A 57,671-nucleotide genomic window follows, 5' to 3' on the forward strand; every position below is an offset into this window, starting at 1 on the left:
AGCGTAAAGATATCTATAACCTTTACCATGTTCTCAACCATTGCAATTTATTTGGCGGCCATTACTTGGAGCAGGCTCAACAAGTTATTAATAAAATTATTTCTTATTAATTTGGAAGCCACTACATATTTCAAGATGTAAAACCTCGAGGCACATCACTACAGAAAATGCCCCTAAGCTCAAGGTTGAGTTTGGGGTCAAGTTTTATACTTATTTCGACTCAATTAGCAACAACTCCACCTAATATCAAAGGAGACTTAACTTTGGATTGTGCCTATTTTCCTTGTAGGCAAAGTAAGTGAAGGGCTGTACTTCCTTAAAGAATAGAGTGTTTAAAAGCCCTGCGATATTAGGAGTTGTTGTATGAAAAATTATACCGAAAGGCATGTCAAATGCCCCCATTGTGGACATTCAATCGGCATTACACTAGATGCAAGTAATGGTGACCAAGAGTTTTATGATGATTGCCCAGCTTGTTGCCATGCCATTCACTTAAATATGCGAGTAGATGAGCTGCAAGATAAAGTCGAACTGTTTATCGATGACAATTACGAATAACAACTCGAGCATGTAAGCGTTGGAAACACAAAGTCACTTGAATTAAAAAGGAGCGCTTGGCTCCTTTTTATCATTCTAAAGCTGTTTTGCTGCGAGAACTCGCTCAACAGTATCAACTATGGCTTGAGTCTGAGGGTCAAACTCAATATTAACGCGGTCCCCTACTTGTCTTACTCCAAAGAGTGTTCGTTGCAAGGTTTCTGGAATTAGGTGTACTGAAAAACGACACGCTTCAACCTCACCAATCGTCAAAGAACAACCATCCAAGCCGATATAACCTTTCGCTAATACATATTTCATTGATTCTTGCGGCAGTTGGAACCAAATCGTGCGGTTATTAGGCGTATCGATGATCTCGACAATATCAGCCATCAAACTAATATGGCCAGACATGCTGTGTCCGCCAATTTCATCACCAAACTTGGCAGCTCGCTCAATGTTTACGCTGTCACCTTCAACTAGCTCGCCTAAGTTGGTGAGAGCCAATGTCGCTTGCATTAAATCAAAGCTGATAAGGTTGCCATTTATATTGGTCACGGTCAGGCAGCAGCCATTGTGAGCGGCAGATGCCCCTATTTCTAATCCTTTACAAAGCTCATCGCTTAACTCGACAACATGCGTTTGAAAGCGTTCTTTTTTATCAATTTTAACGACCTTAGCCGTACCCTGAACTATTCCTGTAAACATTCTTTTTACCTATTGATTTCATACAAGCTGCAATCGATGACAGAGCCTGAAGCACAGCACTGTGTATCGAGATAAAACCTGTAGATTATAGAGCAACGACCTATTGAAAAATGGAGCCTTGTTCTCATACATGCTTCTTACATTAACATGATTTATTACAGCTCTCAGTATTAGCGTATCCTGAGCTTAGCGAGCATTAAGTTAGTGTTATCCACTATTCGCAACCTAACTATGGAATATAAACATACAATTGTTTATCATTTGCGCGGAGTTTCTCCGAGGCATTTTTTCACCTTATCGTGACTAAAATCAACCATCAGATCAGTTCACCACATCTTTTGTCCTCGAGCGCTCTCATTCTTTCAACTTATTGTTCCGCTCTGGAGTATTTTTCGTGCATCGCTATAAAGAAGAAGCATCAAGTCTCATCAAATTGGCGACCCCGGTATTGATCGCATCTGTTGCTCAAACTGGTATGGGGTTTGTTGATACCGTTATGGCCGGAGGCGTTAGTGCCACCGACATGGCTGCGGTTTCTGTCGCTTCAAGTATTTGGCTTCCATCCATTTTATTTGGTGTGGGTTTGTTAATGGCGTTAGTCCCTGTTGTCGCACAGTTAAATGGCTCTGGTCGTCGAGTAAAAATCCCGTTTGAAATTCAACAAGGCGTCGTTTTGGCATTGTTGATCAGTGTACCGATTATTGCAGTGCTGCTTCAAACCCAATTTATTCTCGGATTTATGGATGTTGAAACGCTGATGGCAGAAAAAACAGTGGGATACATTCATGCTGTTATCTTAGCAGTGCCTGCTTTCTTGCTTTTTCAAACGCTTAGAAGCTTTACGGATGGTATGTCATTGACGAAACCAGCAATGGTCATTGGCTTTATCGGTTTACTGCTCAACATTCCTCTAAACTGGATTTTCGTGTATGGCAAGTTTGGTGCACCTGAATTAGGCGGTGTTGGCTGTGGTGTTGCAACCACGATTGTTTACTGGGTCATGTTTGCCCTACTATTGCTTTATGTAATGACATCAGATCGACTTAAAAGCATCAACTTATTTGGTGAATGGCATCGACCACAATGGAAAGCGCAAGTTCGTCTGTTCAAGCTCGGCTTTCCTGTTGCAGCAGCGCTGTTCTTTGAAGTGACACTATTTGCTGTCGTTGCATTATTGGTATCACCATTAGGACCAATCATCGTTGCTGCGCATCAGGTTGCGATTAACTTCTCGTCGCTAGTATTTATGCTTCCAATGAGTATCGGTGCGGCAGTGAGTATTCGTGTTGGACACCGACTTGGCGAAGAAAACGTTGATGGCGCTCGCGTTGCTTCACGAGTGGGCATCATGGTTGGTCTAGGTTTATCTGTTCTTACAGCGATATTAACCGTATTGTCTCGTGAATGGATTGCCGAACTTTACACTAGCAACCCAGAAGTCATCACTCTAGCGATGCAACTGCTCGTATTTGCTGCTGTTTATCAATGTACGGACGCAGTTCAGGTAATCGCGGCAGGTGCACTGCGTGGCTATAAAGATATGCGAGCCATCTTCAATCGTACTTTTATCGCCTACTGGATTCTTGGTTTACCAATGGGTTACGTCCTTGGCCGCACAGACTGGATCGTCGAGCCAATGGGAGCGCAAGGTTTCTGGCTAGGCTTTATCATCGGCCTTTCTTCTGCCGCACTTATGTTAGGGGTAAGAATGCGCTGGATGCACCGCCAAGAACCAGAGGTGCAATTGAACTTTTCAGTTCAGTGATAATAAGAAAAAGCCAGCACACGCTGGCTTTTTTGATCGAATAATAATGCTGTTGAGTATACTTATAGCAAGCTTGTGAGTCAGTAGAGTCTGCTCTCTGGGTGACGAATACGAAGTTATGAAAAGGATATTTGTGCGGTCTATTTTATTGTTCTTAGTCTTGTTTCTTAACGGTTGCGATAGCTGGTTCAACCCAGAAAACGCCATGTTTGACAAGTATCACCAACGTGTCGCCAATGTGTTGGACGCTCCTACTCTTCCAATCGAATCGCAATCTACGGTGACCATACCTGCAAAACGTGACTTATTCGAGCCATTGCCAAGGCTATCGATTGGTTTACTAGAAAGCTACCAATTACGCCAGTGTGGATTATTCAATCTACTTGCCGAGAAAAACTCGCAACTTGGTAAGGTGCAGGATGCATTTCATGATTTTGATTATCAAACTGCCCTTTTAAGAGTCATGAATCGATGTCTATCCGAATTTCAGCTCAGCGATGAAGAACGTACTACATTAACAAAGCTTTATTCGACTAAGTGGCAGCATTTAGGTACTCATCTTGACAACTTGCTACTCGCGAGTGATGCAATGCAAAAGCAGCTAACGGCGTCGGATTGGCTACCTCAAGAAACACCAAATGATGTTGCACGTATTAACGACGTCTATCGCCTTTTCAGTGAAATGTACGGCTTACCTCATCGCGCCATTTCACGTCTGCCCGATATTGAGATTGTGCAGTATCAAGAAGAGCTAGAGAAATCTCGTTTAATCGGACGACTTTACTATTCGATGATAAACGCTTCTCACTGGCTCAAAGCTACGACTCAGTTACTTGAACAACATCAGAATAATGTGTTGTGCGGGCCAAACCGAGACGTGACCCAGTTCCGCTACCTAAGAAATGTCTTCCAATCTATTTACGTTGAAGAAGTGCAACCTTACTTAGCCTATTTAGACAGTACCTATCAGCAACTTCAAGACGGTGCCATCTTGATAGAAAAGCGTATGCAACTTCATGGTCATCAATATGGTATAAAAGAGGCACACAAAACCTTTAGACAAGAAACCCTAAACCACGTTCAGTTTTGGCAGGGTCTCTTCAAGCGGTGCGGCGTAACCGTTGGCAACGAGTAAGTGCAGAGCGTTCTATTCCTTCAGCCTCTCACGCAAGAATCGGGCAAAACGTGGCTTACCGGTATGAGTAAAACCGTTGTACCTGAACGTGACGGTTGAACCTATTTTCGGAGGCTGACGACGCACTTCATCGGTAAACCCACTACCAATGTAAAACTCTGTACCATCTGGTAAGCGAACTAACATCGCCCCCATCATACCCAATAAACGCCCCGTGCCTGGCTTATAGCCCACGACTAGCGCTTCATCATCCGCGTATCGTTTCAGTTTAAGTAAATCACTACCACGTCCAGCTTGATAACGGCTTGATACCTTACGTAGCATCACCCCTTCACCATCGGATATTGAAATCTTATCCAATTGCGCAAACAGGTGAGCTTCATTTTGGATCGCTCGGTGTTCGACATATTTGATATGAGGTTGGTCTACTTCGAGCACTAAGTCTTTGATGTTGTAATAACGCTTCCGGTAATCACCAGCAGAATACGGCATATCAAAGATCATAAAATCAATGTTTCGCCAAGCTGACTCCACAGGCGTTTTATCCAAAACCGTTTGTTGTACGAGATGAAAATTGCCTCGTCCCGCCCATAGCTCACCATCTAACGGATAGTCAGGTAGTGAATCGATAAACCAATCTGGAGCGTAGATTCGGTTACCATTTCTCGTCACAAGATGTTGTCCGGTCCAATAGGCGCGAATGCCGTCGAGTTTTTCGCTATACCAATATTCAGATACATCGATACCATCTTGATAGCTTTGCGCAAGAGAAACTGGAGGCGTGAGAGAAGTATCAGCTTGAAGCTGTGAAGACGCTGTCATAACAGCCAGCGCGATTAATGTCATTTTTAATGGCATAAGAAGACCTTGTACAAAAAAGCGCCTTTATTGAACCGTAACTCCTCTCGATGACCTATTTGTTACTAGTCATTCTTCGACTCAGAACAATCAACTTAAGTAATGATTTGCAAGGATAATCATAAACTTTAGACAGATTTTGCATTTAATATTTACACATTGTTCACAATAAGATGGGTGAATCTCAAATCAAGTCACAACCTAATCTCGGTGAGACTCTTGCTTTAGCGCTCGATATTAATTCGACATCTCTCCTGAACAAGCCGTTTGTCTATGCGTTTTTGATTCTCAAATTGAGAACCTATTCCTTCTCAATTTGAATGACACCACCAAAAAATCATAACCATCTGATTTTATACGCATTTAAATCTGGCACGTTACCTGCTCTATATCCAAGTAGAGAAAACAAACGGAGATAGAGTCATGGAATTACGCAAACTAGAAATTAATCAAGACAAATTAGCCATTGAGTTTTTTGGTGACTTAGACGCAAGTGGCTGTCGACAAGCACAACATCACATTGATGAAGTAATTCACGACAATCATCACAAAGAAGTCGAAATTAACCTACAGCACGTCCAATTTCTTGATTCTTCAGGGATTGGTGCCATTGTTTACTTATATAAGCGTCTAGTTGAACGTGAAAGAAGCATGAGTATTGAAAACGTATCAGGCCAACCTTTAGAAATCATGAGCTTGCTTCGTATTAACCATGCTATTCCCGTTAACTCAAAAGGACACTAAAAATACCGGTTTAAACGGAGGTTGGCATGGTAAATCTTATACGACGATATGTAGTAAGCGGTCTTGTTGTCGGCATGTTTGGTTGTTCGTCGTTTGACTACCCAGACCACGGAAAAGGTGGCTTGGCGGAAAACTATCAAGATATCTCAATTGAAAATTATCAGTTTTCCCCAGTCATGCCCGATGAGCCGTTAGGTCCAGAGCATGGGTTGAGGTTTGATTGGCAACTCACCAAGCTACACCTAGACGCGTTGATTCAAGAAGGCGCACGCTGGTGCTTTCCTGCAGCAGTAGTGCAAGCGCTTGAGAAGCAAAACAGAATCGCACGTGAGCTAGAAGGCGGACTTCTACTCGATGCTGCTAACGATCTGGTGATTCAACGTCGACGTTTAAACCAACTTGAACAGCAACTCGACTATGTATTAAGCCAAACCACTTGTACGCCACCCGATGATATTGAAGCATTGCGTAGCGATTTGAACGTCGTCGCTGAAATTTATGCACTCCTCAATATTGATAACCAATTTGCTGTCGATTCAGCAGAAATTAATCCAAAGTACATGGGACATTTGGCAGAAGCTGCCTACATTTTACGTGACCACCCTAACCTAACTCTTGTGGTGACTGGGCATGCCGATGTCACTGGCTCACCAGATTACAACCAGAAACTCGCTCAAGCGCGTGCAGAACAAGTGAAGCGTTACCTGACTGTATTTGGCATCATTTCAGAACGCGTAACCACCAAATCTGTGGGAGATAGCCTGCCGCTTTACGAGGGTGAAACACCTGCCGTGCGTTTAACCAATCGCCGCGTAAGCATCGAGGTTATTAGCCCTAATTCAGATAGCGATACCTCAGTAAATCGCAATCTATCTGTAGGAGGTGCGCTATGAACACGATGAAACCATTTATCACCTTAGTTCTTTTGTGCTTGGTCGCTTGGGTACCTACTTCGTCAGCTGATGAAAACAATACTGTTAAGGTCGGCGATTTAATTCAGATTAACCTACCTGGAGAAGCTTCTTTAAATAAAGGGTTTCAAGTCGATCGCCGTGGGCGTATTAACTTACCGGAAGTCGGCCCTGTATTTGTTGCTGGATATAATGAGCAACAGCTCCAAGACGTGATTATCGAAACGCTAAAAACAGTGTATCGTGACGTAAACAACGCTCGAGTCTTTATCAAACAACAACAGTTATTAGTGTCGGTCCAAGGCTACGTGGTCAAACCCGGGGAATATACCTTACCTTCAGGTTCCAACATTCAAATGTTTGTATACGAAGCTGGCGGCCTTCGCGCTGGTGCTCAGCTCGATAAAATGATCGTTAAACGCGGCGACAAAAACATCGAGTTTGACTACAAACGTTTCCTTGATACTGGTGATAATAGCCAACTCCCGAAATTAGAATCGCTGGACGTACTGTTTGTTCCAGCATCTCCACTCGTTGGGAATATTGAGCAAGAATTTGATGCAGCAAAACTCGCGAACTCAGGCGATAGCGCAGACTCCGCTCGTGCCATCAAAGTCTTTGGTGAAGTGAATGCTCCCGGCTCATTCTCTTACAAACCGAACACCACGCTCGTTGATGTCGTGATGAGAGCTGGCGGCGTAACACGATATGCCAGTGTTGAGCAAATTCGCGTGATCACAAATAACAACCCAACCATGTTTAATCTGAAAAAGTATCTAGATACGGGTGATCAAAGCTTACTACCAGAAATCCTACCGGGTGCCACCATCTTTGTTCCAAAACAGGAAGAAGAAATCAAAGCGGGTGCAAATGTGGTTTATGTCATGGGTGAAGTTGCCCACCCTGGCGCGTATGAAGGAAAGCAAGACGCTAGCTTCATGGATATTCTCGCCAATGCAGGCGGGCCTACTCGCTATGCAGAATCTCGCCAAATTCGTGTCATAAAAGCCGATGGTAAGGTCATCAAATTCGACCTAACCGCGCATACCGAGGGGCTGTCTTCGGTTAGACCGCCGAATGTCGGACCTGGAGACGCGATTTTCGTCCCTGAGAAAACCGATTTCAACGAGAAGTCATGGCTAAAAGTGGCGCCAAGTCGAGCGGTCGCTGTGATGGGAGAAGTCGTGCGCCCGGGACGTATTGAATGGTCAGACGAAATGGATTTAATTGATCTGCTTGCGCATGTTGGCGGCCCAACACGTAGAGCTGACACCACCAAAATTGAAGTCGCCAATAATGGTCAAATGACACAGTTCGATTTAGATCAATACATTTTAGATGGCTCACCAACATCGAATCTGCCCCGAGTTTCAGCTGGTACGGTAGTAAGAGTCCATGCATTACCTGACGATCCATCAGACAACAAATCGCAATGGGTAAGCCAGAGCTCTGATGCCTCGATATATGTTTTCGGTCAAATCAATGCCCCTGGCCGCTATCGCTTTACTGAAGAGATGCACTTTCTGGATATTTTATCTGCCGCCGATGGACCAACAATGGATGCCGATATTCACAATATTCGTGTGACGCACCGAGGCCTAGGCTATGCCAAAGTGAGTAAATTGAATTTGTCGATGTACTTTGAAACGGGCGATGAGTCTATTCTGCCCCACGTTCGTCCCGGCGATACCATTTACATTCCGGAAAAAAACAAAAACTGGTTGGATCGCTCCAAAGAATCCACCGTGCGTGTATTAGGTGAAGTAAGAGACCCTGGGCGCTATGTATTTAATGACAACATGACAGTACTTGACCTGCTGGCCGAAGCAGGAGGCCCGACTAACAATGCGTATCTTGAAAAAATCAGTGTGGTCAACATGTCTTGTTGCCAGGGCCAAGCTCGAACATTTGATTTGGTAAACTTTAGCAAAACCGCCAACATTTATGATTTACCAGTCATCCGTGCAGGCGACACTATTTACATTCCACATAAAGACGAAAGCTTTGCTGAAAAAGCGAGAGCCGGATTAAGAGATATTTTACAAATCACCACAACCATCGTGTTAATAGGAGCGTTGTAATGACTATTCCTGCCACTCACGCTGAGATTGAGCAAATTTATCTTCAGAGTGAACAGAAAGGCCACAAAACGATTTGTGTTGTGGGTTGTAAGTCTGAAGACGGCGTCACTTCCGTGGCTTCATCTCTAGCAGAGCGTCTGGTTTTAGCTGGGCACAATACTTTGTATGTGGATCTTAACCTGTTCAAGCCCGCTTATCGCACCATTCACGAGTTTGATGATGCCGAAAAAGTTGGCCACCTGATCACAAGAGAAAATACGCATCAAACCTTAGTCGGTCTCCCTGCTCCATCTCTCGCCAGCACTCAATTGGCGTACCGAGACCCGACAATGCTGAAGCACAATATTGCAGAGTGGTTAACGCAATACGAGCGCGTCGTGATAGACACATCTCCACTTCTGAGTGTCAACCGAAGTAATATTGCCCCTCAAGTGATTGCGGGCGTATGTGATGCCACCTTATTAGTCGCACATTATGGCTCTACGACGGCAACCCAACTCGAACAAGCCAAAAAACTACTTGATGCTAGCGATGCGAATTTGATTGGTTCCGTGCTGAATATGAAGCATACACCTAGCCTGAAAGATGAGTTGATCCGACAAGTTTCCAAGCTACGCTTTTTACCCAAAAAGTGGAAAGAAAAGATATCTCAACAAATTAAGAAAAGTGAACTGTTTATGTTATAGGGAGCGCCAATATGACTGCAAATAACACACCGACTATCGAACAGGAACTGGTGGATGAACACATTCTCCAGCAAATGATCAAAGATACGTGCGCCGAAATCATCCCTACGCTGATTGAACACTATATTGAAGAGTCACGAGAGCGCATGGAGAAAATAGAGCAAGCATTAAGCGCGAAAGACCTCCAAACATTAGAGTTCGAAGTTCATACACTCGGCAGCTCTGCCCTTGCTTTAGGTAACCGAACGCTTTCCAGACAAGCAAGAATGATTGAGAAATATTGTGTGGAAGGGAAAACACTAGAAGCATTGGCTCTCTGTGAGTCTCTTTCCCAGCTGGCAATTGAATCGTTTGACGCGCTAGAAAAGCGAAAAGATCAAGGGTTCGAGTAACCGTTTCAATAATAAATTATCTTATGAATCATCGCACTTATTAAAGTGCGATGCCGATATCATCTAAGACATTTACAATTTAACTTAATCAATTAAAAAGTATGGATTTTTCGCAAATTTCCCACCTTGTGCTAATACTTAGATAACGCTTTTCTCAAATTGAGAATATTCAGTACTAGAGAGCACTAAGTCATATAACTCGCTCATCACGCCAAATACAAATAATAGTGCTGACAAAAATCATAAAAGTGAAACGAACTACGTTGGGATAGGACTATGAGACCAAGGGTGTTACTGGTAGAAGACTCTACTTCACTAGCCATACTTTATAAGCAGTATGTCAAAGACGAACCTTATGACATTTTTCATGTCGAAACAGGTCGCGAAGCAATTCAATTTATTGAAAGAAGCAAACCTCAGCTCATCATTCTCGATTTGAAACTGCCCGATATGTCTGGTGAAGACGTGTTGGATTGGATCAACCAGAATGACATTCCTACCTCCGTTATTATTGCTACAGCGCATGGCAGCGTAGACTTAGCCGTTAACCTAATTCAAAAAGGCGCGGAAGATTTCTTAGAAAAACCTATTAACGCTGATCGCCTAAAAACTTCTGTTGCATTGCACCTCAAACGCGCCAAACTGGAAGATTTAGTAGAAAACATTCAGTCCAAGTTTGATCGCCATAACTATCACGGATTTATCGGTTCAAGTCTTCCAATGCAGGCGGTATATAAAACCATTGATGCCGTTGCTCCAACATCTGCCAGTGTCTTTATTGTGGGTGAAAGCGGCACAGGTAAAGAAGTTTGTGCTGAAGCCGTGCACCGTCAGAGCGATCGTAAAGACAAGCCTTTTATTGCTATTAACTGCGGGGCCATCCCCCGAGATTTAATGGAAAGTGAGATTTTTGGCCACGTTAAAGGCGCATTTACCGGAGCCACAACAGACCGAAAAGGTGCTGCGACGCTGGCTCACGGTGGAACGCTTTTTCTCGATGAACTGTGTGAAATGGAACTTGAGATGCAAAAGAAGTTGCTCCGTTTTCTTCAAACAGGAACCTACACACCGCTTGGTGGAACTCGAGAGATGAAGGTGGATGTCCGAATCATTTGTGCCACCAACCGAGATCCATTAACAGAAGTGGAAGAAGGTCGTTTTCGTGAAGATTTGTATTACCGCGTACACGTAATACCTATCGATATGCCCCCCCTACGTGAGCGAGGAAGTGACATCGTCACGTTAGCCAAGCACTTTTTGACCACTTATGCTAAACAGGACAAAAAGAAATTCTCAACAATCGACAGCGAAGCTCAACATATCATCAAGCACTACGAATGGCCGGGTAATGTAAGGCAATTGCAAAACATCATACGTAACATTGTGGTGCTTAATAATGACGAAAAAGTCACGCTGAATCACCTACCCGCTCAACTGACTAGAAAGTCTAAAACAGCGAGAACATCCACTCCCGCACATGTAACTCAAGAGCCAGCAAACCCTACAACAATAACATCCCAACCTGTGTATGTTGAGGAACAGTTGGCCCCCGCTAGAGAACCGTCAATACCGACACCGGAACCTAACATACAATCCTCAGCGGCTGCCTCGCCGTACTTTAACTCTGATGGAACCATTCGCCCTATGTGGCAAGTGGAACGCGAGGCGATTCAAAACGCAATCGCATACTGTGATGGCAACGTTCTCAATGCCGCCGTAATGCTGGAGCTAAGCCCATCTACGGTTTACCGAAAAAAACAAGCGTGGGAAGCGGATGAAATTAATCTCGAACAATCTTGAGAAACCTGACGTTGGTGAAATTTGGATTTTTCTTGATAGCCGCCTGTTTGGCGGTATCGAAAGTCACGTCATAGAGCTTGCTCGTGGATTAATGACATTTGGGCACAAAGCACGTGTTGTCTTAACGACTGAGTACTCGCCACCAGCACAGATTGTAGAGAAAGCAGAAGAATCCACCATCCCTGTGAGTTACTTGAACCATTTGTCTGGTGAGCCACATAAGGCATTAAAGATCAAACACCTAACAAGCGCGGTCGCCAATCACCAACCATCGGTCATTCACTCCCACGGTTACAAAGCGTCAATCTTAGCGCGCTGTGCCAAGCTACTCACGCGCACATTTCCTCGCTTGATTTCAACTTATCATGCAGGAGAATCATCCTCGGGCAAAATGTGGCTCTATGATTGGCTTGATAGAAGTTCAGGCTACCTCTCTAACCACTGCTTTTCCGTCAGCCCAAGCATTCAGCGCAAAGTCATTTTCCCTTCGGAACTGCTGAATAACTTTGTTTCGATTCCCGATCGTAATCTCAACTATCAAGAAATCGCTTTCGTCGGCCGATTGAGCCAAGAAAAAGGTGCCGACCAATTTATCGAAGTAGCTAAGCTCTGCCCAACACTGCATTTTAGTGTTTTCGGTGATGGACCAGAAAGAGAATCACTCGCCCAAATTGCCCCTTCAAATGTGACATTTTTCGGTCATCAAACTGAAATGGAGACCGTTTGGAAAAACATTGGCGTGCTGGTAATTTCTTCTCGCTATGAAGGCCTGCCTATGGCGGCGCTTGAAGCAATGGCTAGAGGAATAGTCGTGATGAGCCTACGCGTGGGTCGCTTGCCCGATATTATCCAAACTGGCGAAAATGGCTTTATTGTCGATGACGTCCCATCTCTCGCTCAATGCCTTAAACATTGGATGTCTCTTGATGAAGTGCAGCAATCTCACATTCGTCAAAACGCTCGGCAGACCATTATTGATGATTTCTCGGCGCAAAACGTTATTCCTGTATTGCTACGAAAATATCAAATTGAAACGGAGCAATAAGCCATATTGGTTCTCAATATGAGAATATTGCTTACCCCCTTAAGGCCAAGCACAAATATCTAATAATATTCAAACACATAAACTAATGGCATATTTTGGCATCTCTGTTGCAACTCAGCAGTTAACACAAGTTAATGATGAGACAGAGGTGACTTATGACTACTCCAAAACGCATTCTATATGTTCATTATGGTGATAACTGGATTCGCGGCAGTGAAGTGGTACTTCTGGATCTCATCTCAGGGATTGACCGTGATAAGTTTGAGCCATTCGTGTGGTCAAACTGCCAGCCACTAATCGATAAGTGTCAATCGCTCGGAATTGAAGCGGAACATTCTGTTTTCAATCTCGTTGGTGGCTGGAGTGCGCCTCGCTGGGATATTAGCGGATGGAATAGCCTTATCAAACAAGGCTCAGCACTGATCGAAAAACACAATATCGACTTGGTACACGTTAATAGCGGTGGCCCTTGTCAATGGATGTGTTTGGCTGCACGCATGAATCACATCCCACTTGTCACCCAACTTCATTGTCACTATACATTGCGAGATCGCTTCTCTCTTGGGCTACACCTCTCCCCAAAATTGATTTGCGTTAGTAAAGATGTCGGTCGTGAAATTATTCAGGACGGTTACCCAGAAGACCAGCTTTATGTTGTGCACAACGGTGTATCGCTTCAAGACTCTGATACGCCCATTGATATCAAGGCTCACCTCGGAATACCTCCACAAGCGTTTACCTTTCTCTCGGTAGGTTCGTTGATTAAAAGAAAAGGATTCGACCGCCTTATTCGCGCTATGCGCATGCACAATTACCATCACGATAATCCTCATCTTGTTATCGTTGGCGATGGCGAGGAAAGAGAAACATTGCAACAACTTGCTTCGGATCTCGGTATCCAAGACAGAGTCCACTTTGTCGGGGAAAAAAGCAATGCTGGTGCATGGATGTCTGGGAATGCAGACGCTTTTATTAGCGGCGCCTATGAAGAGGCGTTTGGTCTCGTGCTCGGGGAAGCGGCTTTAGCTCAGCTGCCTATCGTGGCTCCTAAAACAGGAGGCATCCCTGAGTTGTTCGAGCATAATCACTCTGCGCTACTGTACCAGAATCGCGGAATGGCAGGCTTATTAAACGCTATCCAACAAGTCATGCAAGATGTAGCTCTAAGAAACAAGCTAGCTGAAAACGCCTATCTTCATGCTAGCCAAAACCTCACGACTGCAGCATCTATAAGCGCCATTGAACGTATTTATGAAGGTGAGCTTGAGAACAACAGTATTACACCAATGCCAATGACTCACTGCATGAAGCCTCTTTCACGCTGGTTGAGTATCAATTGAGGAGCCCAGTCATGAAACGTGTATTAATGTTCGACGCCATCCCAATGCAAGGTGGTTCTAAGATTGCGAATGCAGAGCTCCTCAAACAGTGCGATAAACTGAACGTAATTGGTTATCTGCTGACCACGAATCCAGAACATTGGGAGTCACTGCTTAGTGATACGCCTCGTGTGCAGATTATCAAAATCAAACCATCACCACTGAGCTCCACTCATGGCATCACTTACTGGTTAATGAACGCGTATTACTTTATCCAACTGATTTTTTCGTGCATGAAACTACCAAAGATAGATAGCTTTTTAGGTCTATCTTGCCCGAGTAATGATATGCCTTTGTACTTACTGAGATTAATCAGCAAAAAGCCTGTGGTACAAATGGTTCATGGTCCAATTGGTCGTTCAAGATCTTCCGGCTACTGCTTGGTAAAAGCATCCGCAATTTATTACTTGGCAAACACCCGAGAATCGATGCTAGAGGCCTTACAGGTCTACCTCAAAACAGAGAAGCCAGCTACTGAACGCTATTGGTGTGGTTTGAATGCGTCTACGTTTGTTAACGGACTATCGAGAGACCGCTGGCCAAAACAAGCAAATCCGATTTCAAACCGCGTCTTCTGGGCGGCCAGCTTACTAAAATGGAAGAACATCGATCTTTTTCTTGATGCTTTAACACTTGATAAGACAAAAGAGATCAAATCTACCGTGTGTTACATCAAACCAAATGTGGCAGGTGTGGAATATTCAACACCAGACTTCACCACAAAAGGTGTTGAATGGCATGAATGCCCAGATAACCTCGATGACCTACGCTCTCAGTGTGGTGTGTTTGTTTCCACCAGTGTTAACGAACCTTTTGGATTATCCATTTTAGAAGCTCTCGCAGCAGGCATGTGCATCGTCATCCCACATGATGATAGCTACTGGGATCGCGTATTGACGCATGGCCGCAATTGCATCAAGTACACACCAAACAATGTGGCGTCGTTACATAACGCAATTCGCCTTTTGAATGAGTCTCCATGGATGAAAGTGACAATGGGTATCGAAGCACTCAACGTTTCTCAACTTTATACGGCCGAACGTTGTTATCTGCCAATCGCTCAGCACCTTGCAGCAGAATCCGCACCGAATGGCGATTGTAAACTCAAAACACCGCGATACATCAAAGGATATGACCATGTCTAAAGCAATGACCAATATGTCGCTGTTCGCTATCGCGTTAGTGATAAACAAAAGCATCAGCCTAATCATGCTGCCTGTATTGCCCCACTTTCTCTCACCAGAACAAATGGGCAAGCTTGAACTGCTTACCACCTTTGGCGTTGTCACAACCTTATTCGTCAGTTTCGCGTTGCATGAAGCGCTGTATCGATTCGTCGGGGTTGAAAAGGATCAAAATACGCGCACAAGCCTACTAAACCAGCTGTACTCACTTGCTTTATTCATCGCTGGCATCGTGGCTTTATGCCTACTCGCTATCATTATGCTCGCGCCTATTCCTGCACCTTTTACGAGAGTCGAGTTTGCTATTGTTATGTTTGCTATCGTTCTAGAAGGCAGTATCGCAATCGGCACAGCTTGGTTGAGAACACAGGACGACAAAGCAAGAACCCTACTTAACGTCATGGTGACTACCACTGTTTTTCAGGTCATTTTCATCATCACGGCACTGTCTGTTCACCCACATGTTATTTCTGTTTTATGGGGTGGCTTGTTGGCTGCTATTACTCAGTTTGTCTGGCTGCACATCATTAACCGCTACAGCATGACTCTGCCAAATCTGACAGTGGCGAAACAATATCTAAATTACTGTCTGCCAATGATGATGGCTGGATTGGTTGCGTTTTGTCTCAATGGCGCTGAACGCTGGTTCATCGGCGCGAACGCCTCCCTTGCGACATTAGGGATTTACGCGATAGCCGTAAAATTTGCGGTTGGCATGTGTATTTTAGTTCAGCCATTTGGCATGTGGTGGATGCCACGTCGATTTAATTACCTAGAAGCGCGTAAGAGTACAGAAGCTATGCGCATCACTCATCTAGGCATGATTTACATTACCGGTTTAAGTGTTGCAGTCGGCACATTAGCAATGGTGATGATCACTTACCTGTTACCAGAAACCTATCATGAGGCGGTACTGTTCAGCTTGTTCTTACTGCCTATCGCTATGCTAAAAGAGTGGAGCGAACTCATTAATATTTCCATTTTGTACAAGCGTCGTACTCGCTGGTTACTGGGTATTAATGTCGTCTCTGCATGCGTTGCAATTGCTTTGCTGTTTGGCCTATCGTCCCTGGGTATCTATGGAGTTTTCATTGCGCTTTATTACGCTCAACTGTGTAAGCTTGGCCTTACTTATGTGGTAGGCCAACAATGCATGTCGTTGCCTTTTCACCTAAGTCTGATGGTTTTATTGCAGATTATCTCCGGTGTGGCACTGTTCCTGCTTCACTCTTCACAATCAATAGGCATCGCCATCGCAATTTGCATTTTGACATGCACTTTGCTGGCAGGGATAGCCACTCGCTATATGAGTAAAGAGACGCTAAATGCGCTCACTCGATACATGGTGAAATGGCGTGGACAGGTGAAGAGATACTCGTTATGACTGAAACCAAGGTGAGAAGAAAGCAGTCCATCGCAGCGCTGACGATTACCGTCTGTATCGGCCTGCTTTGGATTGTTATGCCTCACCCTATTTTAATTGTCGCACTATGTTTCGCCCCGCTGGCTTTACTGTTCGTTCTCAACCAAACGTTTTGGCTCGTCACGCTGTTCGTTATTTTTTCATTCTTTCGTATTCATGAAGCGTTTCCCGTTATCTATAACTTTAAAATCCCATTGCTACTATCATTGGGGGCACTGGCCGCACTTGCTTTCCACCTTTTGATAAGTCGCCAGCTTACTGCTTTTTGGCACCCTTCATTAAAATGGCTGTGCATATTTTGGGGGTTGGTGATCATCGGCATCGTCTTTGCCTCCAGTCGTGACATTGCCATTACAGTTTTCAAAAATACCTATTGGAAAATCATCATTATGACATTGGCGATCACCTGGCTTATTACCAAGCCTGCTCAGTTGGCACAAATGTCGAAAGCAATAATTTTCGCCGGATTGTTGATTGGTTTAGTCGCATTACAAAACGCAGCGAATGGCATTGATTTAGTCGAAGGAACGCGCGTATCGATTGGACGCTCCATAGGTTCAGTACTCGGCGATCCGAACGACTTGGCGCTGGTATTAATGTTTCCCCTCGCCTTTACTGTTAGTCAGTTGATGGAGAAACGTTCACCTAAGCATCTCCGACTCTTCGCACTTGTTACCTGTTTGGTGTTGTTTTTTGCGATTATTGAGACACAAAGCCGCGGGGGCTTGTTAGGCTCTCTATCGGTATTTGCGTACTTTGCCTTTAAGCACATCAAAAGCAAAACGTTAGTCTTAGTACTAGGCGCCGTCGCAGCCATCGTACTCTACGCATTTGCTGGTATCTCAGGGCGAGAATCTGGTGGCGCAGCCGAGGATGGTATAGATGCCTCTGCGATGGGGCGACTTTACGCGTGGGAAGCCGCATTTAAAATGGCTCTCCACCATCCGTTAACTGGGGTTGGGCTTGATAATTTCTATTTCAATTACTATTTCTATAGCCCTCACTGGGATGGTATCAATCACGCCGTACACAGTACTTGGTTTGGCGTATTAGCAGAAACAGGGTTTGTTGGACTAGCTGTGTTCATTACATTGATTGTGTCATTGATTCGAACCTCTTTGCATTCTATTTCACTACTGACGCCAACATCGGATTACACCCTCTCTGTTGGAGCAAACGCAGTCTTAAGTGGGCTGATCGGGACCATCGTATCAGGCACTTTCCTCACTCAAGGTTTCACTTGGCCAATTTACATTCTGGCAGCATTAACGGTTGTCGTTAGCCGAATCGTTCAAAGTGATTGTCAAAATGAGAAACCCTAATTTCAAATACCAATAGAAAGTCTAATTACCTGTTTTATAACAAATAATTCCTTGGCACGTATTGTGATTACTCTCTTGATTAGTAATCAAATAACGAAGACTCAAGGAGAGCTACATGACAGACATCGTAGTATTTGGAGAAGATTTTGGCGGGCTACCCTCCTCCACTCAACACATTGTCAAACGACTAGCAACGAGCCACCGCATCCTTTGGGTTAACTCAATTGGTCTGCGTCAACCTAGGCTGACCGCTAAAGACATGCAACGTGCGTTAAACAAGCTCGCTCGTGTGTTTAATAACGCTGGATCGCATAAGCCAACGTTAGAGTCTGAAATAAACCCAAATATTCACACCATTAACCTACTCACTATTCCTGCTCCAAGTTCTGCGCTGGCAAGAAAAGTAGCGGCTAAGATGATGAAATACCAGCTCAATAAACAGTTACACGCTCTTGGTTTTGATAAGCCTATATTTTGGACATCGCTCCCGACGGCCGCAGATGTTTGTGCGGAAATGAATTCACGTGGGCTAATTTACTATTGTGGCGATGACTTTAGCGCTTTAGCTGGTGTTGACCACGACACGGTTGCCAAGCATGAACGTACACTGGTTAACGCGGCTGATGTGATTTTTACAGCAAGTGACAAACTCGCCACTCAATTTCCATCTGGTAAAACCGTCACTTTGCCTCACGGTGTCGACTTTAGTCTGTTTTCTGAGCCAGCACCTAAGGCTGAAGATTTTCCTAATGATGGTCGCAAAGTGCTGGGCTTTTATGGCAGTTTGTCTGAATGGTTAGACTACGACTTAATTGCCCAAGTCGCAGACCAAGCGCCTGACTGGGATCTCGTGTTCATCGGCCCTAACGAGTTCAGTGATAATCCGCTTCCACAAAGAAGCAACATATACTACCTGGACCCGAGAGCGCATCACACTCTGCCACGTTACTCCCAACACTGGGATGCCAGTTGGTTGCCCTTTGTTGATAACGCTCAAATCAAGGCATGTAATCCGCTTAAACTTCTTGAGTACTTGGCAACAGGAACCCCTGTTATCAGCACACCGTTTCCTGCATTAATGCCCTACAAACATATGCTTCATGTGGTTCAAGATGTCGAAGACGTGCGTGCCAGTCTCGATCACCTCCTACCGCCACCGACAGATTCAAAGTCATTTGTTCAACAGCAAAGCTGGGAAGCAAGAGCCAACCAAGTTGATAAATTAGTGAGGGCGCTATGAACGATTTAAGAGAAAACCTCAGCGTACTATTACATGGTGCTTGGAGACGTCGCTACATGATCGTTATTCCTATGCTTGTATTGCCTGTGCTGGGTTTCATCGTAAGTAAACTGGTTCCGACGACTTATGTCGCTCATACGAGTATGCTTATCCAAGAGACAGCGAAAATGAACCCATTCCTTCAAGACCTTGCCGTCTCAACCATGCTGAAAGATCGATTGAGCGCACTCAGTACCTTGCTAAAAAGCCGACATGTTTTGTACTCAGTTGCCAAAGAACAAGCGCTGATTAGTGACGAAATGAGTGCCAAAGAGCAAGAGTTCATCATTAAAGATCTCGCGTCGCGTTTGTCTGTTCAGCAGCTCGGTAAGGACTTCATTCAAATCCAACTACGAAGTGGTAAACCGAATGGCATGGAGTCGATGTTACTCTCCGTCAGCGAACATTTTGTCGAACAGCTTTTAGCTCCTGAACGATCTTCAATTAAAGATTCAAGTCACTTTTTAACCATCCATATTAATAAACGCAGAGAAGAGCTGGATAAAGCAGAGCAAGCGTTCGCGGAATACAAGAATACTTACTCTCACGCGACGCCTGAAATGCAAGCACAAAGCCTGACTCGTCTGGCAAGCCTTAAACAAACCTTGGCAGAAAAAGAAGCGGAGCTTGCTGGTGTTACCCGAAGCCTAGGTAGTTTGGACCAACAACTTTCTAAAACCAACCCGGTTATCGGTAAGCTTGAAGAACAAATCATCGACATTCGTAGTGAGCTCACTTTGCTTCGCGCCAAGTACACTGAGGCGCATAGCATGGTTCAAGGCAAGCTACGAGAGTTAAACCGCTTGGAGCAAGAGCGCTCAGTACTATTGAACTCTAAACAACCGGAATTAAACAGCGCCCAACTTTGGGATATCGCAAGCAATACCACCGTAAACAGTCTTGGAGAAGCTCAGCCTCTTCTGGTCTCTCAGCTTCACCAACTACAAATTATGCGCGGACGCTTTGAAGCCCTCACAGAAGAAACAAATAGCTTACGAACAATGATTCAAGAGTTAGAAAGTAATGCGCATCGATTTGGTAGCACCGCAACAGAAATCAACCGCCTAGCTCGTGATGTCGCGGTAAAAAGAGAAATGTATGATGACCTTGTAGAGCGTTATGAAATGGCTCAATTAACTGGTTCACTTGGCGTATTTGAAGAGAATAAACGCGTGAAAATCATTGATGAACCTTTCACACCAACCATTCCGTCTAACTTACCTAGTTTTGTGTTTGTCATTTTAGGGTTTATCGGTGGCGCGGGTTTGGGCATTGGATTAGCGACGATACTTGAGTTAGCAGATAACTCTATCCGCTCTAAAAGAGCATTAGAAAAGCACCTTGGCGTTCCTGTGATCACCACCCTACCTAAAGTGGTATACGGAAGCTAACAGCCGTTAACACTCCATTACAAGCACTCGTTCAGCGAGTGCTTTTCTTTTTGTGCTTATTCTAACTCCGTGTAAGGTTTCCACTAATATGAATCTCAAATTGAGAATAAACATCGCCCTTCATATGCTTTGCCATTAACCTGATGTTTTTAAACACTTAATTTATTGGCACGCAGTCTGCAATTCCTAAATAAACAAAGAACTCAACGAGGGTTTGAGAATGGAATTCAGACAAAAACAAAATAGCACTCAACGCAATAAAAAAGTGATATTACACGTCGTGCAGCACTTAGCTCCTGGCGGTTTGGAAACGCTCGTATTAGAGATGCTTCGTTTTGCGCAACCGAATCATTCCGTGTTTGTCGTAAGTTTAGAGGGAAGCAAAGCGCAAGCACTGCAATGCTGGTCAAAACTCTCGGCCTACCAAGGCCAACTGCACTTTCTCAATAAGAAACCTGGATTCAGCGGAACAACCATCAGTAAGCTGACTTCCATGCTCAAAGGACTCAAGCCTGATGTAGTCCACACTCACCACATCGGTCCACTCTTATATGGTGGGATTGCGGCACGCTTAGCGCAGGTGCCAGTAATTATCCATACTGAGCACGACGCCTGGCATCTGAATAACAGAAAGTCAGCTCGACTGCAGTCCCTACTGCTAAAAATGATTCGTCCACGTGTGGTTGCCGATGCGAACTTTGTCGCCGAACAAATCCAGACAAAACTGAATTACCGCAAAGTCTGCACCATTCACAATGGAATCGATTGCCAGAAATTTCAAAGCGGTAATCAAGCAACCAAGAGAAACTTGTTTGGGCTTCCAGCCAACAAAACCGTGATTGGAGTGGCTGGACGTTTAGAAGCAGTTAAAGGCCATAAAGTGCTTATCGAAGCCTTCTCTCATCTTACGCCAAACACACACCTAGCCATTGCTGGAGATGGTTCTCAGAGAGCTCAATTGGAAGCACAAGTTAGAACGTTAAAACTTGAGGATCGCGTTACCTTTTTAGGCTTGGTCGATGATATGCCCAGCTTTTACCAAAGCCTCGATTTATTTTGTTTACCGTCGCTTCAAGAGGGTTTCCCCCTCTCAACACTAGAAGCTCAAGCATGTGACATTCCTTGTGTCGCAACCGATGTTGGTGGCGTGAAAGAGACGCTCTGCCCGATTAACAGCACATTGGTTGAAGCCAACCGAGTATTCTCTTTGGCGGAAGCTTTGTCGCTGCAATTGAAATCAACCCATGGTTCTCCTCGAACTTTTATTCTCAAACATTTTGATATCAGAGACATGGTGAGTCGCTACTCACGTTTGGCCAAGGAGGCTAGCTATGAATGATTTACTTTGGATTACAGGTTTTGGTTTATCCGCATTTTTGATTGTCTATCATCATGTTGGTTATCCATTGCTACTTAAATGGCTTCCTTTAAAACAGCAAAAAACCACAGCACCATTTGTAGAGCGAGCTTACAAAGCCTCTCAAACAGACAGTCAGTTACCATCTATTACTGTCATCGTGCCCGCCTACAATGAAGAACAATGGATAGCAGAAAAGATCCGCAACCTTGCGAGCTTAGATTACCCAAGAGATAAATTGAAAGTGGTGATCGCATGTGATGGCTGCACAGATAACACAGCCGAGATTGCTCAAGCGACGATTCAAGAAGCAATCTGCTCCGATACACTGTTCATCATTAATGACCACCAAGTCAATCGCGGTAAAGTTGCCCTACTCAACGAAGAAATGCGTCATGTTAGCTCGGACATTACCGCACTGAGTGATACATCGGCATTGATTTCTTGCGATTCTCTGTTGCTAGCTAGTCAGCATTATCAAAATGAGAAGGTTGGAGTGGTTAATGCGACATATCAAATAATGAGTACCGATAACCAAGGTGAAGCAGCGTACTGGCAATACCAGTCTCGAGTGAAGCACCAAGAATCCTTGCTAGGTTCAACGATTGGTTCTCACGGTGCGTTTTATACATTCAGAACCCACCTATTTGAACCACTTGAAGTCAGCACCATCAATGACGATTTTATTCTCCCTATGAGAATCGTTTTGCGAGGCTATAACGCTATCTACGAACCTAACATGCTGGCTCTTGAACTCGAACAAAGCTCAGACGACGCAGACTTCAAGCGACGCCTAAGAATTTCAGCGGGTAACATGCAGCAGCTCATGCAATTAAAGAAATTACTGCTACCTCGCTATCGTGGCACTGCCTTTGCATTTCTATCGGGAAAGGTTCTGCGCTTAGCAACACCCTATTTGATGATTGTTTGCTTGGTTTGTTCACTGCTACTGGCACACAACCCGCTGTTTCAAATAATGCTGCTCGCTCAAGCCTGTGTTTATGGTATCGCACTTGTCACTTACTTGGTGCCTGCACTTAACACAGTCAAGCCTTTTAAACTGATTAGCTACATCGTCATTGGTCATCTCGCCAATTTCATCGGCGGTATGAAGTATTTGCTAGGAATGGAAAATGGACGTTGGAAACGCGTCAACCAATAAGGAAAGCATCATGAAAAACTCACGCTACGATTCAAATGTATGCCACGCGAAAAGAACGTTTGATGTACTGGTTGCAATGTTTATTTTGCTCTTCACTGCACCACTATTCCCATTTATCGCGCTAGCTATAAAAATCACATCGAAAGGTCCAGTGATCTATCGTCAACTGCGTGTTGGGCGCTGTACACCAGAAAAAATGGATCTTTTTCAAATCATGAAGTTTCGCACCATGTATATTGATGCGGAGCAACGCTCCGGTGCAGTTTGGGCAACCGAGAATGATCCTCGAATCACGCCAGTAGGACGTTTTTTACGTAAGACGCGTTTAGATGAGTTACCACAGCTGTTTAATGTGTTGAGAGGTGAAATGTCCATGATCGGGCCACGTCCAGAGCGCCCTGCTTTCTACCAAAAGTTGGAAGATGAAATCCCTTATTTTGTAGAACGCACATATGGCGTATTACCAGGAATTACAGGCCTAGCGCAAGTTAACCAAGGCTATGATGCTTGCATTGAAGATGTACGACGTAAAGTTGGTTTTGACCACAGTTACGCACTAAGCTTAGGTTCGTTCTACTCTTGGATTTCAATGGACCTTTCAATCATGAGTAAAACATTCGTTGTAATGATTGATGGACGAGGCCAGTAGTTTCTCGATTCTGGTAACGGTCACTCTTGCCACTGGCGTCGCATCTTTTCGATGGTCGCTGGTGGCACATCATGAATGCTTTGATACGCTCCGTGACACACTTTAACTTCCACCTCAATGCGCTTCTTCACGCAGTAGTCCAAGTAACGCTTCATCTCCCAGTGCCGAACAAACGTATTACTCACAATCACGACTTTCCCTTTGTTCAACCACTCTCGAGTTTGCTGAAAACACCATTCGTGCGCTTGGGGTAATTCAGTTGGGTTAAAGTGATAATCACCTTCATCATTTTCAAAATACATGTCAGCTTCAAAATGCTTAGCACCAAGCTCTATCGCCAGTTGCTTTGCTAAGGTTGTTTTACCTGAACCTGGAAGTCCACGAATAAGAATGAGTTTCGCCAGTGACATAATGCTGTTAAATGAGGTGGGAATAAGCCCAAACTGTAACGGAATTATTGAAAAAGAAAAGTAGAAATAAAAAATGCCGAACGCATTAGGCTCGGCATTTAAATTCAATAGTGGATAGTGTTTATTTGTAAGCTGACAGTTCGGTTCTTAACCCTTTAACCAAGCTTACACACATCAACAACAGAACAAAGGTAAACGGTAATCCCGTTGCAACCACACCGGACTGCAATGCTTGCAAGGCTTCTTTGCCACCAACCCAAAGCATAACGGCTGCAATTGCACCTTCAATACAAGCCCAGAAAATACGCTGTGGAATTGGTGCATCAATCTTACCACCCGCAGTGATACTATCGATAACCAGTGAGCCAGAGTCTGATGATGTAATAAAGAACACCAGAATCAGCACGATAGAAAGCATTGAAATCACTGAGCTATACGGTAGCGCATCGTAAACATGGAACAGAGTCAGTGAAATATCAGTTAGACCATTTGCACCTAGCTCACCGACTTTATTCACCACTTGATCAAGCGCGATACCACCGAATACAGACATCCAAATCAAGGTAACGACAGTAGGAATAACGATCACTGCGAACAGGAATTCTCGAACCGTACGACCTTTAGACACACGCGCGATAAACATACCAACAAACGGTGACCAAGATACCCACCAAGCCCAGTAGAATACCGTCCAGCCGTGCATCCAAGTTTCATCTTCACGACCGTGGGGGTTGCTCAACGGAATAATATTTTCAATGTAAGCCATTGTTGTGTCGCGTAGCGAACCCCACGCCGTATCAAACGTTATAAAGGTAATGAAAATAAGCAGGGCAAACGCAACCACCATATTGACGTTACTCAGTAGCTTAACACCACCATCAATACCACGAATTACTGATAGCACCGCGATAAAGGTAACAAAGGTGATCACAATCATTTGTGTACCAATGCCGCCTTCTAGACCAAAGACATGATTAATACCACTGGTCGCCTGCTGAGCACCGAGACCCAGCGACGTTGCAAGACCAAACAGCGTGGATAAAACGGCAAGAATGTCGATAACATGCCCTAACCAACCCCATGCTCGGTCACCAAAAATTGGATAAAACGCCGCGCGCAATGAAAGCGGTAAACCTTTGTTAAAAGCAAAAAACGCAAGTGCTAGTGCAACGAGTGCGTAAATACTCCAACCATGCACACCCCAGTGGAACATGGTGGCACCCATCGCGAGAGATTTCGCTTCTTCTGTGTATGGCACTGCGTTCAGTGGCATTCCCCACCAATCAGTGAAGTACGCGGTCGGCTCCGCCACACTCCAGAACAGAAGGCCAATACCCATACCAGCAGCAAAGAGCATCGACAACCAAGAAACGGTTGAGTGATCCGGCGTTGCTTCTTTGCCACCTAAGCGGATTTTACCCAACGGAGAAAAAAGAAGAGCAACAGCGAATAATAAGAAGAAGTTTGTCGACCACATAAAGAACGCATCAAACTGTTCGATAATTCCGTTTTTCAGACCGTTTAATACATCACGAGCAGTGGTTGGCTCAACAAGAAGAAGTGAAATTAGACAGAAAACAACGAGACCCGCACTGATGCCAAAAACGGGGTTATGTATGTCGAATCCCCACTTTTGAACGTTGTCCTGTCCAACCTGATAGTCTGTTGTGTCGATACTATATTTTTTAAATGCATTATCCATAAATACAAATTTAACGTGAATTTGAAACGCCCCTCAGGTGAGAAGAACTCCAATACCGCCCTCCATTAATTTGAACTCTAAAGTTTTAAAGCGGGGCGAATTTTAGCAGCAATCACATATTTTTGCAAAAAATCGCCATTTATTGCATTTTTGGCTCAGTTAATGGCAGATAAGAACAAAGTAATATCAACACAAAAATTATGAGGTCTAACGATTGATTTTATCGTAATTTGATCGTTGGAAAAGCACTGGAAATACTTGCGCTCTGTGGCTTTATCATTGATGGACGCGTAAATTGAGATAAGTAACACTGACTTGGTTTCAAAGCTAGCGATGAAACCAAGTCAGTAACGTTTTCATAGAGACTGAGTATTATAGGAAATGGAAGGTAATATTCCCTGTCACACTGCTCACGGTGTCACTATCGCTGTCAATATCCACGCCAAACGCTTGATAGCTTGCCCCAATAGAAACATTATCGAGCAAGAAGTATTCGGCACCGACACCATACATGTAGGAGACACCATCATCTTTATCTAGATTTCTCAGCCCGCCGTCATAATCAACATTGAATGCATTGATGCCACCTTTGGCATAGACATGAAGCGGCCCAAAGTCGATGCTTGGTTTCGCTGCTAAATAGAATGAATCAAAATCAGCACTACCCCTGCTGCCACTCAGTGATAAATCCACTTTGCCGTGATTAAAGTAACCTGCTTCAATGCCAATGAATGGCAAAATACCAGTACCTACATGAATACCGTAGGTTGTATCGTTTTCGCTATCGATATCAGATTGACCAATTTGACCGCCAGCGTAAATCCATGAGTCAGCCATTGCTGATGTTGAGCACAACGTTAGAGCGAATAACGAGAGTGTTTTTTTCATACTATCCCTTCCTGAGCGATTCCTAAGCGAAACATTACGCAAATATGCGCATTTAATCGCCACTATATATTGGAAAGCATGAGCATTTTAAGATCCAAAAGTGAATAATTTATGTTCAACTTTTGTTTTGTGACTTCCAGACAAAAAAACACCGACATAAAGTCGGTGTTTTTCATATGGGTGTTAGAAAGCTAGACGCTTATAGGAAATGCAGTGTTGCGTTAACAGAGAACGTGCCGATATCGTCTTTACCCGCCGTGTAGTTCATGTAGCTAGCACCAACAGACATCGGACCAAAAATGAAGTACTCAGCACCTACACCGTACATTAGATCCAAATCGTCATCGTCTTTGCCGCCTTTCACTTCTTTGTCCCACTGGTGGAAGCCACCTTTTGCATACACATGCAGTGGACCAAAATCGATGCTTGGCTTAAGTGCTGCGTAGTAAGACGTTAGCTTAGTGTCTTGACCATTTACGTTAAATTCACCGTGTTGCGTCACACCTGCTTCAATACCAATGATAGGTAGGATGCCTGTACCAACGTGAACAGAGTATGATGTATCCGTCTCACCTTTGTAGTCAGACTGACCTACTGTTGCACCACCGTAAATCCAAGAATCTGCCATTGCCGCAGAAGATGCGCCAAGTAGCGCCACTGCTAATAGAGTTTTTTTCATCATCTACCTTTACTCTTTATTATTCCCACGTCTGCATAACTCAGTCGTTGGTACTACAAATAAAGGGAGGCGAACCATTGCCTCCCAGAACTAAAAAATAACGCTTATTGAGTTACTAGCAATTAGTGTACCAGTAATCTCATACGCGAGAATTACAAATCTGACGCTATTTTACTGGTTGATTAGCAAGCATCAATCGCGTTTTTGACTCGTTTATCAGAAACAGGATAAGGAGTGCCTAATTGTTGAGCAAAGTAACTCACGCGAAGCTCTTCAATCATCCAACGCACTTCCTTTACGTTTTCAGGAATGGCCACACCTTTCGGGATCTTGTTCAGCAACTCTTTATAGTCTTGAGTCACAGATTCAATCTTCAGCATGTGTAAACGATCTTTGTTTGGATCGATTGGCAACTTCTCCATACGACGCTCTATCGCACGCATGTAGCGAAGAATATCCGGCAAGCGTTTCCAGCCGCATTCCGTCGCAAAGCCTTTGAAGATCAAGCCTTCAATTTGTGCTTTGATATCCGACAGAGCAAACGCCATAGTGAAGTCGATTTTGCCTTTTAGCTTCTTATTGATGCTGAACGCCGTTGTCAGAATAGTCTCAACCTGTTTCGCGATCTCTACAACGGTATCACCCAGTTCAGCACGAACGTGTTCTTTCAACGCCTCGAACTTCTCAGGCTCCCAAACTAAGCCCCCTTGCTCTTCGATAAGCTTATCGACACCACAGGCGATACAGTCATCAATCAGATCAAGCACTTTGCCGTAAGGGTTAAAATACAAACCCAACTTCGATTTGTTCGGTAAGTTAGCGTGCAAATATTTAATTGGAGACGGCACATTCAACAAAATCAAACGACGCTGACCAGCACGCATTGCCGTTATCTGCTCGTACTCCGTTTCGTAGAGTTTGATTTCAACGCTGTCTTTGCTATCAACAAGTGCTGGATACGCTTTTACATCGTAGCCACCACGTTTTTGTTGATACACTTTCGGCAATTCACCGAAGCTCCACGTATGCAGACCTTGCTGTTCAATATCGTCATCTGCCACTTTGGAAAGCGTTTCTTGAACTTTGTCTTTCAAGCTCTCTTTCAATTCGTGAAGGTCTTTATGTTCCTTCAGTTTACGATTTCGATGATCAACCGCTCGGAACGTGACTTTCAAGTGCTCAGGCACCTGTTCCAAGTTCCAGTCTTCACGCAATACTTCTACACCCGTCATACGGCGCAGTTCTTTTTTTAGCGAGTCTAGCAGCGGTGCTTCCATTGGTGTTACACGTGCTAAGAATGCATCGGCATAGTTCGGCGCAGGCACAAAGTTCTTACGAATCGTCTTCGGCAGCGATTTAATCAAACTAACAATAAGCTCATGACGCAAACCCGGGATCTGCCAGTCAAAGCCCGCTGGTTCAACTTGGTTTAAAATTGGCAACGGCAAATGCACTGTGACACCGTCACTATCATCGCCTGGTTCAAATTGGTAACTCAACTTGAGCTTCAAACCATTTTGATGCCAGAAGTTCGGGTAATCCAAGTCGGTGACATGACTAGCGTCGCCCTTGAACAGCATCTCTTTTTCAAAGTTCAGCAGCTCAGGATCTTCTTTCGATGCTTTTTTCCACCACGTATCGAAATGTTTACCAGACACCACTTCGGTACCAACACGTTGGTCATAGAAATCAAACAGCTCATCATCATCCACCAAGATGTCACGACGACGAGATTTGTGCTCAAGCTCTTCCACTTCTTGCAGAAGCTTACGGTTTTGCTTAAAGAACGCGTGTTTGGTTTCCCACTCACCTTCAACCAATGCACTACGAATAAAGATTTCGCGGCTAACGGTCGGATCGATACTGCCGTAGTTGACCAAACGCTTCGGTACGATTGGTACGCCGTAAAGCATGACTTTTTCGTGCGCCATCACCGCCGCGCGTTTCTTCGACCAATGCGGTTCACTGTAACTGCGCTTGATAAGATGTTTGGCTAATGGCTCAATCCACTCCGGCTGAATCTTGGCAATGATGCGACCCCAAAGTTTCGAGGTTTCCACCAACTCGGCTGACATTATCCACTTAGGTTGTTTCTTAAATAGACCCGATGCAGGGAAGATATGGAAACGAGCGTTGCGCGCGCCTTGATATTCATTCTTTTCTTGGTCTTTCATACCGATGTGCGACAACAAACCAACCAAGATCGCACTGTGTACACCATGGTAAGAAGCAGGCTCATCGTTAAGTTTGAATTCCATTTCACGCATCGATTGATGAATTTGGAAGTAAACGTCTTGCCACTCACGCACGCGCAAGTAGTTCAAATAGTCTTGCTTACATTGCTTGCGGAACTGGTTGCTAGACAAGGCTTTTTGCTGCTTTTGGATGTATTCCCACAAATTCACAAACGTCAGGAAGTCCGACTCTTCATGGAAGAAACGACGGTGCTTATCATCTGATGATTGTTGTTTGTCTGAAGGACGCTCGCGTGGATCTTGAATCGACAAGGCCGCTGCAATGATCATCACTTCTTTAAGCGCACCATATTTTGGCGCTTCCAAAACCATACGCGCCAAGCGTGGGTCGATTGGCAAACGAGCTAATTGGCGACCGATGGAAGTCAGGCGTTTTTTCGGGTCTTTTACCTCAGAATTAATCGCGCCAAGCTCTTCCAGCAAACGAACACCATCTTGGATGTTACGTTTGTCCGGCGCTTCCACAAATGGGAAGGCTTGAATGTCGCCCAAGCCAAGTGCGGTCATCTGTAAGATAACCGATGCTAGGTTGGTACGCAGGATCTCGGGATCGGTAAACTCTGGGCGCGACTCAAAATCTTCCTCTGAGTACAGACGGATACAGATACCCTCTTCCACACGACCACAACGACCTTTACGTTGGTTCGCACTCGCCTGAGAAACCGGCTCAATTGGAAGACGCTGCACCTTAGTTCGGTAACTGTAGCGGCTAATGCGCGCCGTGCCCGGGTCGATAACATACTTGATGCCCGGAACGGTTAGCGAGGTTTCTGCCACGTTGGTTGCCAGTACAATTCGGCGACCAGCATGAGGTTGGAAAATCTTGTTCTGCTCGCCCGCCGACAAACGCGCGTAAAGCGGCACAATTTCGGTGCTCTTCAGATTGCGTTTAGACAGTGCATCTGCGGTATCACGAATTTCACGCTCACCGTTCATGAAGATCAGGATGTCACCTAAACCTTCATCGCACAATTCGTCTACCGCTTCAAAGATGCCTTCAAGTTGGTCACGATCATTGTCGTCATCACCGCTTAATGGGCGGTAACGAGTTTCTACTGGGTAAGTACGACCTGACACTTCAATAATTGGTGCATTGTTGAAGTGTTTTGAGAAGCGCTCTGGGTCAATGGTTGCCGACGTGATGATCACTTTCAAATCAGGACGACGTGGTAGCAACTCCTTTAAGTAACCCAAGATGAAATCGATATTAAGGCTGCGCTCGTGCGCTTCATCAATAATGATGGTGTCGTATTGATTCAAGAAACGGTCGTGCTGAATCTCAGCCAGCAAGATACCATCTGTCATCAATTTGATTTGGGTATTTTCAGAGATCTGATCGTTGAATCGAACCTTGTAACCAACAAACTCACCAAGCTTGGTTTCCATCTCTTCAGCAATACGGTTCGCAACCGAGCGCGCCGCAAGACGACGAGGCTGAGTATGGCCAATCAAACCGAACTTACCGCGACCAAGTTCTGCACAGATCTTTGGCAACTGAGTGGTTTTACCCGAACCGGTTTCACCCGCGACGATAACCACTTGGTTTTCTTCAATCGCTTTAGCGATGTCGTCACGCTTTTGGCTGACGGGCAGAATTTCTGGGTATTCAATCGTTGGTTTGTAGTTGCTGCGTTGTTCCGCAACCATCATTGATTTGGCAATGTCGAGTGCAATTTCATCAAACACAGCATTACGTGCTGCGTCTTTCTTAATTTTGCTCGCACCAGAAATGCGTTTACTTAAACGGAAGCGGTCACGCATCATGCACTGGCTTAACGCTTTGCGTAGAGACGCCGCGCTATTCACTTGAGCCTGAGGTGCTTTATCTTGTTTCGCTGTCGCCTTTTGCACACCATTTGACGGTGTCGCTTGCTCTTCAGCGGGATTCTTTTTTGGGGGCTGTGACGAAGTCAAAGCGTTTCCTATTCTTTTCATTACAAAAACTGCGCGGATTGTATCACACAAGATCTGCAACAAGATAACCGAAACCACATTCAAATTTTTCGAACATGTTCAGCGAATCCCTATACTTTTTAACCAACGTGCCTCGCTTATAATGGCTCCCATAGTCAAAAGCACTTATTTAAGGAATAACCATTATGTCTCGTGTACTAGCTCTAAAATCAAGCATCCTTGGCGACTACTCTCAATCAAACAAACTGGTTGAAGACTTCATCAAAAATGTGGACCAAGACAAGCTAACTGTTCGTGATTTGGCTGCCAACCCATTACCAGTTTTGGACTTCGCCGTTGCCACTGCACTTCGCGCAACGGAAGATCTTTCACAAGAACAACAAGCGGTAGTCGAACTGTCGGATACGTTGATTGAAGAAGTAAAAAACGCTGATACTTTGGTTATCGCAGCGCCAATGTACAACTTTACGATTCCAACTCAGCTTAAAAACTGGATTGATTTGATTGCTCGTGCTGGCGTGACATTCAAATACACAGAAAACGGCGTTCAAGGCCTGATCGAAGGTAAGAAAGCGATTGTCATCACGACTCGCGGTGGTATCCATAAAGATTCACCAACAGACAACGTCACACCATACCTGCGTACCGTGCTAGGTTTCGTTGGTATCACTGATGTGGAATTTGTTTATGCGGAAGCGCTAAACATGGGTGAAAATTTCGCTGAGAAAGGCATTTCTGAAGCGCAGAGCCAACTTGCAGCGATAGCGTAAATTGGCCTAAGTTCAAGAACAAGTAGAATACAAATAACAAGGGATTGGTTCGCGCCAATCCCTTGTCGATCAAAATACCCTAATCGTGTTTAGAAGTTATCTTATTTCTCCCAGAGCGATTCACTTTCTCTAAGTTGTGTAGCGCTTCGTGATAGAGCTTTTCCAAAGACTGCTCAGCTTCGTTTATCATATTCTCAATCATCGCATCAAACGCGACATCACTCGGAATTTCGAGATCGTCTCCAACGTCAACCTCAAGAGAATTGACGTACAACACTAACCATTCATCGCCCTCTAAATGTCCTTCCCCGTGGACGACAAAAAAGCGTTTGGCAAATTCATCGTTGGTACAGTTTATCGCCTCAATTTGAATATTGAATGAGGAGTCGATACTCATGGTGCTCATGCCATCCGATTCATCAGATGCATCACAAACAGCCTTAACTTTGGCACGATACACGAAGGTTCGCGTTGAAAGCAGCATTGTATTATTCATCATTACTCATAATGGGCGATAAAGAAGTCAGTTGCAAATCCGACCTATATGCATCTTACGATGCTCTAAAACTCGAACTGGAAGTAAATGGTATTGTAGTTGCTCCCGCCTTTAATGCGCCCAAACTGGGACGCACTTTCGAAAATTGCTGAGCGGTGATGCAATGAATAACCCACCCACATATTTTCCCAGTTTTTTTGGTTGAATAAGTCACCTATATTTACATCAAACGAGAAGTCTAAGTAGTTCAGTAGCTTACTTGGTGTATAACCCTTGTCTTCCATTTCGGTTCCTTCGATGTAGGTAATGTTGTCGACGTATGACATACCTTCCGCAACACCAAATCGCCAAGTCGTTGGCCAATTAACTGTATAATAAGCCTTAATCGCCATCACGTATTCTGTGCTCGCGGACTGAACACTGGACGACCAGTGATGAACCAAACCTGGCGTTAAATAAATATCAAGAGGAAAGCCAAACAACTCGTCCGTTAGCGGGTGCCCATAAAATAATGAAGTAAGTTGATTGTCGTATGGGTCTTTTTCTCTCTCAAAGCTAAATATTTCACCAATATTTGAAGGCGTCGCCCAACCATGCGCGATACGTAGGTATGGTTTATTGCTCAGTGTTGATTTCGGAGCTTTGCCTTTATCGTTGAAAAAGCCAAAACCGACAAACACTTCACCTTGATATCGGTCCTCTACAAGCTGGCTGTTGTAGGCATTATCATCTAAGCGAGTGACACTCGTCTCCCCCAATAAATACAAGTTGGAAGTCACATGATAACGCGCTTTGATGCCGAGGTTGGCATCAAGTCCTGCTCCAATTCTTTCCCCAGTAACATCTTTAAACGCATAATATTCACTGTTGAAGTCAGCGTCTTTGTATCGAATCGTGATAGATGGCTCTAACTCCCAATCACCAAACGCATAATTAGCGGCAAGGCGATAATTAGAGTGAAACTGGAGCTCATCGTCCGTCATTAATTCTACTTCTGCGCGCCAGTTGTCGTTAATGGTATAACGAACTTGACCACCAAAGTCGACTCTGTCCCCTTCATTGGCATTTTGTAGCGACATGGGAATATCAACAAATCTCAATCGCATAATCGCACTCGCGCGCCAGTCAGAATCACTCTCGTCATACAGAAAAACGCCGCCTTCAATGCCATTGATATACAAATGCTCGTTTTCAAAGAACATCATTGGTACAAATGTACTCACCGTCGAGTCATTATCGGCGGTATAAAACGGGATCGATGCGGTGCGATACATCGCTGCAATTCCCCACGTTTGCTCTTCTACACCATACGCAGAAGAAGCCATCGCAGCTAAAGGCAAAGTGAGTGTTGTTAGAATTAATCTCTTCATGAGTTCGAAAAATGTTGGTTGAGAAGCAGGCAAACATCAATGATTTGCCATTTAAAGCTTATGTTCTTCTGATGATAGCCGTTACAATGACAAATGTTGTCATCCTCGTGACAGTTTGAGTCCCAAGATTATATTAATATTGCACGACTAGATGAGCTTATTTGTGAATATTTTTACTATCGTAACAAGCTCTTAAAACTCTAGCTTAGTTCTAAATCAAACATAATGAAGTAAAAAGTGAAAGCATCAGAACTCATCTCTACCTTGAATCATTTACCCGCAGACACGGACCCAGACATTGTGATGGGAGAAGCATGGCTGCCTGAAAGGTTGATAGGGACTCAACTTGATGGTGACATGTTATTTTTGCACTTTGATAATGCTCCAGAAGATGGTCAGGGAGACGAAGAGGGACGCGGCTTCGTCGAGCACGAAATAGATCTAATCAGAACGCGACTTCAGCAGATTTTGGATGAAGACAGTGATAACGCGTCAAAAGCCAATGCCATGCTAGGTTTATTCCTTATGGGACATGAACTTAGCAGTTCACAAGTTATCGAAATATTAGAAGAAGAAGCTGACACATAAGGAGCCGTTTTGCCAGCATTGATGAATACGACTGAAACATCTTCACTTCCTCTTATCGTTGCAGGTCCGATTTTGCGCAAAGTGACCGCAACTGAAATCAATATTTGGCTAGTCACCACCCAACGCTTGGAGGGTATGGTGCAAATTACGGATGAAAACGCCTCCGTCCTTCATCAAGCCCCCTTAAGTGAGCAAAAAGAACAGCTTCAAATCGGTCTCAATGCGTGGTGCTGTTTGTTGCAATTAAAGGGCGAGTTTCCGCCCCATCAAACGTTACGCTATCAAATACAAACGCAACACGGTTTAGTAACGGAACTGCTTCCTCATCTGACTTATGAACGAGATAACTGTCCAAATTTGGGCGTTGAGTTCCTAATCAGCGAAAAAGCAGATTATGTTCTGCATGGCTCGTGCCGGAATCCCCACCACTTCAGTAAAGATACATTGGTCGCTGCGGATCATAAAATCGCATCTCAAACCATCGAAGAAAGACCAGATATGCTCATCATGAGTGGTGACCAAATCTACGCAGACCATGTTGCAGGCCCTACTCTGGACGCCATCGAACAAGTCATTGCCCTACTCGGTTTACCGGGCGAAGAATTCGGGCAAGCGCCGATAAAAAATACCAATGCCCTCTACCAGCACTCAGCTTGTTATTATGGTCGGGACAAATTGTTGCCTCATTATGTGAATGATGGCAGTTTACTGAGTACGTTTTTCCCGCACAGAGGGACGCCAATATTCAGCGCCAAAGAGTGTGAAAACCATCTAATAAGCTTTGCCGAATGCTTTGCAATGTACTTATTGGTTTGGTCTCCAACCTTATGGAAGCTCATTCGGACAGATCGCTTATTAGAAAATGAGTTTACTGTCGGCGGAGCAACTCTCGATCCCAAATGGCAGCAGCAATGGCGCGAAGAAAAAGCTCAAATAGATAAATTCGTCTCAGGTCTGGATAAGGTTCAACGCCTACTTGCTCACATTCCAACCTACATGATCTTTGATGATCACGATGTCACCGACGATTGGAACCTTACCATAGGCTGGGAACAAGCCGCGTACAGCAACGCCTTTGCGAAACGTATTATCGGGAACAGCCTGATTGCCTACTGGCTCTGCCAAGGGTGGGGAAACGCGCCAGAAAAATTCAATGATGAGTTTATGAGTATCGCTCAACGCTTTTTCAACGAGCGTTCCTCACAAACTCAAGATGCATTTATTCAATATTTGTATCGCTTTGAGAATTGGCATTACACCATTCCGACGACGCCAAAAGTTGTCGTGCTAGATACACGAACCAGACGCTGGCGTTCTGAGTCTAAAATGAACAAGCCCTCTGGGTTAATGGACTGGGAAGCAATGATTGAGTTCCACCAAGAACTTGTTCATCAAGACAAAGTTATCATTGTTTCTGCCGCGCCAATGTTCGGGGTGAAGTTTATCGAAGCACTGCAGCGAGTAGTGACAATGCTTGGTAAACCGTTGATGGTCGACGCTGAAAACTGGATGGCGCACCCCGGAAGTGCGAATACGCTTATTAGTATTTTTACACATACTAAGACGCCGACCAATTTCGTTATTCTCTCTGGTGACGTGCACTACTCTTTTGCATACGATATTAAGCTCCGCTATCGAAAAAACAGCCCGAATATCTATCAAATCACCTGTAGCGGGATTAAAAATCAGTTCCCAACCCAATTGCTCAATATTTGTGATGGTCTAGATAGGCTTCTATATAGCCCTCGTTCGCCTTTAAACTGGTTTACAAAACGTAAGCGTCTAAAGATCTACAAACGCGCACCAAGTACGCACAATTTTTATCGCTTAGTTAACCACAGCGCCATTGGTGAGCTGCGTCTTGATGACGAAGGAAAGCCGAGCCAAATTAGCATTCTAACGAGCGATGGTGAAGAGGTACATTTTCCACCAACTCGTGCCGAAGGCTAACTCTCGCTCCCAAAATGACTTGCCCTTTATTGAAGGCAAATCATTTTGACTGAACTTAAAAGTACGAGGGATTTGGGTAGATGAGCAAAGCTCTTGACTGTCAACGGCGTGCTAAATTTGATACCACACCTTGAGATCTACCGTATTTATAACCATGTTAACCAAATAAACAATAGCTCGGTGTTCAATATGTTTAACTCTCTTACCTCATTATTTAAACAGCTCATTGAAGGCTCTGATTTAAGTCAAACCAACACACTCTCCCCTAATATGGCTATCGCGTGTTTGCTGTGTGAAGTATCTGGCGCAGACCATAACGTCGATGATAAAGAGCAAGAAACAAAGCGTTCATTATTGATGAAGCTTCTGTCATTAAATGAAGAAGAATCAAATGCTTTGTTAGAGCAAGCGCAACAGAAAATAAAAGACTCCGCGTCTCTGTACGATTTTACTTCTCAACTGAGAGAATTGACTCAAGAAACACGCTACAACTTAATCAAAAGCATGTGGGAAGTGGCGTATGCCGATGGCGAAATTGATCCACTAGAAGATGCAGTGATCCGCAAAACAGCAGAACTACTCTACGTTGATCACAGTGAGTTCATTCGAGCAAAGTTGCAATCTCAGTAAGGAAACAAGGTAAACATGTAAGTCGCGCAAGCTATTTCAAGTCTACCGTGAAATGATGGCGAAGATTGAATTCTATAGCCATAAAAAAACGCGCATTACGCGCGTTTTTTCGATAAGCCAACGACATTGTTATTAAAATACTGGTCAAGATATGAATATGTTTGACGAGCTCTACACTAAACAGATTCCATGACAAAACAACAATGGTTGAATGACGATTTGATTACAAGTTTGCCGATCTATATCGGACCATTAAAGCATAGTCAGAGCAAGCTTCGCTAAATTGTACGCATCCACATAACCAGAATGTTGGCGCCCTTCCCAATCAATGCCTTTTGCTTCTTGAGCTGCTCGGTGACCAATACGCTTATCCTTAAGACGATTTTGAATGCGATAAAGCGTCGCTAAGTTGATGAACTCCGTAAATGGCGCTTCAATACCTTTTTGCTTACACTCTTCAAGCAGGATGAGGTCATCTCGGCCCCATGATGCATAAATCTTGTTACGACCACCGAAGTTCTTAACCATGGATTTAAGCACTTCTTCTAATGGGCGTCCTTGTTTTTCAATTTTACGTGGCGTAATACCTGTTAGCTCGGCACAAAACAGCGAAACTTCATCATGTTCAGGTTTTACGTAGTATTGAGCTCGCTTGACTATCTCGCCTCTAGACAAATCTATTTCAGCCAACCCAACTTCGATAATTTCACCCGTGCTGCCGACACCATTTTCGTTCCAGCAACACATTTCTAAATCGAAGCATACAATACGGTTATGGTTCATAGTTTGTCTTGATTCCTAACATAAAATTTTAAAGCGTGCGATTCTACCGTAACACGGTGTAAAACTCGAATTTGCGCGCCCATTTAATCGCCAATCGACACATTATTACGACCGTTTTTTTTACTCAAATAAAGTTGATTATCCATTTTGTGATACAAGCTTTCAGGATCTTCATCTTTATGGACAGCCGCGCCAATACTTAACGTGCAAATGATTGAAGCATCGCCATAGTCAAAAGCCGTACTTGCCACGATGCTCCGCAACTTTTCCAGATAAGCTTCCAGTGCTTCTTTATCAATGACTTTAGAAATAATACAGAACTCATCACCACCAGCACGATAAAATCGGTCTCCAGGCTTTAGATTCGCACTGACTAGCTTAGTCACATGCTGCAATGCTTCATCTCCCCCTAAATGACCGTGCTTGTCATTGATAACTTTGAAGTGGTCGATATCAAAACCAACCAATGCGAAGCTAACACCTTTGTTTATCTGGCTAAGCAAATGATCATTAAACGCTCGGCGATTGAGTAACTGAGTTAGAGGGTCACGCTCAGCCATCCTTTTTAATTCGACGGTTTTAAGCTCTAACATGACCGCCAAGCGCTCTTTTTCTCGTGACTGTAAATTCACAATCCAACTAATCAAAAAGGCGATTACCAACCCGGCTAATGTCGTGCCCGCTAAAATAGAACGCTCCCAAGCAGAGACGGCATCAGAAAGTTTAAAATCAATCCGCCACTCTCGATTAGGCAGTTGAATGGTACGGCTTATAACCGTTCCTCGAATGTTGTCCCAGTTTGAACTTTGGAAGAGAACGGGATCATCTGCTGCGTCAAAGCCTAAATCTTCTACGCGCACCGACATATCTAGCTCGGTCGCGGTTTTCGTGATCAAATCCTCAAAGTAAACCGTACTTCGAATCACCCCTGTCACTACACCTAATAAATGTTTGTTCTCGAAGTCAAACACTGGATGAAACACTAGCAGCCCAGTTTTAGGAATGGACTTGTCATACCCATCTTGCAGTAAGCGAACTTTATCCGAGACATTCGCTCGCCCATTTGTGGATATATCATCCAAGATGAGATCGAAGCGTTTACGTGAAAAATAGAAACCTAATAGAGAAAGGTTTTCTGGTGTTCTTGGATAAATATCCGATGCGATAAAAATTGGCTCTTTGTGTTCAAAAATGTACCCGTAGGTTTTGGGGCCATCTTTAGGAACGGTAAACGGTTGGAAATCAGGAAATGTTTGACGGGTCTTTAAAATATGCTCATCAAGGTCTTCGAATTCGACCTTTTGCATCCATTGAAGTCCAATTAGACTTCGCGAGCTATTGATTACTTGTTCCGCATACATTGGGAACGAAGACCAATAGGTGCGTTCAATCGAATGAAAAAAGTTTGCACCTGCACCAATGAACTTTAAATCATTTTCGACGTTCGCTTTCAGTGATTCTGCTTGTCGGTCAGCTAAAGTATCAAACGTCGTCTGCGTATACCGTTGCTGCATCGTATAAGCAGCACCGACCACACCAGCAGTGACACACAACGTCGCTGCAAAAGCTAGAATAGAGTCTGAATGTCGTTTGATAACGCTCTTGTGAGCGGTGCTTTGTGTCATATCGTAGTTTTGATACTTCCGTAAGTTAAACTTCGGGATCTATTGAAATACTGCGTTAGCAACGCACAAACATCAAGCAACAACCTATGCTGGACAGTCCGATCGTCGATTTTTCACGCTGTTCGTACGGTATAGTCACGAATTATTACAGCCTTAAGCCTTGAATATGCTACCATCCGTCATCATTTTAATGTCTAAACTTGGTGCAAGATCGCAAAGACGATCGTTTTAGTGAACACATATGAGCCAATACTGAGCACCAATAATCAATAGAAAGAGAAAAAACGTCATGAACATTGATTTGAACCTAATTCCTCAAACGTTCGATATGCTTCACGCTAGCCTAACCGCATCGAGCGTTTTGCTTCTTTTAGTCGCGGTCTCTCGCAAATCAAAAGTGGTTGAGAAAGTCGTAGAAAAACCGGTCGAGAAAATCGTCGAAGTTGAGAAGCCAGTTGAGAAGATCGTCGAAGTAGAAAAAGTCGTTGAAGTTGAGAAAGTCGTTGAAAAAGTGGTTGAAGTTGAACCGAAACTTGCAACAGCATCAACAGACTCTGCAATGCAGCTGCTTTCTATCATGCAGCAAGAAGCTCGTCTGATCGACTTCCTACAAGAAGACCTAACGTCATTCTCTGATGAAGAAGTAGGCGCAGCAGCTCGCGTAATTCATACTGGTGGCCAGAAAGTATTGAACGATTACGTAACACTTGCGCACGTTCGCAACGAAGACGAAGAAACTCGTATTACGGTTGAAGAAGGCTTCAACCCACAAGAAATCCGCCTTACTGGCAACGTGACAGGTAGCGCGCCATTCCATGGCACGTTAGTGCACAAAGGCTGGAAGGCAACATCGATGAACCTTCCTAAGCTGGCTGAAAACTACGATGCATCTGTGATTGCTCCAGCCGAGGTTGAGCTGTAATGGAACACATGAACCAAGAAAACCACTCTCAAGAAGCGTCTGTTGAAACTCAACAGACGCCTAAATTCAGTGTTGGTATCGACTTAGGTACAACACACTGTGTCATGTCTTTTGTTGATACACACGACGAAGATGCTCGCGTAGAAGTAATGCCTATCCCGCAGCTGACTACGCCGGGTACAGTAGAGACTCGTAGCCAATTAGGCTCTTTCCTATACCAACCACACGAACACGAAATGAACCCGCAATCACGCGTTCTTCCGTGGTCGAGTGAGCCAAAAGCTCTGGTTGGTGCTATCGCGCGTAACCTAGGTTCAAAAACACCGATTCGCCTTGTTGCAAGTGCGAAATCTTGGCTTTGCCATGCAGGTGTGAATCGTCGTGATTCCTTCCTGCCAGCAGGTAGCCCTGAAGAAGTGGAAAAAGTATCCCCTCTTCGCGCGACAGAGCTTTACCTAGAGCACTTAAAAGATGCTTGGAATCACGCGAACCCAAATCACAACCTTGCCGATCAAGACGTAACTATTACGGTTCCTGCTTCTTTCGATCCTGCTGCTCGTGATCTAACAGCCGAAGCAGCACGCAACGTTGGTTTTGTGCACCTAACGCTTCTAGAAGAGCCTCAAGCTGCGCTTTACAACTGGATTGATAACAGCAACGACAAATGGCGCGACGAAGTTGAAGTTGGCGACATCGTGCTTGTGGTCGATATCGGTGGTGGTACAACTGACCTTTCTTTGGTTGAAGTAACTGAAGACGACGGCAACCTAACTTTGAACCGCATCGCGGTAGGTGAACACATCCTACTTGGCGGTGACAACATGGACCTTGCACTTGCGTACCGCTTGAAGATGAAGCTAGCGCAAGAAGGCAAAGAGCTACAGCCATGGCAAGTTCAGGCGATGACGCACGCATGTCGCGATGCGAAAGAAGCGCTATTGAACGACAGCGAGCTGCAGTCAGTGCCAATCGTGGTACCAAGCCGCGGTTCTAAACTGCTTGGCGCAACGTTGAAGACAGAACTGACTCAAGAAGAAGTACAACAAACATTGGTTGACGGCTTTTTCCCTCAAGTTTCGATTACGGACCACCCTGTTCAACGTAACCGTGGCGCACTAACGCAAATGGGTCTGCCTTACGCACAAGATGCGGGTATTACTCGTCACATTGCAGCGTTCTTGTCTAAGCAAGCACACGCGCAAAGCGGTGCTGAATCAGCGCAAGCTCAAGATTTCAACCCATTTGCAAACATGCCAGGTATGCCAGGGGCGGATGCAGCGCAATCGGCTGACTTCATCAAACCAACGGCAATCCTATTCAACGGTGGTGTGCTGAAATCAAAACTTCTAGCCACTCGTCTAGAAGACACGATCAACGAATGGCTAATTGAAGCAGACGCAGAAATGGCGAAACGCCTAACAGGTGTGGATCTAGACCTTGCAGTTGCTAGCGGTGCGGCTTACTACGGCTCTGTGCGTCGTGGTCAAGGCGTTCGTATCCGCGGCGGTATTGCTTCGGCGTACTACGTGGGTATCGAAAGTGCGATGCCTGCGATTCCGGGCATGGCGCCTCCAATGGAAGCACTGTGTGTAGCACCATTTGGTATGGAAGAAGGCTCAAGCGTTGACGTACCAAGCCAAGAGTTTGGTTTGATCATCGGCCAGCCAGTTAACTTCCAATTCTTCGGCTCAACCGTTCGTCGTGACGACCTAGCAGGTACTCACCTTGACTACTGGGCACCAGAAGAGCTTGAAGAGCTACCAGAAATCCAAGTAACGCTGCCTGTATCTGAAGGTCGTCGTGAAGGTGAAGTGGTTCCAGTTACCCTAGCTTCTCGCGTAACAGAGCTTGGTACGCTTTACTTAGAAGCCATTGCCGCTGATAACGGGCAAAAATGGCATGTTGAGTTCGATGTGCGCGAAGACGCGAAAAGTGACTCAAACGAAGAACAATAATTAGAAGTCAAACGGCATCCAATCGGGTGCCGTTTTTAAATACACGAAGGTTTGGTTTTGTATGGCATCTCCTCGTTTCCTTGTTGGTATTGACCTCGGCACCACAAACACTGTGGTGGCCTACTGTGAAATCACCGACAACCTTGAACAATCCGAAGTATCCCTATTTGACATCGACCAACTGATTGGTCCGGGCGAAGTCGTTCGTAAACCACTTCTGCCCTCTTTCCGCTATCATCCAGCTGTAGGTCAAATCTCCCCTTCTGACCTCACTCTTCCTTGGGACAACGAACCTGTTGCTGGCGACATTAACAATGTCATCGTTGGTGAATGGGCTCGTGAATTAGGCGCGAAGGTGGAAGGACGTCAGGTATCCAGTGCAAAAAGCTGGCTATCGCACCAAGCGGTAGATCGTAGCTCAGACATTCTCCCTTGGGCTGGCGCGCAAGGCGTAGATAAAGTCTCGCCCGTCATTGCCAGCGCAAGCTACCTTAACCACATTCGTCAAGCATGGAACTACCGTCATCCTAGTAACAAGCTAGAAGACCAAGATGTGGTTGTGACCGTTCCAGCATCGTTCGATGAAACCGCTCGTAAGCTCACGCTTGAAGCCGCAGAGTTGGCAGGTTTAAAGAAAATCGTCCTGCTCGAAGAGCCACAAGCCGTATGTTACGACTGGTACGCACGCCATCAGAAAACCGCAGCTGATGAGCTCAAAGAGTTACCGCTGATTCTGGTGTGCGATGTGGGCGGTGGTACCACCGACTTAAGTTTGATTGAAGCAAGTTTCTCTTCTCAAGATGAGCTAGCCCTTGATCGTATTGGCGTTGGCGAACACTTGATGCTGGGTGGTGATAACCTCGACTTAGCATTAGCACACCTTGCAGAAAGCCGCTTCAATCAAAGTAAGAAGCTCACTGCAGCAAGCCTAACAAAGCTAATTCAGCAAACACGTAAAGCGAAAGAGAACCTGCTCTCAGCGAGCGCACCTGACGAAGTGAAGATCACCATGTTAGGTAGCGGCTCTAAGCTACTTGGGGGCACAAAGAGTATTGCTCTAAGCAAACAAGAAGTGCACCAAATCGCATTAGATGGCTTCTTCCCGCTTTCTGATTTCAGTGACGTACCAGACAAACGTCGTAGCGCGGTTGTCGAGTTTGGCCTTCCATACGTTGCTGACCCAGCGGTGAGCAAGCACGTTGCCGAGTTCTTAACTCAGCACCAGCAAGTCGCTCGTGCCGCTCTTGGCATTGAAGACGATAAACAAAACGCGATTCCAGTTGGCGTGTTGTTGAACGGAGGCGTGTTTAACAGTGATCTGGTGACTGAACGTGTCACCGCCCTACTTTCTGACTGGCGCGGTGCACCAGTTACGGTATTAGATAACCCACATCCAGATTGGTCTGTTGCACTGGGTGCTGTTGCGTTTGGTAAAGCACGTCGTGGTGCGCAGCTTAAAATTGGTGGTGGTGCAGCGCGTTCTTACTTCTTGCATCTTCAAGAAAAAAACAAAATGGGTAAAGCCCTCTGTTTACTTGCAAAAGGAACAGAAGAAGGCCATGAGATCCGTTTAAGCGGTCGTCGTTTCTCGCTCACTCTTGGAGAGCCAGTCCGCTTTAACCTGCTGACTTCTACCCACGATACCTTAACCAATAACACCGCCATTCAAAATGGCGTGATGGTTGATGTTGACCCAGACTTGTTTGCTCCGCTACCGCCTTACATCACCACCCTTGAAGGTGAAGGTGCCGAACTGCAAGCCAACCAGAAAGAGCGCGTAGAAGTACAACTGGCGTGTCAGTTGACTGAAGTCGGCACACTTAAGATGGAATGTGTCAGCGCAGAAGACGACAACAAACGTTGGGAGCTGGAATTCGAAGTCCGTAACAAGCAAACCGACGACAGTGAACAAGTTAAGCTTCACCCTAAACTGAACGAATGTAAGGAGCTGATCGCTCGCCTTTACAGCGGTAATAAGAAAAGCGCAGAAGGCAAAGAGATCAAAACCTTAGCCAAAGATCTTGAGAAGAAGCTCGGCAAACGTGACGAATGGGACTTCACCACACTCCGTCAACTTTTCGATACTTTTGCACAAGGTCGTAAGCGTCGTCGTCGCTCTGAACAACATGAGAAAAACTGGCTTCGTTTGGCTGGCTTTGCACTGCGTCCGGGCTTTGGCGATCCAACAGACTCTTGGCGTATTGAGCAAGTTTGGGGACTGTATCAACAAAATATTCAGTTCAAAAACCATCAAGGCTGGACAGACTGGTGGGTATTCTGGCGACGTATCGCGGGCGGTCTAAGCCAAGAACAACAAGAAACCATTTTGGCAGACATCGCAAAATATCTGCATCCCGGGGCGATGAAAAACCCACAATCCGCCAAAGCGGCACAAGACATGGGTTACGAATCCATGGTGCGTCTTTCAGCCTCTCTAGAGCATCTAGAAGTGGAAGATAAAGTTCTTTTGGCAACGTGGTTCTTGAGTAAAGCGATCAACAAAAACCAGTTTGAACAAGCGCACTGGTGGGCGATGGGACGTTTGGCTTCTCGCACACCACTTTATGGCAGCCAGCACAACGTCATTCCTCGTGAACAAGCAGAACAGTGGTTGCCTAAGTTGTTAGAGCAGAACTGGCAGAAAGAGCCAATGATCGCTTTCGCAGCCGTAATGATTTGTCGTAAGACGGGGGACCGCCTGTTTGATATTTCTGACGATTACCGAGAGCAAGTTCTAACGAAGCTGAAACAAAGTAAAGTGCCCGAATCTTGGGTATCACTAGTTAAAGAAGTGAAAGAGCTTTCAGAAAGCGAATCAAAACGCGTCTTCGGTGATGCTTTACCAAGCGGTTTAACGCTGGTTCATCATTAAATCCACTCTACACAAGAAGACGAGTTAGACGTACAAAGCCCTTCCGACGAAGGGCTTTGTTGTATCGCATTCTTTTGGTTTTTATCGTGTACAACGCGCTAATTCATTTCTGTCGTAATCACTACATCGCGCGTTTCGTTATCCATATCGCTAATACCGACCACCGACACTTCTCTGTCCGATAGAGTTTCAATTAAGCTGTCTTCTAATCCGCCATCAGCCAGCCAAGTATAAAATTTATCCGCGATACGCTCCGAACCTTCCCCGACAAACGTTAATGTGACCTTCTTCATTTGTGACACTCCATCAATTTACGATTCAGCCACTTAAGCGTAGTATGTTTCGCAAATATCGACATAAACTAGGACTAACTTCTTTTATGAGTATCGAAAAATTTGACGCGATTTATCAACGTGCTGCTAAGCGAAAAGGCGGAAAAGATCAGCTTGAAGCGCTATTGTCTCACCCATTAAGTAAAGAGGAATTAGCAGCGATTCCCGATGACCGTTGGCTCGCCGCTTTTTCGATGAAGGTGTTCCAAAGTGGGATTTCGTGGAGCGTGGTTCGCAACAAGTGGCCGAACTTCGAAGAAGTGTTCTTCGGATTTAAGATTGAGCCGTTGTTGATGCTGTCAGACGAGCAATGGGAAACCAAAGCGACCGACAAACGCATCATTCGCCACCTCACTAAAGTCATGTCGATTCCGGCCAACGCTCGCATGATCCATGAAGCAAGAATCGAATATGGCTCGTTCAGTAACATGATTGCTGAATGGCCTCGGGAAAAGATCACGGAACTATGGGGCTACTTGAAGAAGCATGGTAGTCGTTTGGGTGGAAATACAGGCCCTTACACTTTACGCCAAATGGGCGTGGACACTTTTATTCTGTCTAACGATGTCGAAGCTTATTTACGCAACTGCAAGATCATTGAAGGCGGCAAAGACACGAAAAAGTCCTTGGACTCTGCTAATAAAGCCTTTATTCAGTGGCAGCAAGAAAGTGGAAGAAGCTTGACCGAAATCAGTCAAATTATCGCGTTTAGTACTGGTGACAACCGAATTTAAACAAGCACTTTGTAGTTCTGGGGGCGAAATTCCGGCCCCCCTATAACGCATGATATTTGCGCGAATCACTCTACTTTAGCTCTTACTGATATTACTACTTTCTCGATTCCTCCACAAAAAACCTCCTTAAAGTGGCAAAATCCCCCTTCAAATCACAAAAAGTTATCATATCGACAAATTATTTTTCTTGTTCAATATTTTTATTTATCAAACATTTAATTACAAGTGCACAGTTTTTAGGCACTAAATATTGATGACGCTCAATTGCATTGCGCTGACAAACTGACTAGGATACACGCCCTTCCTGAGTGAACTATCAGAAACTTGATCGAGGAATTTATTCAAATTTCTCAACACTTCGTGAGCACTCACAACAATTGCACTCACTTTATAGATTTAAGGATCAACAGATCCGTTAATACAAATTCGACAGCGCAATAGAGTGCTGACTAGAACAACCATGACGCGATGTCACATGAGTGACTATTTTCGTGGTTTTGTGCTGGAAGTTATTTATTACATCAAGGCTGGTTAAAAGGATGAGCCCCTTGAACGCATTTACTGGAGGACAAGAAATGCCAAAAGGTCTAATGCTGACTGACTTAGCCATCGCTGGCTTACTATTAATTGCAGCAAAAGTAATTCGTGTACATATGCCTTTACTACAACGCATGTACATTCCATCTGCTGTATTGGCTGGGTTATTTGGTCTTATTTTTGGCCCAGCTCTGCTTAACGTATTACCTTGGACAGATACCTTTACCGCAAACGCAAGCCTCTTAACTGCTGCACTTTTTTCTGCGTTGGGTTTAGCAACAGATGTCCCGTCACCAAAAGTGGTTGCTCAACGAGCAGGCTCATTGTGGGCGTTTAACCAAATTGCATCCGTGTCGCAATGGCTGTTTGCAGCAATGTTTGGTTTAGTACTTACCACCTTCTTTTGGCCTGACATTAATCCTGGATTTGGCGTGACCATGTCCGCTGGATTCATGGGCGGACATGGTTCAGCATCTGTAGTCGGTGAAATCTTCACAGGCCTTGGCTGGGAAGATGGTTTTACACTTGGTTTAACGTTCGCCACGGTTGGGATCTTTATTTCAATCTCGGTGGGCATGTTAATGCTTCAGTTTGCGTTGAAAATGGGCTGGATTCGTAGCTTTACGACATTCGACAGCATGGACGAACACGAGCGCAAAGGCTTAGTGAAACCTGACGATCAAGAACCTGTGATGAAAGATACGATGTCATCATTGTCAGTCGATTCTTTCGCGATTCACGCGGCGCTGGTTGTAGTGGTAACCGCTTTCTCTTATGTAGCAGCCAACTACTTATCTTCTTTCCACGATAAGGTACAAATTCCGACTTTCGTTACTGGCTTTCTGGGCGGTATGTTAGTTCGAATTATCGCTAAGCAAACCAAGGCATCTCATTACCTATGTGACGGCGCATTCAAACACGCAGCGGGTATTAGTACGGATTACCTGATCATCTTTGGTATCTCAGCGATTAAGATCACGGTTCTAGCGCAGTATTTAATGCCAATGGTAGTGCTCGCAATTGGTGGTATCGCGTTCACGCTATGGCTTATCTTTTGGGTTGCACCTCGCATCATGGGAGATGACTGGTTTGAGAAAGGCATTTTCTCTTGGGGATGGTTAACAGGTACAGTCGCTATGGGTATCGCGTTATTACGCATTGTCGACCCCAAAATGCGCAGTAAAGTGTTAGACGACTATGCTATCGCTTATGTTCCAGGCTCAATTACGGACATTTTCATCATCTCGCTTATGCCAATCGCAATGTATAACGGCATGCACTGGCAAGCTTTAGGTGTTGGTCTAACCTATATTGCCGTTGTCTTATTTATTTGGCGATTTGTGTTTAAGCGCAGCGGTCAAGCCGTCGCAAACGAGTCTTAATTGCTCATTTCGGGAGGTATTTTATCCTCCCGAATTTAACTCTCTCCCCTTATTCGATAGCCGCCTCCCACCAGCATGCAACAGATAAGCAACTTGTTTTATATTTAAGATCTGCAAGCTTGGTCACCCCTTCCCATCCTTTTTTAATACTTGACCTACGCATTTTTATATCAAAATAGCCGCCAAACTATTCATGACTCATGGAGAAAAGGCAGTGCATCGCTCTCAAGGATTTACCCTCATTGAACTCATTGTGTGCATCATTATCCTTGGTGTCGTTAGTGTTATTGCCTTTCCTAAATTTCTTGGTCTGCAAAAAGATGCCCGAGTGGCGGTTCTATATGGCGCGAGGGAAGCGCTCATGACTGCAAACAACTTTGTGTACACCAAAGCCGTTATTCAATCTCAAGAGACGGTAGATGGCGGCGAACAACATAACATTGATCTAGATAATGACGGCAATAACGACCTAATTGGTTACTTTGGATTTATTAAGAATGTCATTCCCGCAAAAGAGCTGGCAGGTTTCGACCCTCAACTCACTATCAATACTTGGTACGGGGTAGACAGCCCGGACGAACCCTATTTCCTTATCGGCTTTGCAAACAAACCTGTTGGTCCAGACCATATGTGTTATGTCGAAGTTTACTACCCAGAAACTCCAGGTGGCCAAGTCAGCTACAAAATACAAACTGACGACTGCTAGTTCCCCTAGTGAGTGAAAGTGACAGTTGCACTTTTGGTGCTTTCATCGCTTTTAGCAGAACACTGGCCCCAAAATCCATTATTAACAACTATTTCACATAATGTTGTTTCATAGTTAGCTTGCAGCGAGAAAACAAGTAATTCGCGACCGCACGCGCCCGTAATCGAAACAATCTATCGTTTTTCCGACCGCCAATAATTTGTGCTTGTAAACTCATCATTTCGCTCAATAATAGTTCTATAACAAATTCAATAATTTAAAGCGGGAGGCATGATGAGAATATTCTGGCAGTTACGTTGGTATTTCCAACAAAAGTGGAAGCATTATGTCGGATCGATTTTGCTTTTCGCTGTGATATCAACTCTACAACTTGTTCCTCCTAAAGCGGTCGGTATCATCGTTGATGGGGTCGTAGATAACACGTTAGATACAAATACGCTGATTCTGTGGCTCTTGGGACTCACTGCACTGATCTTTGCCATTTATGGATGCCGTATCTTATGGCGAATTTGGCTTTTCGGCGCAAGCTGGGAACTCGGAACCATTCTACGTAATCGTCTCTATAGGCACTTATCGACACAACCACCCCGATTTTTCGAACGTTATAAGACCGGTGATCTGATGGCGCGTGGTACTAATGATGTACGTAACATCGTAATGACAGCCGGCGAAGGGGTTTTAACGGCAGCCGATTCCTTGATCACGGGTATTGCAGTTTTAATCATCATGGTAACGCAAGTTAGCTGGAAGCTCACCGTTATGGCACTTCTTCCAATGCCGTTTCTTGCAATCATCATCTTTTTTATCGTCCGTATACTGCATCAACGTTTCCGCATTGCTCAGGAAGCCTTTTCTACCATGTCAGACATGACGCAAGAGTCACTTAACGGCGTGCGAATGTTGCGAGCTTTTGGGTTAGAGAATCAAGAACAACAGCGCTTTGACGATGTAGTCGATGATACCGGTCAGAAAAATATCGCCGTCGCTAGAGTCGACGCGAGATTTGATCCAGCTATCCAACTCACCATCGGCCTCTCTTTCCTTCTCAGTGTCGCTGCTGGTGCTTACCTTGTCGATAAGGGAGAGATCACGCTTGGTGATCTAACAGCCTTTACGATGTATTTAGGGTTAATGATATGGCCTATGCTGGCCTTCGCTTTCTTATTTAATATTTTAGAGCGAGGCTCCGCAGCATGGAATCGCCTACAAGAGATCTTTGATGAAACACCAGAGATTGTCAGTGGAAATAAACCATTAGAAGATAAACCACTGCCATTAAAAATTGATATCGATGCTTTCCACTGGTCCAGTGATTTACCACCAGCTTTAGCCGAAATAAAAATCGAACTTGAACCCGGTAAAATGTTGGGAGTAGCTGGCCCTGTCGGAAGCGGAAAATCAACCCTGCTAACGCTGCTTTTGCGTCAGCACGACCTAACAAACGGTTCAATTACATTCGGGGATGTTGAGATTAAAGATGCCCTACTTCCTCAGTGGCGCAACCGCTTTGCCGTGGTTAATCAAAGCCCGTTTCTATTCTCCAAATCTATCTTTGACAATATTGCCTTAGGAAACCCTAACGCGGGAAAGGAAGAAGTCTACAGAGCAGCAAAGTTAGCCTGTATTCATGATGATATAGAGAAGTTTCCTGAAGGCTATCAAACTGAAGTTGGCGAGAAAGGCATTACTCTCTCTGGAGGACAAAAACAACGAATTGCGATAGCACGCGCTATGCTGTTGAATGCCCAAGTGTTGGTTTTGGACGATGCACTTTCCGCTGTTGATGGACGGACCGAACATCAAATCCTTAAGAATTTGGAAACGCACTACCGTGATCAAGCCCTAATCGTTATTGCGCACCGCCTCACCGCATTGGAAGCAGCAGACGAGATCATTGTATTGAATCACGGACACATTACTGAACGTGGGCAACATAGCGCTTTATTAGCGCATAAAGGATGGTACGCCGAAATGTTCGAGTACCAAAAACTAGAACAGGCGATGGAGGAATAATGAATGAACCAGACCAGTACGTTTAAACGGTTGATGTCTTACCCATTATCTCAACCAAAGCCAATGATTAAAGGACTTGCTTTGCTGTTTATCGCAGCGTTAGCCAGCGCTGGCGGCCCTTGGTTGATTCAATATTTCATTGATGAGCACATCGCTAAAGGTGACTATTCACAGAATGTTCTGATTTCGCTAGCAGTAGGTTATATCGCTCTTCAGATTGTATCGGCAACATTCCAGTATTTTCAGTCATTGCAATTTAGCATTGTCGCGGCTAACACTATCAAAACGATTCGTAAGCAAGTATTTTCTGGCGTGATTAAGCAGCCGTTATCTGCGTTTGATTACACTCCTGCGGGGAAATTGGTATCGCGAATCACCAACGATACGGAATCTCTACAGCAATTTTATGAGCTCTTGATCGCGACCGTGGTGAAAAACGTGGTCATGATTGTGGTGATGCTTGGCGTTATGTTTTTCATGAGCTGGAAACTCACACTTGTTGTGCTTGTATTGCTACCGATCGTCATCGGCTTTATGTACTTGTTTAAGCAGCTAAGTACAGAAAGCTACCGAAAGATGCGTGACCTATTGACTGATATAAATGCGAATCTGAGTGAATCCATTCAAGGGATGAGTGTCATTCAATTAATGCAACAAGAAGAGCGTTTTAATAAACAGTTCAACGAGCTAACCGCAGAGCACTTGGTGGCATCTAAACGAGTGATTCGGCTAAACGGCTATCTGCTAAGACCATTAATGGATTTGCTCGCAGGTCTTGCGTTGCTTTGCTTGGTTGCGATCTTTGGTTTTAATGGTATTGAGTTGATTGGTGTGGGGGTACTGTATGCATTTATCAGTTATCTTGCGCGAGTTACTGAACCACTAATTGAGATGACTCAGCAACTTGCTCTACTTCAGCAAGCGTTAGTATCAAGCGAACGTGTTTTTGAATTGATTGATGCGAAAAAACAAACTTACGGGAACGATCATCAACCATTAAGGTCAGGTGCTATCGAACTTAAAGACCTCACATTTAGCTACGATGGTAAACAGGACGTCCTAAAAGACATTTCGTTGAGGGCCAACCACCAAGACTTTATCGCGCTTGTCGGGCATACAGGAAGCGGTAAAAGCACATTAGCGTCACTGTTAATGGGCTTTTATCCAACGCAATATGGTGAACTGCTCATCGATAGTCGTCCACTTAAAACACTAGGGAAAGACGTCCTTCGTAAAGATGTGGCAATGGTTCAGCAAGATCCGCACATTCTCCCTGCTTCAGTCAGAGAAAACATCTCTCTTAGTCGAGCGGTTGACGATACTCAAATATGGGATGCGTTAGACAAGGTAGGTTTGGCAGAGCAAATTCACCGTTATCCTAATGGGCTAGACACGCAGTTAGGTCAAGGTGAAACCAATCTATCTGCTGGACAAAAACAGCTCTTAGCGTTAGCACGTGTGCTTGTGGTAAAACCTAAAATATTGATATTAGATGAAGCAACGGCCAATATTGACTCAGGAACAGAAGCTTTAATACAAAAGAGCTTGGCAGTACTCAGACAAGACATGACACTAGTCGTTATCGCTCATCGACTTTCAACTATTTTGGATGCGGACCAAATAATTGTTCTTCATCATGGGGAGTTAGTAGAGAAAGGCACACACAAAGCACTGTTGAAACAAAATGGTCGTTATGCCCAAATGTATCAGTTACAGCAAGCAAACCGACATTTACAGCAGATTGAAGAAGAAACCAAGCAACTCGAAGAAGCGGTGTGATTTTTATACCCATGCCTTCTTTTTATTTGGTAGGCATGGGCATAATCGGCCCAACTTCAAAAGTTAGCCTGATTAGCTTCCAATTTCTTCATAATGTGAACTAATTTTCTATTTCTTACCTATTATTGACATAACCCCTCGCTATATCACGCAAGGTCGTTGTAAAATCGTACGGTACTTCAGTCTGGTGCCCTTTGCACTAGACTGTTTTTCACTTTCTAATAATGCATATTAATCTCATGACACAAGTCCATGGACAAAGATAAGTTTACTAACATCTATCGCTTGCCTGGTTCGATTCAAATTCGTATCGGTAAATGGCAAAAAACGTTCCGCGGTACCTCTGATTTGATTTTACATCAGGCGCTAATGGAGCGTAATAAGCAGTTTAAGAAGCCAGACTTTTTACCTAAAGGCTGGTGCGTCACTCCTATTGACGAAAAAGATATTACTGTCACGCACCACGGTAAATATATCCAAACCGTCATGCGCACAATGTTGGACAGAAAGGTCTCGTACAAGCGATTATTCCTATCTCGAATGAGTGCGGAAGAAGGTGAAAAAGTGCTCCACAATTACAAACTGGAGTGGGTAAGGAAACATAACCAGATCGCCAAAAAGTACAATCAAATTAAGAAGAAACAGTACATGAACTTTGCAAGAGAAGAAGAGGAAACCCTCTACCCTTCGATTCCAAAGGGTGAGTTTGACAAAACGTTATGGAACAAGCTCGTCGTATCATCGTTTGGTCCGCAGAAAAAGTACAAAAACCCACACTTTGTCCGCAAAGCCGATTTCTAAATAAACACCCCTACACTAGGGGTGTTTATTTATCCGTTAAATCACCAATCGTAAGTTAAACTGGCAATAATATTTTGTCGATCGCCATACCAACAAAAACCATCACATGTCGCTATGTACTCTTTATCAGTGATATTTTTGGCTGCGACTTGTAGCTTGTAATCTCCAATGCGATAGCTGACCGTCGCATCCATTAAAAAGTAACTTGGTACTTTTAGTCTCTCTTCATTATCTCCGTATGACTCACCTGTATAGCGCGCACCTAAGCCAACAGCAAAGCCATCAAGAGGTCCATCAAAGAAACGATAATGTGCCCAAGCTGATGATACGGTATTCGCGACTTGAGAAGGTGTTTTGCCAACCCATGTCTTATTGACGTCTTCTTTTATCTCTGCATCAACATAGGCTATGTTTCCGATTAATGTTAAAGAAGGTGCCACATTGGCTACAGCTTCAAACTCAACGCCGTTATTTTCTATTTTTCCTATTTGCGTCAATTCACTCAAGTAGATACGAGCCAAGTTTTCTTTTGTTGCCCGATACGTTGCGATATTGAAATAGCCATCGAATGAATCCGGTTGGTATTTTACACCGATTTCAATTTGATCACCGCTTTCCGGTTTCGCTGGCTTACCATTGCTATCTTTTTGAATTATTGGATCAAAGTACTGAGAGTAACTAAAGTATGGTGTGAAGCCAGAATCAGAAATATAAGCCGTTCCCACGCTAAACGTCCACTCTCCATTATCGACTTTCGTGCGAGCACCCGTGGTAACATTATGTACTTCATTACTTGTATCGTCGTAACGCGCACCCAATAACATTGCCCATTTATCGTTAATCAGCATATGATCTTGAAAATAGACACCGAGCTGTCGGTTCTCAACTTTCGTTCTTTGCTTATCGGTTTCGCTCAATGGCTGTAGCGTATTCGGATCGAGTAACGTTATATTATCCGAATAAGTGGGATTAAATACATTAAACCTAGGGTCAGGCAAAGCTCCCATTGGTGTGTTTAAGAGCGCATTACCATCAGCAACGATAGGATCATTCGCAAAGTCCTTACCATCGATACTGATCATTTGAAAATCTAAACCCAACATCAAGTTATGCTCAACGCTTCCCCAATTTACTTGGTGCATCAAACGATTATCAATATTAAAAGCATCGGATGATCCATCTTCTGCTGAAGCGCCCCGAAGTATGGTCTTGCGTTCATTTGATGGATCTAAAATCGGCCCCAACCCAGGTACATCAGCCGAGTAAACGTACGAATACATTTGTCTCAACTTAACATCCATTTCACTGTAACGAGCAGCTTGAACAAACGAAGTGGTATCATTAAACGCATGAGAAAACTCATAGCCTAAAGACACCTGCTCACGCTCAAAGGTCTCCCAGTTAGGATTGCCTATCGCTAAACTATCACTGATCTTTCCATTTTTGTTTGGCGTTAACGTTCCTTCAACTGGCAAAAATTGCAGATAAGGATCTGAGTCGTCTTTTTGATAGCTCGTTAGAAAGGTAATTTCAGACGTCTCATTAAATTTGTACGTCATTGATGGAGAGAGAAGAATGCGCTCTGCTTCTACCCCACTAATTCTCGTCCCATTTTTTCTCGCTAACCCCTGAAAGCGGAAAGCTAACTGCTCACTCACCTCAGAGTTTACGTCAAGAGAAAGTTGTTTACGGTCTTCAGAACCGTACTCCAAAGATACAAGCCCTGATCCCCCATCAAATTGAGGTCGCTTACTGACGACATTGATGACCCCACCAGGAGGGTTTTGCCCATAAAGAACAGACGCTGCACCACGTAAAACTTCAACCCTTTCCAAAGCAAACGGATCTATTTGCCAACTATAAAAACCAGAAGAATATAAACGGGTACCATCTTGATACAGCCCGCTGTTCGCCTGTTTAAAACCACGAATAATAAACCAATCTTGCTTGTTATCTTCGCCGAAATAATTAGTTTGAATACTTGGTGTGTATTGTAGTGCGTCAGAAATGCTAATAGAGGCCCGATCATCCATTTGTTCTCGCGTAACAACAGACACCGCTCTTGGGGTTTCATTGATGGCAATATCAGTTTTCGTCGCTGCCCGACTCTTCGCTCCAAGATAACTAAAATCAGGACCAACTGCACTGTCTTGCTGCTGTCCAATCACAACTATATTTTCATCTTCCTGAGCCAAGACATTTGGCGTTGATAACGCTAATACAACCGCCATTGACGTTGGTGTCAGCATAAACTGCCGAGTCATATTATTCTCCTTTTTTGTCGGCAGCCAAACCAACCCTTCATGACTTCAGCGATCGCTGAAAGAAAAGCGAGTTACGGCATCGCCAGTTGTTTCCATAAAAGACAAACCAGAGGTTTTGCATAAAGCACTCGCATAGGTTGCGAATGCCAATGCGAGTGCTTGTTTGTTGTATAAGTACTTTCTTGGTTGAGGCTTAGCTCGTATCTATAAACGGCGTAATCCCCACATCAGATACAAACCGCCAATGAGAGACGCCATCAGCCCTGTTGGTATTTCTTGTGGGTAAAGAACTTGTCGTCCCAACCAGTCGGCCAACAACATCACGCCGGAACCCAATATCGCGGCGCATAACATGTGTTGTGACGCTTTGTTAAAGCCAAATAAGCGAGCTAAATGCGGAGCCAGTAACCCAACAAAGCTAATAGGACCAACAACCAATGTCGCACTGACCGTGAGACAAGCAACTAAAAGCAGCAGTATCGCGCGCGAACGATCAACGCGAATCCCAAGTGCTTTAGAGGAAGCGGCGCCAACAGGAAGAATATCTAGCCATCTTACGCAGAGAAAACTCAACCCTATAAAGACAAGCGCAGATAAAGACAATGGGAGTAACGTTTCAACCGAAACATAGTAGGTAGACCCAGACAACCAAGCCAATGCTTGATAACTTCTTGGGTCACCAGTGGCTAGAATAAAGCTCTGTATTGCATTCATCAGTGCGGTAATAGCAATACCAGTCAACAAAATGCGCTCCGGCTGAAAACCTGATTTACGGTTTAGCAGCACAATGACCAATACCGTCGCTAATGCGCCTACGAGCCCGCCTAGAGAAAGAGTGAAAAGTGACGAACCTAACCCAGTAAACATCGCGATGATCAATCCCATCGCTGTCCCTGAACTGATGCCGATCACTTCTGGACTGGCCATTGGGTTTCCACTTAGGCGTTGAATCATGGTGCCAGCAATCGCTAACATTGCCCCCGCAATTGCTGCTGCAAATAATCTAGGTGCGCGCCATTCCAAAAAAATCCAATTTTGGCTAGCAAACAAGTTTGTCCACCCTTCATTTTGCACAGCAACCGTGGCAAAAAGAACAACGGAAATTAATGTGCCGATCAACGCCAATGAGATCGCTTTAGGGTTTAGCTTGTAAACATGTTGACGATGTCGAGTTAACACCGTTTGAGTATGACCCTGCGTCTTTTGTGATAAGCGAGGTAGCAGCCATAACAGTAGCGGAGCGCCCAGTGCAGCGGTTGCTGCTCCCGTTGGTATAAAACTCGCCATTAGCCCTGGCAGTTGCTGAATAACCAAATCGGTTAAAGTCAATAACATGGCACCAATCAGCATTGATACCCAAAGCTTATGCTGGATTTTATTGATACCTATCAATCGAGTAATCGCTGGCGCTGCTAACCCAATGAAACCGATGATTCCTACTGCAGAAACGACCCAAGAAGTGATTAGTACCGCAAGCCCAAGACAGACAAAGCGCAGTTTGGCTAG

47 protein-coding genes (2 of these 47 cut by a window edge) are annotated in these 57,671 nt (G+C 44.6%); 33 read left to right on the forward strand and 14 right to left on the reverse strand.

The features are described 5' to 3' along the window. Both ACWPOD_RS09000 and ACWPOD_RS09005 read left to right on the forward strand, forming a co-directional pair. Positions 1 to 110, forward strand: the 3' portion of a protein-coding gene (locus tag ACWPOD_RS09000; protein ID WP_005396217.1) for a fructosamine kinase family protein. Its footprint begins 757 nt before the window's first position; 110 of the gene's 867 nt are visible here — the last part of the coding sequence; its start codon lies off the left edge, out of view; the stop codon is at positions 108 to 110. A gap of 253 nt (positions 111 to 363) precedes the next feature. Then, complete coding sequence (locus ACWPOD_RS09005) at positions 364 to 558, forward strand: CPXCG motif-containing cysteine-rich protein (RefSeq protein WP_005396219.1); 195 nt, start codon at positions 364 to 366, stop codon at positions 556 to 558. Positions 559 to 633: 75 nt separating this feature from the next. Here the strand turns inward: ACWPOD_RS09005 and ACWPOD_RS09010 are convergent, their stop codons facing one another. Beyond that, complete coding sequence (locus ACWPOD_RS09010; RefSeq protein ID WP_243327262.1) at positions 634 to 1,245, reverse strand: riboflavin synthase subunit alpha; 612 nt, start codon at positions 1,243 to 1,245, stop codon at positions 634 to 636. Between the two features lie 394 nt (positions 1,246 to 1,639). On the opposite strand from ACWPOD_RS09010, the gene ACWPOD_RS09015 reads away from it, so the two are divergent. Beyond that, on the forward strand, positions 1,640 to 3,010 hold the full coding sequence (locus tag ACWPOD_RS09015) for an MATE family efflux transporter (RefSeq protein WP_124008853.1): 1,371 nt from the start codon (positions 1,640 to 1,642) through the stop codon (positions 3,008 to 3,010). 133 nt (positions 3,011 to 3,143) lie between these two features. Then, positions 3,144 to 4,145: a DUF3080 domain-containing protein gene (locus ACWPOD_RS09020; protein ID WP_243327261.1), complete on the forward strand. Its 1,002-nt coding sequence runs from the start codon at positions 3,144 to 3,146 to the stop codon at positions 4,143 to 4,145. A 12-nt stretch (positions 4,146 to 4,157) separates the two neighbouring features. Here the strand turns inward: ACWPOD_RS09020 and ACWPOD_RS09025 are convergent, their stop codons facing one another. Beyond that, positions 4,158 to 5,003: a DNA ligase gene (locus ACWPOD_RS09025; RefSeq protein ID WP_046875255.1), complete on the reverse strand. Its 846-nt coding sequence runs from the start codon at positions 5,001 to 5,003 to the stop codon at positions 4,158 to 4,160. Between the two features lie 423 nt (positions 5,004 to 5,426). On the opposite strand from ACWPOD_RS09025, the gene ACWPOD_RS09030 reads away from it, so the two are divergent. From ACWPOD_RS09030 to ACWPOD_RS09105, 16 genes are all read left to right on the forward strand, one after another. Beyond that, the gene (locus tag ACWPOD_RS09030; RefSeq protein WP_005394270.1) at positions 5,427 to 5,747 is read left to right on the forward strand and encodes an STAS domain-containing protein; all 321 of its coding nucleotides are present in this window, start codon (positions 5,427 to 5,429) and stop codon (positions 5,745 to 5,747) included. A gap of 26 nt (positions 5,748 to 5,773) precedes the next feature. Next, a complete protein-coding gene (locus tag ACWPOD_RS09035) occupies positions 5,774 to 6,640 on the forward strand; it encodes an OmpA family protein (protein ID WP_243327260.1) in 867 nt (288 codons plus the stop codon). Continuing rightward, positions 6,637 to 8,739: an SLBB domain-containing protein gene (locus ACWPOD_RS09040; RefSeq protein WP_114322354.1), complete on the forward strand. Its 2,103-nt coding sequence runs from the start codon at positions 6,637 to 6,639 to the stop codon at positions 8,737 to 8,739. The genes ACWPOD_RS09035 and ACWPOD_RS09040 overlap by 4 nt, the downstream gene beginning before the upstream one ends. Next, the gene (locus ACWPOD_RS09045) at positions 8,739 to 9,425 is read left to right on the forward strand and encodes an AAA family ATPase (RefSeq protein WP_225461665.1); all 687 of its coding nucleotides are present in this window, start codon (positions 8,739 to 8,741) and stop codon (positions 9,423 to 9,425) included. The genes ACWPOD_RS09040 and ACWPOD_RS09045 overlap by 1 nt, the downstream gene beginning before the upstream one ends. A gap of 11 nt (positions 9,426 to 9,436) precedes the next feature. Next, entirely contained in the window at positions 9,437 to 9,817 is a 381-nt protein-coding gene (locus ACWPOD_RS09050) for an Hpt domain-containing protein (protein ID WP_012841848.1), read from the forward strand. Between the two features lie 276 nt (positions 9,818 to 10,093). After that, positions 10,094 to 11,617 carry a sigma-54-dependent transcriptional regulator gene (locus ACWPOD_RS09055; protein ID WP_150918671.1) on the forward strand — a complete coding sequence of 508 codons (1,524 nt, stop codon included), beginning with the start codon at positions 10,094 to 10,096 and terminating at the stop codon, positions 11,615 to 11,617. Next, positions 11,592 to 12,662 carry a glycosyltransferase family 4 protein gene (locus tag ACWPOD_RS09060; RefSeq protein WP_243327258.1) on the forward strand — a complete coding sequence of 357 codons (1,071 nt, stop codon included), beginning with the start codon at positions 11,592 to 11,594 and terminating at the stop codon, positions 12,660 to 12,662. Before ACWPOD_RS09055 ends, ACWPOD_RS09060 begins: the two co-directional genes overlap by 26 nt. A gap of 155 nt (positions 12,663 to 12,817) precedes the next feature. Next, the gene (locus ACWPOD_RS09065) at positions 12,818 to 14,002 is read left to right on the forward strand and encodes a glycosyltransferase (protein ID WP_053807392.1); all 1,185 of its coding nucleotides are present in this window, start codon (positions 12,818 to 12,820) and stop codon (positions 14,000 to 14,002) included. 11 nt (positions 14,003 to 14,013) lie between these two features. Beyond that, positions 14,014 to 15,186 carry a glycosyltransferase family 4 protein gene (locus ACWPOD_RS09070; protein WP_053807391.1) on the forward strand — a complete coding sequence of 391 codons (1,173 nt, stop codon included), beginning with the start codon at positions 14,014 to 14,016 and terminating at the stop codon, positions 15,184 to 15,186. Further along, entirely contained in the window at positions 15,179 to 16,609 is a 1,431-nt protein-coding gene (locus tag ACWPOD_RS09075; RefSeq protein WP_074191435.1) for a lipopolysaccharide biosynthesis protein, read from the forward strand. The genes ACWPOD_RS09070 and ACWPOD_RS09075 overlap by 8 nt, the downstream gene beginning before the upstream one ends. After that, positions 16,606 to 17,970 (forward strand): O-antigen ligase family protein, encoded by a 1,365-nt coding sequence (locus ACWPOD_RS09080; protein WP_006742945.1) that lies wholly within the window; start codon positions 16,606 to 16,608, stop codon positions 17,968 to 17,970. Before ACWPOD_RS09075 ends, ACWPOD_RS09080 begins: the two co-directional genes overlap by 4 nt. Before the next feature lie 115 nt (positions 17,971 to 18,085). Beyond that, complete coding sequence (locus ACWPOD_RS09085; protein WP_167426596.1) at positions 18,086 to 19,210, forward strand: glycosyltransferase family protein; 1,125 nt, start codon at positions 18,086 to 18,088, stop codon at positions 19,208 to 19,210. Beyond that, positions 19,207 to 20,640: a GumC family protein gene (locus tag ACWPOD_RS09090; protein WP_006742947.1), complete on the forward strand. Its 1,434-nt coding sequence runs from the start codon at positions 19,207 to 19,209 to the stop codon at positions 20,638 to 20,640. Before ACWPOD_RS09085 ends, ACWPOD_RS09090 begins: the two co-directional genes overlap by 4 nt. 220 nt (positions 20,641 to 20,860) lie before the next feature. Further along, positions 20,861 to 21,979: a glycosyltransferase gene (locus ACWPOD_RS09095; protein ID WP_456231801.1), complete on the forward strand. Its 1,119-nt coding sequence runs from the start codon at positions 20,861 to 20,863 to the stop codon at positions 21,977 to 21,979. Beyond that, entirely contained in the window at positions 21,972 to 23,159 is a 1,188-nt protein-coding gene (locus ACWPOD_RS09100; RefSeq protein ID WP_006742949.1) for a glycosyltransferase family 2 protein, read from the forward strand. The genes ACWPOD_RS09095 and ACWPOD_RS09100 overlap by 8 nt, the downstream gene beginning before the upstream one ends. Positions 23,160 to 23,169: 10 nt before the next feature. Further along, complete coding sequence (locus ACWPOD_RS09105; RefSeq protein ID WP_256951815.1) at positions 23,170 to 23,808, forward strand: sugar transferase; 639 nt, start codon at positions 23,170 to 23,172, stop codon at positions 23,806 to 23,808. Positions 23,809 to 23,828: 20 nt separating this feature from the next. Here ACWPOD_RS09105 and ACWPOD_RS09110 read toward each other — a convergent pair whose 3' ends face one another. The 5 genes from ACWPOD_RS09110 to hrpA all read right to left on the reverse strand — a co-directional run bounded on the left by ACWPOD_RS09110 (position 23,829) and on the right by hrpA (position 31,656). Further along, complete coding sequence (locus ACWPOD_RS09110) at positions 23,829 to 24,218, reverse strand: ATP-binding protein (RefSeq protein ID WP_456231802.1); 390 nt, start codon at positions 24,216 to 24,218, stop codon at positions 23,829 to 23,831. A 121-nt stretch (positions 24,219 to 24,339) separates the two neighbouring features. After that, complete coding sequence (locus tag ACWPOD_RS09115) at positions 24,340 to 25,920, reverse strand: BCCT family transporter (RefSeq protein WP_005394224.1); 1,581 nt, start codon at positions 25,918 to 25,920, stop codon at positions 24,340 to 24,342. A gap of 372 nt (positions 25,921 to 26,292) precedes the next feature. Then, positions 26,293 to 26,808, reverse strand: coding sequence for an outer membrane beta-barrel protein (locus ACWPOD_RS09120; RefSeq protein ID WP_374071752.1), 516 nt, complete (start codon positions 26,806 to 26,808; stop codon positions 26,293 to 26,295). Between the two features lie 199 nt (positions 26,809 to 27,007). Continuing rightward, positions 27,008 to 27,487 (reverse strand): outer membrane beta-barrel protein, encoded by a 480-nt coding sequence (locus ACWPOD_RS09125; protein WP_005394221.1) that lies wholly within the window; start codon positions 27,485 to 27,487, stop codon positions 27,008 to 27,010. A 182-nt stretch (positions 27,488 to 27,669) separates the two neighbouring features. After that, positions 27,670 to 31,656 carry an ATP-dependent RNA helicase HrpA gene (gene hrpA, locus ACWPOD_RS09130; RefSeq protein WP_456231903.1) on the reverse strand — a complete coding sequence of 1,329 codons (3,987 nt, stop codon included), beginning with the start codon at positions 31,654 to 31,656 and terminating at the stop codon, positions 27,670 to 27,672. Positions 31,657 to 31,841: 185 nt separating this feature from the next. On the opposite strand from hrpA, the gene ACWPOD_RS09135 reads away from it, so the two are divergent. Continuing rightward, positions 31,842 to 32,426 carry an FMN-dependent NADH-azoreductase gene (locus ACWPOD_RS09135; RefSeq protein ID WP_456231803.1) on the forward strand — a complete coding sequence of 195 codons (585 nt, stop codon included), beginning with the start codon at positions 31,842 to 31,844 and terminating at the stop codon, positions 32,424 to 32,426. Between the two features lie 79 nt (positions 32,427 to 32,505). Here the strand turns inward: ACWPOD_RS09135 and ACWPOD_RS09140 are convergent, their stop codons facing one another. Both ACWPOD_RS09140 and ACWPOD_RS09145 read right to left on the reverse strand, forming a co-directional pair. Then, on the reverse strand, positions 32,506 to 32,925 hold the full coding sequence (locus ACWPOD_RS09140) for a hypothetical protein (RefSeq protein ID WP_226977493.1): 420 nt from the start codon (positions 32,923 to 32,925) through the stop codon (positions 32,506 to 32,508). Positions 32,926 to 32,987: 62 nt separating this feature from the next. Next, complete coding sequence (locus tag ACWPOD_RS09145) at positions 32,988 to 34,292, reverse strand: MipA/OmpV family protein (RefSeq protein ID WP_456231804.1); 1,305 nt, start codon at positions 34,290 to 34,292, stop codon at positions 32,988 to 32,990. A gap of 237 nt (positions 34,293 to 34,529) precedes the next feature. Between ACWPOD_RS09145 and ACWPOD_RS09150 the strand changes: the two genes are divergently transcribed. The 3 genes from ACWPOD_RS09150 (at position 34,530) to ACWPOD_RS09160 (ending at position 37,460) form a co-directional block, all read left to right on the forward strand. Next, positions 34,530 to 34,880, forward strand: coding sequence for a VC1380 family protein (locus ACWPOD_RS09150; protein ID WP_253652161.1), 351 nt, complete (start codon positions 34,530 to 34,532; stop codon positions 34,878 to 34,880). 9 nt (positions 34,881 to 34,889) lie between these two features. Beyond that, positions 34,890 to 36,830: an alkaline phosphatase D family protein gene (locus ACWPOD_RS09155; RefSeq protein WP_456231805.1), complete on the forward strand. Its 1,941-nt coding sequence runs from the start codon at positions 34,890 to 34,892 to the stop codon at positions 36,828 to 36,830. 189 nt (positions 36,831 to 37,019) lie between these two features. Then, on the forward strand, positions 37,020 to 37,460 hold the full coding sequence (locus tag ACWPOD_RS09160) for a tellurite resistance TerB family protein (protein WP_005394215.1): 441 nt from the start codon (positions 37,020 to 37,022) through the stop codon (positions 37,458 to 37,460). A gap of 252 nt (positions 37,461 to 37,712) precedes the next feature. On the opposite strand, the gene ACWPOD_RS09165 is transcribed toward ACWPOD_RS09160, so the two are convergent. Beyond that, positions 37,713 to 38,243 (reverse strand): 3'-5' exonuclease, encoded by a 531-nt coding sequence (locus tag ACWPOD_RS09165; protein WP_005394213.1) that lies wholly within the window; start codon positions 38,241 to 38,243, stop codon positions 37,713 to 37,715. Positions 38,244 to 38,326: 83 nt separating this feature from the next. Further along, positions 38,327 to 39,868 carry a sensor domain-containing diguanylate cyclase gene (locus tag ACWPOD_RS09170; protein WP_053807381.1) on the reverse strand — a complete coding sequence of 514 codons (1,542 nt, stop codon included), beginning with the start codon at positions 39,866 to 39,868 and terminating at the stop codon, positions 38,327 to 38,329. Between the two features lie 289 nt (positions 39,869 to 40,157). Between ACWPOD_RS09170 and ACWPOD_RS09175 the strand changes: the two genes are divergently transcribed. The 3 genes from ACWPOD_RS09175 to ACWPOD_RS09185 all read left to right on the forward strand — a co-directional run bounded on the left by ACWPOD_RS09175 (position 40,158) and on the right by ACWPOD_RS09185 (position 45,617). Continuing rightward, complete coding sequence (locus ACWPOD_RS09175; RefSeq protein WP_456231806.1) at positions 40,158 to 40,790, forward strand: DUF2760 domain-containing protein; 633 nt, start codon at positions 40,158 to 40,160, stop codon at positions 40,788 to 40,790. Continuing rightward, positions 40,790 to 42,745, forward strand: a complete 1,956-nt coding sequence (locus ACWPOD_RS09180) for an Hsp70 family protein (RefSeq protein WP_456231807.1) — start codon at positions 40,790 to 40,792, stop codon at positions 42,743 to 42,745. The genes ACWPOD_RS09175 and ACWPOD_RS09180 overlap by 1 nt, the downstream gene beginning before the upstream one ends. A 61-nt stretch (positions 42,746 to 42,806) precedes the next feature. Continuing rightward, positions 42,807 to 45,617: an Hsp70 family protein gene (locus tag ACWPOD_RS09185; protein WP_167426609.1), complete on the forward strand. Its 2,811-nt coding sequence runs from the start codon at positions 42,807 to 42,809 to the stop codon at positions 45,615 to 45,617. 98 nt (positions 45,618 to 45,715) lie between these two features. Here ACWPOD_RS09185 and ACWPOD_RS09190 read toward each other — a convergent pair whose 3' ends face one another. Beyond that, positions 45,716 to 45,910, reverse strand: a complete 195-nt coding sequence (locus ACWPOD_RS09190) for a hypothetical protein (protein WP_005394200.1) — start codon at positions 45,908 to 45,910, stop codon at positions 45,716 to 45,718. 86 nt (positions 45,911 to 45,996) lie between these two features. On the opposite strand from ACWPOD_RS09190, the gene ACWPOD_RS09195 reads away from it, so the two are divergent. The 6 genes from ACWPOD_RS09195 to ACWPOD_RS09220 all read left to right on the forward strand — a co-directional run bounded on the left by ACWPOD_RS09195 (position 45,997) and on the right by ACWPOD_RS09220 (position 53,901). Continuing rightward, a complete protein-coding gene (locus tag ACWPOD_RS09195) occupies positions 45,997 to 46,683 on the forward strand; it encodes a DNA-3-methyladenine glycosylase I (protein WP_065646753.1) in 687 nt (228 codons plus the stop codon). A 575-nt stretch (positions 46,684 to 47,258) separates the two neighbouring features. Continuing rightward, a complete protein-coding gene (locus ACWPOD_RS09200) occupies positions 47,259 to 48,602 on the forward strand; it encodes a sodium/glutamate symporter (protein ID WP_041852964.1) in 1,344 nt (447 codons plus the stop codon). A 193-nt stretch (positions 48,603 to 48,795) separates the two neighbouring features. Next, entirely contained in the window at positions 48,796 to 49,308 is a 513-nt protein-coding gene (locus ACWPOD_RS09205; RefSeq protein WP_456231808.1) for a type II secretion system protein, read from the forward strand. A gap of 273 nt (positions 49,309 to 49,581) precedes the next feature. After that, a complete protein-coding gene (locus ACWPOD_RS09210) occupies positions 49,582 to 51,321 on the forward strand; it encodes an ABC transporter transmembrane domain-containing protein (RefSeq protein ID WP_301656743.1) in 1,740 nt (579 codons plus the stop codon). Between the two features lie 3 nt (positions 51,322 to 51,324). Further along, complete coding sequence (locus tag ACWPOD_RS09215; RefSeq protein ID WP_167426610.1) at positions 51,325 to 53,100, forward strand: ABC transporter transmembrane domain-containing protein; 1,776 nt, start codon at positions 51,325 to 51,327, stop codon at positions 53,098 to 53,100. 252 nt (positions 53,101 to 53,352) lie between these two features. Further along, entirely contained in the window at positions 53,353 to 53,901 is a 549-nt protein-coding gene (locus ACWPOD_RS09220) for an MSHA operon transcriptional regulator (protein ID WP_012841863.1), read from the forward strand. A 41-nt stretch (positions 53,902 to 53,942) separates the two neighbouring features. Here the strand turns inward: ACWPOD_RS09220 and ACWPOD_RS09225 are convergent, their stop codons facing one another. Next, positions 53,943 to 56,165 carry a TonB-dependent siderophore receptor gene (locus tag ACWPOD_RS09225; protein ID WP_456231809.1) on the reverse strand — a complete coding sequence of 741 codons (2,223 nt, stop codon included), beginning with the start codon at positions 56,163 to 56,165 and terminating at the stop codon, positions 53,943 to 53,945. A gap of 204 nt (positions 56,166 to 56,369) precedes the next feature. After that, a protein-coding gene (fhuB, locus tag ACWPOD_RS09230; protein WP_456231810.1) for a Fe(3+)-hydroxamate ABC transporter permease FhuB crosses the window boundary here: on the reverse strand, positions 56,370 to 57,671 show its 3' portion. Its footprint extends 675 nt past the window's final position; only the last 1,302 of its 1,977 coding nucleotides appear in the window; its start codon lies off the right edge, out of view — the gene reads right to left on this strand; its stop codon occupies positions 56,370 to 56,372.

This window comes from Vibrio sp. JZG120, assembly GCF_053890955.1.

Excerpts from the sequence above, each read along its gene's own strand:
- ACWPOD_RS09190 (WP_005394200.1), bottom strand. The coding sequence starts at position 45,910 with ATGAAGAAGGTCACATTAACGTTTGTCGGGGAAGGTTCGGAGCGTATC.
- ACWPOD_RS09115 (WP_005394224.1), bottom strand. The coding sequence starts at position 25,920 with ATGGATAATGCATTTAAAAAATATAGTATCGACACAACAGACTATCAG.
- ACWPOD_RS09135 (WP_456231803.1), top strand. The coding sequence starts at position 31,842 with ATGTCTCGTGTACTAGCTCTAAAATCAAGCATCCTTGGCGACTACTCT.
- ACWPOD_RS09070 (WP_053807391.1), top strand. The coding sequence starts at position 14,014 with ATGAAACGTGTATTAATGTTCGACGCCATCCCAATGCAAGGTGGTTCT.
- ACWPOD_RS09010 (WP_243327262.1), bottom strand. The coding sequence starts at position 1,245 with ATGTTTACAGGAATAGTTCAGGGTACGGCTAAGGTCGTTAAAATTGAT.
- ACWPOD_RS09080 (WP_006742945.1), top strand. The coding sequence starts at position 16,606 with ATGACTGAAACCAAGGTGAGAAGAAAGCAGTCCATCGCAGCGCTGACG.
- ACWPOD_RS09185 (WP_167426609.1), top strand. The coding sequence starts at position 42,807 with ATGGCATCTCCTCGTTTCCTTGTTGGTATTGACCTCGGCACCACAAAC.
- ACWPOD_RS09085 (WP_167426596.1), top strand. The coding sequence starts at position 18,086 with ATGACAGACATCGTAGTATTTGGAGAAGATTTTGGCGGGCTACCCTCC.
- ACWPOD_RS09060 (WP_243327258.1), top strand. The coding sequence starts at position 11,592 with ATGAAATTAATCTCGAACAATCTTGAGAAACCTGACGTTGGTGAAATT.
- ACWPOD_RS09110 (WP_456231802.1), bottom strand. The coding sequence starts at position 24,218 with ATGTCACTGGCGAAACTCATTCTTATTCGTGGACTTCCAGGTTCAGGT.
- ACWPOD_RS09030 (WP_005394270.1), top strand. The coding sequence starts at position 5,427 with ATGGAATTACGCAAACTAGAAATTAATCAAGACAAATTAGCCATTGAG.
- ACWPOD_RS09075 (WP_074191435.1), top strand. The coding sequence starts at position 15,179 with ATGTCTAAAGCAATGACCAATATGTCGCTGTTCGCTATCGCGTTAGTG.
- ACWPOD_RS09050 (WP_012841848.1), top strand. The coding sequence starts at position 9,437 with ATGACTGCAAATAACACACCGACTATCGAACAGGAACTGGTGGATGAA.
- ACWPOD_RS09210 (WP_301656743.1), top strand. The coding sequence starts at position 49,582 with ATGAGAATATTCTGGCAGTTACGTTGGTATTTCCAACAAAAGTGGAAG.
- ACWPOD_RS09100 (WP_006742949.1), top strand. The coding sequence starts at position 21,972 with ATGAATGATTTACTTTGGATTACAGGTTTTGGTTTATCCGCATTTTTG.
- ACWPOD_RS09195 (WP_065646753.1), top strand. The coding sequence starts at position 45,997 with ATGAGTATCGAAAAATTTGACGCGATTTATCAACGTGCTGCTAAGCGA.
- ACWPOD_RS09165 (WP_005394213.1), bottom strand. The coding sequence starts at position 38,243 with ATGAACCATAACCGTATTGTATGCTTCGATTTAGAAATGTGTTGCTGG.
- ACWPOD_RS09140 (WP_226977493.1), bottom strand. The coding sequence starts at position 32,925 with ATGATGAATAATACAATGCTGCTTTCAACGCGAACCTTCGTGTATCGT.
- ACWPOD_RS09105 (WP_256951815.1), top strand. The coding sequence starts at position 23,170 with ATGAAAAACTCACGCTACGATTCAAATGTATGCCACGCGAAAAGAACG.
- ACWPOD_RS09040 (WP_114322354.1), top strand. The coding sequence starts at position 6,637 with ATGAACACGATGAAACCATTTATCACCTTAGTTCTTTTGTGCTTGGTC.
- ACWPOD_RS09090 (WP_006742947.1), top strand. The coding sequence starts at position 19,207 with ATGAACGATTTAAGAGAAAACCTCAGCGTACTATTACATGGTGCTTGG.
- ACWPOD_RS09220 (WP_012841863.1), top strand. The coding sequence starts at position 53,353 with ATGGACAAAGATAAGTTTACTAACATCTATCGCTTGCCTGGTTCGATT.
- ACWPOD_RS09035 (WP_243327260.1), top strand. The coding sequence starts at position 5,774 with ATGGTAAATCTTATACGACGATATGTAGTAAGCGGTCTTGTTGTCGGC.
- ACWPOD_RS09215 (WP_167426610.1), top strand. The coding sequence starts at position 51,325 with ATGAACCAGACCAGTACGTTTAAACGGTTGATGTCTTACCCATTATCT.
- ACWPOD_RS09065 (WP_053807392.1), top strand. The coding sequence starts at position 12,818 with ATGACTACTCCAAAACGCATTCTATATGTTCATTATGGTGATAACTGG.
- ACWPOD_RS09180 (WP_456231807.1), top strand. The coding sequence starts at position 40,790 with ATGGAACACATGAACCAAGAAAACCACTCTCAAGAAGCGTCTGTTGAA.
- ACWPOD_RS09095 (WP_456231801.1), top strand. The coding sequence starts at position 20,861 with ATGGAATTCAGACAAAAACAAAATAGCACTCAACGCAATAAAAAAGTG.
- ACWPOD_RS09225 (WP_456231809.1), bottom strand. The coding sequence starts at position 56,165 with ATGACTCGGCAGTTTATGCTGACACCAACGTCAATGGCGGTTGTATTA.
- ACWPOD_RS09005 (WP_005396219.1), top strand. The coding sequence starts at position 364 with ATGAAAAATTATACCGAAAGGCATGTCAAATGCCCCCATTGTGGACAT.
- ACWPOD_RS09205 (WP_456231808.1), top strand. The coding sequence starts at position 48,796 with ATGACTCATGGAGAAAAGGCAGTGCATCGCTCTCAAGGATTTACCCTC.
- ACWPOD_RS09200 (WP_041852964.1), top strand. The coding sequence starts at position 47,259 with ATGCCAAAAGGTCTAATGCTGACTGACTTAGCCATCGCTGGCTTACTA.
- ACWPOD_RS09025 (WP_046875255.1), bottom strand. The coding sequence starts at position 5,003 with ATGCCATTAAAAATGACATTAATCGCGCTGGCTGTTATGACAGCGTCT.
- ACWPOD_RS09175 (WP_456231806.1), top strand. The coding sequence starts at position 40,158 with ATGAACATTGATTTGAACCTAATTCCTCAAACGTTCGATATGCTTCAC.
- ACWPOD_RS09145 (WP_456231804.1), bottom strand. The coding sequence starts at position 34,292 with ATGAAGAGATTAATTCTAACAACACTCACTTTGCCTTTAGCTGCGATG.
- ACWPOD_RS09160 (WP_005394215.1), top strand. The coding sequence starts at position 37,020 with ATGTTTAACTCTCTTACCTCATTATTTAAACAGCTCATTGAAGGCTCT.
- ACWPOD_RS09125 (WP_005394221.1), bottom strand. The coding sequence starts at position 27,487 with ATGAAAAAAACTCTATTAGCAGTGGCGCTACTTGGCGCATCTTCTGCG.
- ACWPOD_RS09045 (WP_225461665.1), top strand. The coding sequence starts at position 8,739 with ATGACTATTCCTGCCACTCACGCTGAGATTGAGCAAATTTATCTTCAG.
- ACWPOD_RS09120 (WP_374071752.1), bottom strand. The coding sequence starts at position 26,808 with ATGAAAAAAACACTCTCGTTATTCGCTCTAACGTTGTGCTCAACATCA.
- ACWPOD_RS09055 (WP_150918671.1), top strand. The coding sequence starts at position 10,094 with ATGAGACCAAGGGTGTTACTGGTAGAAGACTCTACTTCACTAGCCATA.
- ACWPOD_RS09170 (WP_053807381.1), bottom strand. The coding sequence starts at position 39,868 with ATGACACAAAGCACCGCTCACAAGAGCGTTATCAAACGACATTCAGAC.